Genomic DNA, 56,270 nt, shown 5'->3' with positions numbered 1-56,270 from the left:
GAGGGCCCGGGGACGTACGCGGTGGCCAGCCAGGGCCGGTCGGCCTCGATGTCGGAGCCCATGACGCGGGCGGTGCAGCCGCCCCTGATCCTGGACGCGGCGGCGATCTCGCGGGCGAAGCGGGTGCGGAACTCGACGTCCTCGGCGAGTTCCGCCCGGATCAGTTTGAGTGCGACCCGCTGCCCCCGGCGGTCGGAGCCGAGGTAGACCACGCCCATGCCGCCGGCCCCGAGCCGCCGGTGCAGCCGGTACGGCCCGACGATGCGGGGGTCCTCACGCCTCAGCCGCATCATCGTCATTCCCGTTTCCCCGTCAGACTGTCGGTGAGGCCCCGTCGAGTGGGGCGTCGTCAGTTGCTGTCCGGCACAGCTTACGGACTGCCCGCTGCGGTGTGCTGATACGCAACACCTGAAGCCACCGTCCGATTGTCGGATCTTGGACTGACAATCGGCGGGGCGGTGCCGAATCGTTTCTCGGGGTCCCCTCTCAGGGTTCCCCCGGGGGAGCCGCGGCGGACGTCTCCGCCTGCGGTAGTAGGCCTCAGGTCCGGTCGTCATCCTCCGGGAGGCCCGGAGAACAGTACGACGGCATGACGTCCGCCAACCCCTCCGCGCCATACCGTTGTTCTCAGCGGTGGACGGGGAGCTCGTCCCCCGAGGTAAGCCGTCCACCGCGTCCTCGTGCACCACCGTTCCGCCGTCCACCACCGGCCGAGCTCACGAATCAGGAGTCAGGGCATGGCAGCGCAGCACACGGGATCCACCTCCCGCCGCCGTCGGCCGGCCTTCACTCAGCCGCAGGCCGCGGAGCCCACCAGGCACCCGGCGGTGGCGGTGGCCATGGCACTGCCCTGTGCGGTGCTGCTGGCCGTCCTGTTCGGAGGCTGGGAGCAGATGGCGAACCAGGCGCAGGCGGTGGCCGAGTTGATCGGCCACTGACGCGCACCACAAGCTGGCACTGATCCCCTGGGGACGGGGAGCCGGTGCCGCCGGGGAGGCCGCCGCCGCGACAACTCGCGGACGGGCGAGTGCGGCGCGCAGAGCGCCCCGGCAGGCGGAGATGCCGCGTACGGACGTCGGTGAGGGCGACCGTACGCGGCTCTTCCCGTCGCGCAGACCGCAAGGCCTTCCGGCGCCGAACGCCGAAAACGGCCGGGCCGCGACTCGTTCGAGTCGCGGCCCGGCCGTCACTGTGCGCGATACTGGGATTGAACCAGTGACCCCTACCGTGTCAAGGTAGTGCTCTCCCGCTGAGCTAATCGCGCCTGGTAAGGCGTTTGTGCAGCAGGCCCCGAAGGGCCCGACGTGCGCGATACTGGGATTGAACCAGTGACCCCTACCGTGTCAAGGTAGTGCTCTCCCGCTGAGCTAATCGCGCTGGTGCGGTACTTCCGCAGCAGATCCCGGAGGATCCGACGTGCGCGATACTGGGATTGAACCAGTGACCCCCACCGTGTCAAGGTGGTGCTCTCCCGCTGAGCTAATCGCGCGGGGCTGATGCCTCGGTGGAACCGGGCGTGGTGCGCGATACTGGGATTGAACCAGTGACCCCTACCGTGTCAAGGTAGTGCTCTCCCGCTGAGCTAATCGCGCGGGGAGGACACCCGGCAAGCCGGGCGTTCCTCTTGGAGGTGGAGACGGGATTTGAACCCGTGTACACGGCTTTGCAGGCCGTTGCCTCGCCTCTCGGCCACTCCACCAGGCAACACTCGAAGGACGATCTTACACTGTCCTTCGTCGAGCGGACGACGAGATTCGAACTCGCGACCCTCACCTTGGCAAGGTGATGCTCTACCAACTGAGCCACGTCCGCCTGTCTCCCGGGGATCTTCACCGGTTTTCCCGGCTGCGCTCCCTGGCGACGTGTTGAACTCTAGCGGATTCCCGGGCCAGCTAAAAATCCGTTCCCGCAGCGTGCCCCCGGGGTCCCCGCCCGGCGCCCCCGGGCCGCCCCGGGGCCGACCGCCCCGGACGGACCCACCGCGGGCGACGGAACACCCTGAGTGACACCCGCAGGTCACCCGGCGTACGCCCGCGCGACGCCCGACTCTGCTCACGCCCCTCGACCTACACTTCAGGCACCGCAAGCTCGCAAAGCCCTGTGCAGGAGAACCGTGTCCGGCCACCCCGCCCCCCAGCAACCCCTCGCCCGCTTCGGCGGCCGCGTCGCCACCGGACTGCGCGACCTCACCTCGGACCCGGCCGCGCTGGACTCCACCGGCTGGTGGGCCGTGGCCCACGACTTCGAGGGCCGGCTCACCTGCGCCCGCTTCGACGACGTCCGCCCGGCCCCGGCCGTGCCCTCCGGCACCGGCTGGCTCGGCCCGGCCGCCGGCAGCTGGCGCAGCTCGCTCGACCGCGCCGCCTACACGGAGGGCGTCCGCCGGATCCGCGAGCACATCGCCGCCGGCGAGGTCTACCAGGCCAACCTCTGCCGGGTGCTCTCCGCTCCGCTGCCCGACCCGGACCGCTCCGACATCGACGCCCTCACCGGCCTGCTCGCCCACGGCAACCCGGCCCCCTACGCCGGAACGATCCGCCTGCCCGGTCACGGCGTGGAGATCGCCACCGCCTCGCCCGAGCTCTATCTGCGCCGCACCGGCCGCACCGTCGCCTCCGGCCCGATCAAGGGCACCGGCCGCACCGAGCACGACCTGCTCGACAAGGACCACGCCGAGAACGTGATGATCGTCGACCTGGTCCGCAACGACCTCGGCCGGGTCTGCGCCACCGGCAGCGTCACCGTGCCCGACCTGTGCGCGGTCGAGAAGCACCCCGGCCTGGTCCACCTGGTCTCCACCGTCGAGGGCACCCTGCGCGAGGACGCCGGCTGGCCCGCGCTGTTCTCCGCCACCTTCCCGCCCGGATCCGTCACCGGTGCCCCCAAGTCCAGCGCCCTGCGGATCATCGAGGCCCTGGAGACCGCGCCGCGCGGCCCCTACTGCGGCGCCGTCGGCTGGGTCGACGCCGACCGCGGCGAGGCCGAACTCGCCGTCGGCATCCGTACGTTCTGGATCGACCGGACCGATCCGGCGGCACCCGAACTGCGCTTCGGCACCGGCGCCGGCATCACCTGGGACTCCGACCCCGAACGGGAATGGGCGGAAACCGAACTCAAGGCGGCCCGCCTGGTCGCGATAGCGTCGGGTGCCGAGACGTACTCCGACACCGACTGAACCCGACACGGGCACGGACCGGCCGCCACCCGGACCCGGCCGGCCCGTGCCCGTCCCGCGAGGAGCCCCCCGCGATGCAGCACCCGACCACCAGCTGGGTCAACGGCACCCTCGTCGACTCCGCGGACCCGGCCCTGTCCGTCCTCGACCACGGACTCACCACCGGTGACGGCGTGTTCGAGACCATGAAGGCCGTCGACGGCCGGCCGTTCGCGATCACCCGCCACCTCGACCGGCTCACCCGCTCCGCCCGCGGCCTCGGACTGCCCGACCCCGACCACGACCTGGTCCGCAAGGCCTGCGCCGCCGTCCTCGCCGCCAACCCGATGCCCCTCGGCCGGCTCCGCCTCACCTACACCGGCGGCAGGGCGCCGCTCGGCTCCGAACGCGGCGACGGCGCCCCCACCCTGGTGGTCTCCCTCGGCACCGCCGCCCGCCGGCCCGACACCACCGCCGTCGCGGTCGTCCCCTGGCGCCGCAACGAGCACAGCGCCGTCGCCGGGCTCAAGACCACCTCCTACGCCGAGAACGTCGTCGCCCTCGCCGCCGCCCACCGCGTCGGCGCCTCCGAGGCGCTGCTCGCCAACACCGCCGGCCGGCTCTGCGAAGGCACCGGCTCCAACGTCTTCGTCGTGCTCGACGGCCGGCTGCTCACCCCGCCGCTCGCCTCCGGCTGCCTGGCCGGCATCACCCGGCAGCTCGTCGTCGACTGGTGCGGCGCCGAGGAGGCGGACCTGCCGCTGGACGCCCTCCAGGAGGCCGAGGAGGTCTTCCTCACCTCCTCCCTGCGTGACGTCCAGGCCGTCACCCGGGTCGACGACCGGGAGCTCCCCGGCCCCGGCCCGGTCACCCTCGGGGCCATGGCGGCCTTCGCCCGGCACAGCGGCGACGACCTCGACCCCTGACGGCCCGGACCGCGGGGATCCGCGCACGGAGGTACGGGCGCGCCCGGATCCGGCCGGGCACGCCCGAGCGGCCCCGCCCGGTAGAACAGCCGGACGGCGGGGAAGGGAGCGGGACATGACCATCACGCTGCGCCCCGAGAGCCAGGAGACCCCCACCGCCGCGGGCGGCCGGACCAGACGCTGGCAGATCTGCGTCAACGGCCGCCCGGTCGGCGGGCTGCGCACCACGGCCGTCCCCCGGGGCGGCCGACTCTGGGGCGAGATAGCCGAGTTGGAGGTGCGCAGCGGCCGGGGCCGGGGCCGGGGGACGATCGCCGCGCTGGCCGCCGAGGAGGTGCTGCGGGGCTGGGGCTGCGTCCGGGTGGACGCGGACATCCCGGAGACCGCGCGGATCGCCCGCTCGCTCGCGGTGACGCTCGGTTACACCGAGCGGATGCGCAACATGATCAAGCGGCTGGACGGGCCGCCCGCGCTGCCGACGGGTGTCGCCGCCCGCCCGATCGACGACGCCGCGTTCCCGGCCTGGCTGGCCGGGGCGAAGGCGGGCTACGTGCGTGATCTGCTGGCCTCCGGGCTGGGCGAGGAGCAGGCCCGCGCCAAGGCCGAGGCCGACCATCTGAAGCTGCTGCCGCAGGGGGCCGGCACGCCGGGGGTGGCGCTGCGCCGGCTGCACGGGGCGGGGGAGGAGCCGCTGGGCTCGCTCTGGCTGGCGCTGCGGGTCCGTGAGCTGCCGGACGGCGCGCCGCTCGGCTGGGTGATGGTGGTGGAGGTGGCGGACGCCCACCGGGGGTACGGGCACGGGCGGACGCTGATGCGGCTCGCGGAGCGGGAGTGCCTGGCGGCCGGGGTCCGCGACCTCGGGCTGAACGTCTTCAGCGGCAACGAGGTCGCGGTCCGGCTGTACGACTCGCTCGGCTACCGGGTCACCAACCGGGTCTACGGCAAGCAGCTGCTGTGAGCCGCCGGGCCGTCGGCGCGGGTCGGCCGCCCCGAAGCGGGCGGTGCGCGGGTCAGGAGGTGCGGGTCAGGCCTTGCGGGGGGCCGCGGCGGCGTCGACGGCGGCGACGAGGCGCTCCAGCAGGCCGTCCTGGCTCTGGCTGCCGTCGAACCGCTGCCCGGCGATCACATAGGTCGGCGTGCCCTTCACACCGATCGCCCGGCCCTCGGCCTGGTCGGCGTCGACGGTGAGCATGTGGCGGCCGTCCACCAGTGCGGTGTCCACCTCCTCGGGGTCGACCCCGACCTCGCGGGCGACCTCGAGCAGCACCTCGGTGCCGCGCGCGGAGAGGTCCTCGACCCGGGCGAGCAGGGCCTCGACGAAGGGCCAGCCCAGGCCCTGGGCGAACGCCTCCTCGGCGGCCTCGGCGGCGGCGTAGGCGTGCTTGTGCTTCTCCAGCGGGAAGTGCCGCAGCTCGATCGGCAGCGCGTCGCCGTAGCGGGCGCGCAGCTCGCGGACGTCGTCCAGGGCGGTGCGGCAGTCCGTGCACTGGAGTTCGCACCAGAACTCGAGACGGGGGAGGGAACCTTCGATCATGCCTCCAGTGTTCCACCTGTGGGGCCCGCGCCAGGACAGCCGGCGGCCGGGCCCGGCCAGACCGGGAGCGACGGGAGGTCCGACGGGATGACGACTCCGACCGACGGGGCGGCGGCGACGGCCGCGAAGGCCCCGACCAGCAGGACGGCCCCCGGTGCCGCGGGCCGGACCGGGCCCCGCGGCGCGGCGGCGACGGGCGAGCGGAGGCGGCCGTGCTGACGGCGGCGGTCAGTGTCGCGCTCACCGCGGCCGGGGTGGCCGTGGCGGGCCTGCGGGCCTACCGCCGGCGCTTCCTGTCCGCGACCCGCTGGTTCGCCGTCGCGCTGCTGCCGCTGGGCCTCTATCTGACCGGTCTGTTCCCGGTGGCGCGGACGATCGGCGACGAACTGGCCGACTGGGCGACCAAGCTCGTGTTCGATCCCCGGGTGTGGACCGGCATCGTGCTGCTGGGCGTCTCGGCCGGTCTGCTGGCCGCCACCCGCTGGGCGGGCCGTCGCGGGGCCGTGGCCGGGGGGAGCGAGTCGCGTCCGGCGGCCGCCGGACCCGCACCGGCCAGGCCTGCCGTGGCCCCCGCCGCCGGCACCCCGGCCGCCGGGCCGGCCCCGAAGCGTGCCGAGGAGGCCGCCCGGGCCGAGCAGGGCAGGGCCGGGAAGCCGGGCAAGCCCGGCAAGGCCGCCAAGGGCGACAGCGGACTGGACGAGTTCGCCGACATCGAGGAGATCCTGCGCCGGCGCGGCCTCTGAGCGCCCCGTGCCGCGCTGCCGCCGCCCGGGCCCCGGGCCCGCGGCCGCTCAGGCCGAGGGCACCGCTTCCGCCGAGCGCTGGCGGGCCCGGTAGGCGGCGACGTGCAGCCGGTTCCCGCAGGTCCGGCTGTCGCAGTAGCGGCGCGAGCGGTTGCGCGAGAGGTCCACGAAGACCCTCGCGCAGTCCGGCGCCTCGCAGCGGCGCAGCCGCTCGCGCTCGCCCGCGGTGAGGATGAAGGCCAGCGCCATGCCCAGCTCGGCGGCCAGGTGGTCACCGAGGGCGGCGTGCGGCGCGAAGTAGTGGATGTGCCACCCGTGGTGGTCGTGGTTGGTCAGCCGGGGTGTCGTCCCGGCGGCCGCGACCAGGGCGTTCACCTGCTCGGCGGCCTCTTCGGTGGACTCGGTGCCGAAGACCTCGCGCAGCCGGGAGCGCAGCTCGTGCACCTGGCGAAGGTCGTCCTCGGTGAGGGAGTCGATCTCGCTGATCTCCTGCCGGACCACGAAGGCGTCGAGCGCCGCGGTGTCGGGCAGCAGCTCGGTGCCGCACACCTCGGGTGCGGTGTTGAGCAGCTCGACGAGGATGCTCAGGGCGCACTCGGTGTCATGGGTGATCAGCACGTGGAGGCTCCTCGTGCGGAGGGGGCCGTGGGCACCCCGCGACTACGGGTCATTCCCAGACCTTACCGGGGCGGCGAGGGGTCCGGCGGTGGCTTGCTTCGAAGACGCGTACGGATTCCGTAGGTCTGTACGGAGTTTTCTCCGGTGGCCGGGGCGGGCGGTGCCCGCCGGGGCGGACTCCCGGGCAATCGGGTCCGCGGGCCGGGGCCCGGCTGTGGCTGCGGGCGCCGGCGCGGGCGGCGGAGGCGGCACGGGACGATCGGCGGCGGCACCGGCGGCCGGAGCGATGGGGGAGCGGCCGGGGAGCGCCGGGACCGGCCCGGGAGCGCCGGGCAAACGGTCGCGCCCGACAGCGAGGCCGGCCACCCGTGGGATGGCCGGCTCCGGTGCCGGGCGCGTGCGGTGCTGCGGGCCCACCCCGGTCGGGGCGAACCGTTTCGTCACCGGCCCCGAGACCGCGACGTGCGCGGCTGAGTCTGCTGCCGTGCCCCCGAGTAGGACGGCTGCGGTGACGGCAGGGGTGACGACCCCGCCGACAGCGGGGCGTGACCGCCTCCGGTCGGTCAGCTTTCGGCGAGGATGTGGGACAGCTCCCGGTCGAGGTCGAAGTGACGGTGTTCGGTGCCGGGTGGCACGGCGGCGTCCGTCCGCTTGAGGAAAGACTCAAGCGCCCGGGCCGGGGCTTCCAGCAGGGCTTCTCCTTCCGGAGAGCTCAGGGCGATGCAGACCACCCCTTGCCCGTGACTGCGCGACGGCCAGACCCTGACGTCGCCGGTACCGGTGGGTCGGTGCAGCCCCTCCGCAAGGAGATCTCGGGCGAACACCCACTCGACGGTCTCGTCGGCGCCGGTGTGGAACGTGGCGTGCACGGCATAGGGGTCGGCGGTGTCGTAGCGCAGGCCCGCGGGGACGGGCAGTGAGGACTCGCTGGACACGATGAGGCGCAGGTGCAGCTCGCAGCTGACCGTGGTGTTCATAAGCGCCATGGCCTTTCGCTCAGTGTGCGCTCGGGGAATCGCACGTCGGCGAACGGACCATCCCACCTCCAAGACCGATGTAAACCCCTCTGTCCCGATTCGGGCGCGAGTCGTACCCCTTACGGCGCATTGCGGAATCGCCACAGACCGGCCTCCACGCGATTACCGGAGCCCTTCTCGGTTAGTTTCCTGGCATGACTGTGCGAAGCGACAAGGCACGCGGTGACGCGGGCGGGAACACCGGAACGGGGGATGTGATCGTGCCGGACGACACGGGGGCGCCGACGGGGGCGGACGACAGGGGCGGGGGCTCCGGCGCGGAGGGGCCGGCGGAGGCGGCCGCGGACGGGGGCAGGCCGCTCGGCTCGCGGGCCCCGCACTTCATCCGCCGCTCCCGCCCGCTGCACCTGAGCTGGCAGGTCGCGGTCTTCCTGGTCGGCCTGGCGGTCGTGGTGCTGGGCGTGATCATGCTGCCGCTGCCCGGCCCGGGCTGGGTGGTGATCTTCCTGGGCATGGGCATCTGGGCGACCGAGTTCGTCTGGGCCCAGCTGGCCCTGCGCTGGACCCGCCGCAAGGTGGCCGAGGCGGCCCAGAAGGCCCTGGACCCGAAGGTCCGGCGGCGCAATCTGACGCTCACCGCGATCGGCGTGGCGGTCATCGCCGCGCTCGGCGGCTGGTACCTGTGGAAGTACGGGTTGGTCATGCCCTGGAAGATCCACGAGGACTGAGCCGTCCGCCCGCCCGCCGGGCGGGGCCGTCCGGGTGAGGGTGTCGCCGGGGGCGGTGGCCGGGCCGCCGGGGAGCGCGTTCGGACCACCCTCCGGGATGCGGTAATGTTTTCCCTGCACCCGGGCGATTAGCTCAGCGGGAGAGCACTTCGTTCACACCGAAGGGGTCACTGGTTCGATCCCAGTATCGCCCACCGGAATGCATTGTGATATGTGAGGCCCAGCCGATTATCGGCTGGGCCTCACATGTATTTCCCGCAATCCGGTGAACGGTGTCGGGGAATGTCCTGAGGCGCAGTCATCTTCCGCACCGCGCGGGAGTTCTGTGGGAGCGTCGGGCCGCACTCCCCGTACGAGTTGTACGGCACCCCCCGAATGGTGCTACAGTTCTTCTCGTTGCCCGGGCGATTAGCTCAGCGGGAGAGCACTTCGTTCACACCGAAGGGGTCACTGGTTCGATCCCAGTATCGCCCACCGGACAGCACGCAGGCCCCGACCGGATTCCGGTCGGGGCCTGCGGCGTTCGTGCGCGTCGGGTCGTGCCGGGCGGCCACCGGCACCGGGCACCGGGCGGACCCGCCGGACGCACCCTACGCGGCCACCTCGCACTCGTGCTCCGGCGACAGCCGCCGCCCGCAACCGCACCGGGCCGGGCGCATCGGCCAGGACAGGTCCACCCGCTCGTCCGCCCCCGACCGGTCGAACCAGGCCTGCAGTCCCCGGGCCTGCGCGGCGTGCCAGACCGCCTGCCGCAGGTGCAGCTCGCCCACCGTCAGCCCGCCCAGCGCCCCCGGGTACCGGGCGCCGACCGCCCGCACCAGCTCCAGCGCCGCCGTCGCGTCCGCGGCCGCCTCGTGCGCCCCGGTCAGCTCGACCCCGTAGTGCGCGCAGAGGTCCGTCAGCGTCCGCCGGCCCCGGCGGTAGCGGTCCACGTGCTTGTCCAGCACCCGCGGGTCCAGCACCAGCAGCGCCGCCGGACCGGTCGCCTCGGCCAGCGACGTCCCCCGGTGCCGGCGCAGCTCGCGGTCCAGCAGCGTCAGGTCGTACGGCGCGTTCATCACCACCACCGGCCGCCCGGCGCGGGCCTGTTCGGCCAGTGCGGCGGCCACCTCGGCCACCACCACCCCGGCCGGGCGCCCGAACGCCCGCACCCTGGCGTCGTCTATCCCGTGCACCGCGCGGGCCCCGTCGGGTATCGGCACGCCGGGATCGGCGAGCCAGGTGGTCGCCACCGGGGCCGCGCCCGGGGCGGGTTGGACGACCAGGGCGGCCGAGACGATGCGATCGGACTCGACGTCCACGCCGGTGGTCTCGGTGTCGAAGGAGGCGAGCGGGCCGGTGAACCAGTGCTGCTGCATGACTGCCCCTCGAAAACAGCGTGTTCCCGCCCCGTTGATACCCGCCCCTGACGCCTGCTCAACCGTTTGGCGGGACACCGGCCGGGCACCCTGCCCACGGGTGCCGCGTTCGAATCCGGACCGGCCCGGGGGGACGGGGGAGGGACGGACGGTCATGGCGCTGACGCAGCCGCAGCCCGAGGAGGCGGCGGCCGTCCTGCGGGGCGATCTGGCGGTGACGGCCTGCATGGAGACCCTGCAGGTCGGCTATCTGCACGCGGTCGTCGCCGCGGCCGGCTGCTCGCTCTCGCAGCCGTTCCCGGACAACGGCATCGACTGGCAGGTCAGCCACGGCTCGCGCAGCCACGAGGTCGACGACGAGGTCACCGTCAAGATCCAGCTGAAGGCCACCCAGCAGATCGCGCCCGATCCGCGCGGCGCCTTCTTCTCCTTCACCCTGGACAACGACCACCTGCGCAAGCTCGCCCGGCCCCGGGTCGCGGTGCCCCGGATCCTCGTCGTCATGCTGCTGCCCCGCCGGGTGGACCGCTGGCTCGCCGCCCGGCCCGACGCGCTGGAGCTGCGGCACTGCTGCTACTGGGTCAACCTGGCCGGCCACCCCGTCACCGGGCAGCGCCGCACCAACGTCCGCGTCCCCACCGCGAAGGTCTTCGACGACCGCGCCCTGTGCGACATCATGGCCAGGGTCGGAGCGGGCGGCAGCCCGTGACGGCCCGGCCCCCGGCCGGGAGGAGCCGCTCCATGACACTGCCCCACGGGCCGTTGCGCCCCGCGCCCGGCGAACCGCCGCAGACCGGGCCGCTGCCCGATCCGGCCGCCGTCGACCCCGCGGTGCTCGCCGTCCTGCTCGCCCGGCACGGCTGGGTCCGCCGCGGCGGACCCTCCGCCCGCTACGGGCGCTGGACACCCCCCGAGGGCACCGACCCCGGCGTCAGCCTGATCGTCCCGGCCGGCGACGGCTTCGACGACGCGGTCGAGCTGCTCACCGACGCCGTCACCGCGCTGTCCCGCTCCGCCAGTCCCTCCGCCCGGGCCATCCTGCTCGCCCTCGCCGTCCCCGGCGACGAACTGCACTGGCAGCGCGACCCGGCCGGCCCGCCCGGCGCCGCCACTCCCGGCACCGCACCCTGGGAGGAGACCGAACGGCTCCGGCGGGCCGCCCGCGCCATGCTCGCCGCCGGAGCCAAGGCCGGGCGCACCCGCGCCGCCTACTTCGGCGCCCGACTGGACAGCTGGGCCGGCGACTTCCTGGACCGGGTCCTGGTCGTCGCCGACGGCCCGGGGCTCACCGCCCACAGCCCGGCCCCCGAGGGCCGGGCGGCGATCACCACCCTGGTCCGCGCCCTGGAGGCGCTGCGCGACGCCGTCGACTACCGCCGGGTCAGCGGCGGCGCCGAGGCCTTCGAGAACGCCGTCCAGTCCGGGGTCAGCCGCGAGCTGGTCGACGCGGTCCAGGACCTCGTGCGCGGCGCGACCGCGAGCCGGTTCACCGTCGCCTGGTCGGCTGCCGCCGGCGCCCCGGGCGGGTTCGGCGACCGCCGGACGGTCGTCGAGTTCTCGCCCGGCGACCTGCCCGCCCTGGCCGAGGCCGCCGACCTGCTCGAACGCCTCGAACCCGCCGTCGCCGTCACCCTGGTCGGCCTCGTGGTCCGGCTCAAGCGGGCCGACCCGGCCGGGGCCGGCAGCGTCCGGCTGCGGGTGCTCGGCGGCGCCGAGGTCGACGAGGTCAAGGTCCGGCTGCCCGCCGCCGCCTACCGGCTCGCCGCCGAGGCCCATCTGGCCGGCACCCCGGTGCGGATCAGCGGCCGCCTGGAACGCCGCGGCGGCTTCCGCCGCCTCACCCGGCCCTCCGGCCCGGAGCCCTGCGGACTGGAGGACGCCGAACGCGACCGGCTGCTCAAGACCCTGGGGGAGGGGCGGGAGGCATAGGAGGGGTACGGAGGTGACGGTGGGGTCACCGCTCTCGGTACCATCGTGAGGCGCAGCGTTGTGCTGCGTCCTCTGAATCCAGCACGTCAGGAGAGACCGGTGACGGACGTCCGGGTAATCATCAACCGCGAACCCGATCGGGAAGAGCGCGTGGTGACCACGGGCACGACGGCCGCCGAGCTCTTCGCGGACGATCGCTCGATCATCGCCGCCAAGGTCGCCGGCCAGCTCAAGGACCTCGCCTACGCGGTCCAGGACGGCGACGAGGTCGAGCCGGTCGTGATCGGCAGCCCCGACGGCCTCGACATCCTGCGCCACTCCACCGCGCACGTGATGGCCCAGGCCGTGCAGCAGCTCTTCCCGGAGGCCAAGCTCGGCATCGGCCCGCCGGTCAAGGACGGCTTCTACTACGACTTCGACGTCGAGAAGCCGTTCCACCCCGATGACCTCAAGGCCATCGAGAAGCGGATGCAGGAGATCATCAAGCGCGGGCAGAAGTTCTCGCGCCGCGTCGTCACCGACGAGGCGGCTCGCGAGGAGCTGGCCGGCGAGCCGTACAAGCTGGAGCTGATCGGCCTCAAGGGCTCCGCTGCGACCGCCGGCGAGGGCGCCGACGTCGAGGTCGGCGCCGGCGAGCTCACCATCTACGACAACCTGGACGCCAAGAGCGGCGAGCTGTGCTGGGGCGACCTCTGCCGCGGCCCGCACCTGCCCAGCACCCGGATGATCCCGGCGTTCAAGATCATGCGCTCGGCCGCCGCCTACTGGCGCGGCAGCGAGAAGAACCCGATGCTGCAGAGGCTCTACGGGACCGCCTGGCCGAGCAAGGACGAGCTCAAGGCGCACCTGGAGTTCCTGGAGGAGGCCGCCAAGCGCGACCACCGCAAGCTCGGCAACGAGCTCGACCTCTTCTCCATCCCCGAGGAGATCGGCTCCGGCCTCGCCGTCTTCCACCCCAAGGGCGGCATCATCCGCCGCGCCATGGAGGACTACTCGCGCCGCCGGCACGAGGAGGAGGGCTACGAGTTCGTCTACACCCCGCACGCCACCAAGGGGAAGCTGTTCGAGAAGAGCGGCCACCTGGACTGGTACGCGGACGGTATGTACCCGCCCATGCAGCTCGACGAGGGCGTGGACTACTACCTCAAGCCGATGAACTGCCCGATGCACAACCTGATCTTCGACGCGCGCGGCCGTTCGTACCGTGAACTGCCGCTGCGCCTGTTCGAGTTCGGCACCGTGTACCGGTACGAGAAGTCCGGTGTGGTGCACGGCCTGACCCGCGCCCGCGGTTTCACCCAGGACGACGCGCACATCTACTGCACCCGCGAGCAGATGGCGGACGAGCTCGACTCGACCCTCACCTTCGTGCTCAACCTGCTGCGCGACTACGGTCTGACCGACTTCTACCTGGAGCTGTCCACCAAGGACCCGGAGAAGTTCGTCGGCAGCGACGACGCGTGGGAGGAGGCCACCGCCGTCCTGGCCGCGGTGGCCGAGAAGCAGGGTCTGCCGCTGGTGCCGGACCCGGGCGGCGCGGCCTTCTACGGTCCGAAGATCTCGGTGCAGGCGCGGGACGCCATCGGCCGGACCTGGCAGATGAGTACGATCCAGCTCGACTTCAACTTGCCGGTCCGTTTCGATCTCGAGTACACGGCGGCGGACGGCTCGCGTCAGCGGCCCGTCATGATCCACCGGGCGCTGTTCGGCTCGATCGAGCGCTTCTTCGCGGTGCTGCTGGAGCACTACGCCGGTGCCATGCCGCCGTGGCTGGCCCCGGTCACCGTGACCGGCATCCCGATCACCGACGAGCACGTGCCGTACCTGCTGGAGGTCGCGGCCGAGCTGAAGAAGCGCGGGATCCGGGTCGAGGTGGACACCTCGGACGACCGGATGCAGAAGAAGATCCGCAACGCCCAGCGCAGCAAGGTGCCGTTCATGCTGATCGCCGGCAACGACGACGTCGAGGCGGGCGCGGTCTCCTTCCGCTACCGCAACGGCGAGCAGAAGAACGGCGTCCCGCTGGCCGACGCGGTCGCCGAGATCGTGGACGCGGTGGAGCGCCGGATCCAGGTCTGACCCGATCGTGTGCGCGGGGCGGGCTCCTTCGGGAGTCCGCCCCGCGCGCTTCGCAAGCGGGGGCGGGCGAATATGCTGATCAGCATGACGACTGAGCCGGAACTGCAGCGGGGCGTCGGGGAGCCGGACGGCTTCCGCCGCCTGTGGACCCCCCATCGGATGGCCTACATCCAGGGCGAGAACAAGCCCACCGGCCCGGCTCCGGACGACGGCTGTCCGTTCTGCTCGATCCCGGCGCTCAGCGACGAGGACGGGCTGGTCGTCGCGCGCGGGAACGCGGTGTACGCGGTGCTCAACCTGTACCCGTACAACGGCGGGCACCTGATGGTGGTCCCGTACCGGCACGCGGCGGACTACACCGAGCTGGACGAGGCGGAGACGGCCGAGCTGGCGGTGTTCACCAAGAAGGCGATGACGGCGCTGCGGGCGGCCTCGGGCGCGCACGGCTTCAACATCGGGATGAACCAGGGTGCGGCGGCGGGCGCCGGTATCGCCGCGCACCTGCACCAGCACGTGGTGCCGCGCTGGGGCGGGGACACCAACTTCATGCCGGTGGTCGGTCACACCAAGGTGCTGCCGCAACTGCTGGCGGACACCCGGAAGATGCTGGCCGAGGCCTGGCCCCAGGACTGACGCGCACAGCGAGGAGGGCCCCCGTCGACCGTTCCGGGTCGGCGGGGGCCCTCCTCGTGCGGCGGGGCGGCGGCCCGGTCAGGCGTCGTAGCGGTCGACCTTGAACGGCCGGCTGCCCTGGGCCTCGGCCTTGAGACCGGCCGCGCGGCCCTTGAAGGCGCGTTCGGTGTCGAGGTCGTGCTCGGCGAGGAACTCCATCGTCGCGGTGTGGACGGCGCCGATCACCGGGTGCGAGACGTTGAGCGCGTTGTCGGCCATGGTGCGGGTGTCCCAGGGCTGGCCGGCCCAGATGTGCCGCAGGCCGAAGGGTTCGGGCAGGCCGAGGCCGCCGCCGAGCCAGGACAGCAGGCTCGGCATCCGGTAGAAGGGGGCGCGGACGGCCTGCCGGACGACCTCGTCGTTGTCGATCAGCGGGAGCTTGACCGTGCGCTCCTCCCAGAACCGCACGGTCTTGGCGACCGACTTCTCCTTGTCCTTGGGCTTGTCGAAGAAGTAGCCGTTGATCGGGCCGAGCGCGAAGGCCGCGACGGTGACGTTGAGGGTGTTGGCGAGCAGGGCGACGGTGACGGTGAAGGTCAGCACGAGCTTGCCGTCGTGGGTGATGAACTGGGTGGCGAGGTAGTGCCGGGGGCCGCCGCCGAACGTCTGCTTGTCGGCGATGGCCTGGACGGCGAAGTCGCGCATGTGGTCGCCGTCCATGTCGGCGCTGCCGGGGCGGCTGATCTCGTCGGCGTTCTCGCCGACCTCGAAGACCACCCACTGCTTGATCCGGACGTCGGGGATGCCGCTGTTGGCGACCTCGCTGATGCCGAGGGCCTTGAGGTGGCCGGAGATCTTGCGGACGAGGTCCCAGGGGTGGAACTGGCGGAAGTCGATCTGGCCCTCGGCGGGGCGCAGGGTGTCGATGAGCTTCCACTCGCCCCAGCGGCGGCCGGCGCCGAGGATGCCCTTGGGCCCGGCGTAGTGATGGACGTTGGTCTCCTGCTCGGACTCCAGCCGGCCGAGCTTGGCGCGCAGGTCGGCGGCCTTCTTGTCGAGGTCGTCGCGGGGGACGGCCATCGGGACGGTCGCGGCGACGGCGTTGCCCTCGACGAGTTGCAGCCAGCGCGCGCGCAGGTCGAGGGCGGTGCGCACGACGATGCGCTTGGCGAGGTACCAGCCGACGACCGGGGCCAGCATGACGATGCGCAGGTAGAGGCCGAGGATGCCGCCGGCCGGGGGCCTGATCGCGAGCAGGACGGCGACGGCGGCGGCGAGGAAGAGGACGACGCCCCCGTACACGCCGGCGTTCTTGGGGTTGTCGCGCTTGAGCCAGGCGCGGAGCTGGAAGGCGCCGAGCCAGATCAGGGTGCCGGGCAGGAAGAGCAGGCCGGTGACGACGGAGACGGTGGACAGCTGCCGGTCGCGGCCGCGGCGGATCTCCTCGGCGGCGAGGCAGTGCTCGACGACCTGGCGGGTGTCGACGCCGAAGGCGGGCACCAGGGGCTTGCGGTCGCCGCCGAGGGCACGGGAGATGAGCGCCTTGCTGAAGGCCTCGCCGAAGTTGGGCCTGAAGAGGGCGAAACGGCCCTTCTTGGCATTGGCCCCGTCGAGTTTCCCGGCGTCGCCGGTGAGTTCGGCGTCGCGGTACGCGGCCGAGGAGAGCGCCTGGGTGCCGGCGGTCTGCGGGCCGGCGTCGGTCCGGGGTATCTGCGCACCCGGGGTCATGTCGAGTGTGGTCACGGTGGCGTCCCCTCCTCCCCTTGTCCTGCGGCAGGGTACCGCGCCGGGGTACCGGCGCGCGGATGATCGTCTGAACTGGCGTCACGAACGGGCCACGCCGGGCCCGTGGGGCATGATGCCCACGTTTCGGCTGTTCGACGCGCCCCGGGACCCTCCGGCCGGGAGGGATGGGGCACGATGGGCGGCATGGAGAGCGATGCGCTGACGGATCCGGTTCTGGTCTTCGACGGGGACTGCGCGTTCTGCACGACGTGTGCGACCTGGGCGGAGCGTTTCCTCCGGCAGACCCTGGCGTCGGGCGGCTGGGAGGCGGTGCCGTTCCAGTTCGCGGACCTGGCGGGGCTGGACGCGTCGGCCGGGGGGCGCGGCGAGGTGTCGTGGGAGCGCGCGGAGCGCGAGGTGCTCTGGGTGACGCCGGCCGGACGGGTGTACGGCGGGGCGCAGGCGGTGGCGCGGCTGCTGATGCGTTCGGGCGGGGTGTGGGCGTACCTGGGCGGGGTGCTGGCGCTGGCGCCGGTGCGGCCGGTGGCGGGCCTGGTGTACCGCTGGGTGGCGCGTCACCGGCACCGGATGCCGGGCGGGACGGCGGCCTGCGCGCTGCCGCGGCGCTGACGGCCCGGCGCCTGAGGGGACCCGGCGGCAGGGGGCCGCCGGGGGTTCAGTCGTCCTGGTCGGTGAAGCGGGCGGCGAGGGCGGCGGGCATGGGTTCGTGGCGCAGGTGGGAGCGGCTGAACTCGGCGGTGCCGTGGGTGAGCGAGCGCAGGTCGACGGGGTAGCGGGCGAGTTCGAGTTCGGGGACCTCGGCGCGCAGCAGGGTGAGGCCGGGGCCGGCGGTCTCGGTGCCGAGGACGCGGCCGCGGCGGGCGGAGAGGTCGCCGAGGACGGCGCCGAGGTAGTCGTCGGGCAGCAGGACGCGGACGGCGGCGACGGGTTCGAGGAGCCGGATGACGGCGTGTTCGGCGGCGTCGCGCAGGGCGAGGGCGGCGGCGTTCTGGAAGGCGGAGTCGGAGGAGTCGACGGAGTGCGCCTTGCCGTCGGTGAGGGTGACCCGGACGTCGACGAGCGGGTGGCCGGTGGCGACGCCCTTGGCGAGCTGGGCGCGGACGCCCTTCTCGACGGAGGGGATGAAGTGCTTGGGGACGGCGCCGCCGACGACGTGTTCCTGGAACTCGAAGCCGGCGCCGGCGGGGAGGGGTTCGACCTCCAGCTCGCAGATGGCGTACTGGCCGTGGCCGCCGGACTGTTTGACGAGGCGTCCGTGGCCGGCCGCGGCGGTGCCGAAGGTCTCCCGCAGGGCGACCTTGTGGGCGACGGTGTCGACGTGCACGCCGTGGCGGTTGCGGAGGCGGTCGAGGAGGGTCTCGGCGTGGGCCTCGCCGGTGCACCAGAGGACGAGCTGGTGGGTGTCGGGGTTCTGTTCGAGGCGCAGGGCCGGGTCCTCGGCGGCGAGCCGGGCGAGGGCCTGGGAGAGCTTGTCGTCGTCGGCCTTGCTGTGGGCCTCGACGGCGATCGGCAGCAGCGGGTCGGGGAGCGGCCAGGTGTCGAGTTCGACCGGGTGGCCGGGTTCCTGGACGGTGTCGCCGGAGCGGGCGGTGCCGAGTTTGGCGACGCAGACGAGGTCGCCGGCGACGGCGTGCGGGACGGCCCGCTGGAGTTTGCCGAAGGGGCTGGTGAGGGCGGTGACGCGTTCCTCGCCGTCCTGGTCGGCGGGGTGGTGGGGGCCGGTGAGGCGGATGCGGGTGTCCGGGCGCAGGGTTCCGGCCCAGACGCGCAGCAGGCTGACGCGGCCGACGTAGGCGTCCCCGGTGACGCGGACGACCTGGGCGGCGAGGGGGGCGTCGGGGTCGCAGGCGGGGCCGGGGCGGGTGCGTTCGGTGGGGTCGGGGAAGGCGCTGGTGATGAGGTCGAGGAGTTCGGTGGCGCCGAGGCCGTGCTCGCTGGTGGGGACGGCGGGGTGGAGGGCGCAGCCGAGGACCTCGCGGCGCAGGCCCGCTTCGAGGGCGTCGGTGTCGAGGGGGTCGCCGGCCAGGTACTGCTCCATGAGGGTGTCGTCCTGGCCGGAGATGGCTTCGACGAGGCTCTCGCGGGCGGGCCCGGTGTCGGGGAGGGGGTCGGCGCTGCCGTAGGTGTGGCCGGTGAGGAGGTCGACGCTGCCGTCGGGGCGGCCGTCGTGGTGGACCGGGAGGAAGAGCGGCCGGAGGGTGTCGGGGCCCAGGCCGAAGGCGTCGTGGCACGCGGTGAGGATCTCGTCGAGGCTGCCGCGGGCGATGTCGAGTTTGGCGACGGCGATCGCGCGGGGGATGTTCTCGGCGGCGCACCGGCGCCACAGGGCGCGGGTGGGCGCGGTCACCGGGTCGGTGGCGGAGACCACGAAGACGGCGGCGTCGGCGGTGTGCAGGGCGGCGCTCAGGTCGGCGGCGAAGTCGGGGTGGCCGGGCGGGTCGATCAGGTTGATCTTGACGCCGCGCCATTCGAGCGGGAGCACGGAGAGCTGGACGGAGCGCTGCTGCTGGTGCTCGACGGGTTCGTGGTCGGAGACGGTGGTGCCGTCGGCGACCTTGCCGGCCCGGCCGAGGGCGCCGGCGGCGAGGGCCAGTGATTCGGCGAGGGTGGTCTTGCCGACGCCGGCGCAGCCGACGAGGGCGACGTTGCGCAGGTCGCGCGGGCCGGTGACGGCGGGGGCCTGGCCGGCCCGGGCGGTGCTGCGGTCGGGCATCGGGGTCTCCTCCCGTCGCGCCGGGGGCTGTCGGTGAAAGTCTAGGGTCGAAGGCGTCGGCGGGCGCGGTACGAAGGCGTCGGCGGGCGCGCGAGCGGTCGGTGGGCGGGGAGTGTCGGCGGGCGTGGCTACGATGGGTGCGCCGGGCGGGCTGATCCGTCGGGTCGTCTGCCGCATTCTCCGCCGCAGGCGGGTACCAGGCAGATCGGAGCGGTCGGGAAGGCCATGCTCAACAAATACGCGCGTGCCTTCTTCACACGTGTCCTGACCCCGTTCGCCGCGTTCCTGATCCGGTTGGGTGTGAGCCCGGACACCGTGACGCTGGTCGGTACGGCCGGTTCGGTGGCGGGCGCGCTGGTGTTCTTCCCGCGCGGGGAGTTCTTCTGGGGCACCATCACGATCACGCTGTTCATCTTCTCGGACCTGGTGGACGGGAACATGGCGCGGCAGCTGGGGCGGACGAGCAAGTGGGGGGCGTTCCTCGACTCGACGCTGGACCGGGTCGCGGACGCCGCGATCTTCGGCGGCCTGGCCATGTGGTACGCGGGCAAGGGCGACAACGACCTGCTGTGCGCGGTGGCGGTGTTCTGTCTGGCGAGCGGGCTGGTGGTGTCGTACACCAAGGCCCGGGCCGAGAGTCAGGGGCTGCCGTGCGACGTGTCGGGGCTGGTGGAGCGGGCCGAGCGGCTGGTGATCAGCCTGGTGGCGGCCGGTGTGGCGGGTCTGGCGACGTTCGGTGTGCCCTACGTCGAGTGGCTGCTGCCGGTGGCGCTGTGGCTGGTGGCGGCCGGCAGCCTGGTGACGGTGGTCCAGCGGATGGTGACGGTGCGCCGCGAGGCGTTCGAGGCGGACCGGGCGTCGGCCGGGAGCTGAAGGGGGCGGTGCCGCGATGAAGGAACGAGTGGTGGACCGGCTGGTGTACTCGGCGTACGCGGCGGGCTGGGCGGTGCTGAGGCATCTGCCCGAGCCGGCGGCGCGGGCGCTGTTCGACCGGCTGGCGGACTCGGCGTGGCGGCGGCGCGGCAAGCGGGTGCTGCAGCTGGAGGCGAACCTGCTGCGGGTGTGCCCGGACGCGGACGAGGCCCGGCTGCGGGAGCTGTCGCGGGCCGGGATGCGTTCGTACATGCGGTACTGGCAGGAGTCGTTCCGGCTGCCGGTCTGGGGTCGTGCGCGGGTGCTGCGGGACGTCCGGGTGGACGGTTTCGAGCAGCTGCGGGAGGCGCTGGAGTCGGGGCGGGGCGCGGTGATAGCGCTGCCGCACATGGGCAACTGGGACCTCGCGGGTGCCTGGGTGGCCTCGCTGGGGTATCCGTTCACGACGGTGGCGGAGCGGTTGAAGCCGGAGCGGCTGTTCGACCGGTTCGTGGCGTTCCGGGAGAGCCTGGGCATGGAGGTGCTCCCGCTGACCGGCGGCTCGGTGAACGTGGTGGGCACGCTGGCGCGCCGGCTGCGGGCGGGGAAGCTGGTCTGCCTGGTGGGGGACCGCGACCTCTCGGAGGCGGGTATCGGGGTGTCGTTCTTCGGTGAGGCGACGCGGATGCCGGCCGGTCCGGCGGCGCTGGCCCAGCGGACCGGGGCGGCGCTGATGCCGGTCTCGCTCTGGTACGAGGGCCGGATCCTGCGGGGCCGGATCCATCCGGAGGTGCCGGTGCCGGCGGAGGGCGACCGGGCGGAGAAGACCCGGGTGATGACGCAGGCGATGGCGGACGTCTGGGAGGACGCGATCCGGGAGCACCCGGAGGACTGGCACATGCTGCAGCGCTTCTGGCTGGCCGACCTCCCGGTCCGTGAGACGGTGGAGTCGGGGCCGGCCCGCCCGGCGGGCCCGGTGGCCGCCGACCCGGTGGCCGCACGCCCGGTCGTCGCGAACCCGGCGGCCGAGGCGGCCGAGGCACCGGGGGCGTCGGGGGCCTGAGGCCGGACCCGCCGTCCGCTCCGTACCCGCCGCCCGGACCGGCGGTGCCGCCCGCGCCGCACGTACCGCCCGCACCGCCCGTACCGTCCGCAGGACTTTCGAGGAGACCCGTGAAGATCGGCATCGTCTGCCCGTACGACTGGGACGTCCCCGGTGGCGTGCAGTTCCACATCCGGGACCTCGCCGAGCACCTGATCGGCCTGGGCCACGCGGTGTCGGTGCTGGCGCCGGCCGAGGACGACGAGGCGCTGCCGCCGTACGTGGTCTCGGCGGGGCGGGCGGTGGCGGTGCCGTACAACGGCTCGGTGGCGCGGCTGAGCTTCGGGATCCTGTCGGCGGCGAGGGTGCGGCGGTGGCTGCACGACGGCCGGTTCGACATCCTGCACGTGCACGAGCCGGCCTCGCCGAGCCTGTCGATGCTGGCGGCCTGGTCGGCCTCGGGGCCGATGGTGGGCACCTTCCACACCTCGAACCCGCGCTCGCGGGCGATGATCGCGGCCTCACCGATCCTCCAGCCGGGCCTGGAGAAGATGCGGGCCCGGATCGCGGTGAGCGAGTACGCGCGGCGCACCCTGGTGGAGCACCTGGGCGGGGACGCGGTGGTGATCCCGAACGGCGTGGACGTGGGCTTCTTCGCGGAGGCCGAGCCGGACGCGCGCTGGACCGGCGGGGCGGCGGCCGGCGGCCCGGGGACGATCGGCTTCATCGGGCGGATCAACGAGCCGCGCAAGGGGCTGCCGACGCTGCTGGCGGCGCTGCCGCGGATCCTGGCGGAGCGCCCCGGGGTGCGGCTGCTGGTCGCGGGCAAGGGCGACGAGGAGGAGGCGGTCGCCGGGCTGGCGCCGGAGGTCCGCGCCCAGGTGGAGTTCCTCGGCATGGTGAGCGACCGGGACAAGGCCCGGCTGCTGCGCAGCGTGGACCTGTACGTGGCGCCGAACACCGGCGGCGAGAGCTTCGGGATCATCCTGGTCGAGGCGATGTCGGCGGGAGCGCCGGTGCTGGCGAGCGATCTGGACGCGTTCAAGCAGGTGCTGGACGGCGGGGACGCGGGCGAGCTGTTCCCGGTGGAGGACGCGGACGCGCTGGCGCGGACGGCGCTGCGGCTGCTGGGGGACCCGGGGCGGCTGGAGGAACTGCGCAAGGCGGCGTCGCGGCACGTGCGGCGGTTCGACTGGTCGACCGTGGGTGCGGACATCCTGGCCGTCTACGAGACGGTGACGGCGGGTGCGGCGGCGGTGGTCGAGGAGGACGAGCGCAGCGGCCGGCGTGGCCGGTTCGGGCTGGCCCGGGACTGAGCCGGCGGCGGGGCGCGGATAGGGTCGGACGGTCGTCCCGCCGGACGTGCGGTGCGACGTCGGCGGTCCCGACGCCCGTCCCGACCCGCTGTCCCCTCCCGCTGTTCCGACCCCGTGCTTCCGGAGGCCCCGATGCCGCAGATCTCCGTCGACTACTCGCCGAGCCTGGCCGACTCCTTCGACCGCCGTGAGCTGGGGCTGGCGATCAACCGGCTCGCGGTGGACACCATCGGTGCCAAGCCCGAGGGCTGCAAGACGGTCTTCCGGCAGACCGACCCGGAGGTCGTGGTGGGCTTCGGCGAGCGGACCGAGGCGCAGGTGTTCGTGCAGTTCCAGATCTTCCCGGGGCGGACCCCGGAGGCGAAGGCGGCGCTCACCGACGCGGTGCTGGCGCTGCTGGCCGAGCGGGTGGAGCCGGTGCCGGGGGAGCGGCTGCAGCTCGCGGTGGACGTGCGCGACATCGACCGCGAGGCGTACCGGAACACGGTGGTCGAGGGGTGAACCGGAAGCACCCGGTAGCGTAGCGCCCCGTGACTACGTGGATCTGGGCCGGCGTGGCCGTGGTGCTGTTCGGGATGTACCTGAGTTGGACGGCCGGGAGGCTGGACCGGCTGCACGCCCGGATCGACGCCGCCCGGGCGGCGCTGGACGCGCAGTTGGTCCGCCGGGCGTCGGTGGCGATGGAGCTGGCGACGTCCTCGCTGCTGGACCCGGCGGCGTCGCTGCTGCTGCTGGACGCGGCGCACGCGGCCCGGCAGGCGGAGGACGAGCAGCGCGAGGTGGCCGAGAGCCAGCTGAGCCTGGCGCTGCGGGCGGTGTTCGCGGAGCCGGAGCAGGTGGCCGTGCTGGTGGCTGAGCCGGGCGGCGAGGAGGCGGTGCGGGACCTGACGGCGGCCGTGCGTCGGGTGCCGATGGCGCGGCGGTTCCACAACGACGCGGTGCGGGCGGCGCGGGCGGTGCGGGAGCACCGGCTGGTGCGGTACTTCCGGCTGGCGGGCCGGGCGCCGTTCCCGATGGCGTTCGAGATGGACGACGCGCCGCCGTCGGCGCTCACTCCGGAGGGTGCGCCGGCGTAGGGCGCGCCGGCGCGGGGCGCGCGGCGGGGACCGGGTGACGAGTGCGGCGGGACCGGTCGGGACAAGTCCGGCACGGCCGGGCGGAACGCGTCCCACCCGCTGCGGCGGGTGGGTCCGGATCCGGCCTGTTTGTCGTATCCCGTCACGCACGCTGGACTTGGTGGCGCATGGAGGGGCCGTTTCTTCCGCCTACCATAGGGCGATAGCACTGGTTCATCTTCGAGTGAGGTCTCACGTGTCCACCACCCCCACCACCGCAGACCAGCCGCAGATCGGTACCGCCCGGGTCAAGCGCGGCATGGCCGAGCAGCTCAAGGGCGGTGTGATCATGGACGTGGTCAACGCCGAGCAGGCGAAGATCGCCGAGGACGCCGGCGCTGTGGCCGTCATGGCCCTGGAGCGCGTGCCGGCCGACATCCGCAAGGACGGCGGCGTGGCCCGCATGTCGGACCCGAACATGATCGAGGAGATCATCGCCGCGGTCTCGATCCCGGTCATGGCGAAGTCCCGGATCGGCCACTTCGTCGAGGCCCAGGTCCTCCAGTCGCTGGGTGTCGACTACATCGACGAGTCCGAGGTGCTGACCCCGGCCGACGAGGTCAACCACTCCGACAAGTTCGCGTTCACCACGCCCTTCGTCTGCGGTGCCACCAACCTGGGCGAGGCGCTGCGCCGCATCGCCGAGGGTGCGGCCATGATCCGCTCGAAGGGCGAGGCCGGCACCGGCAACGTCGTCGAGGCGGTCCGCCACCTGCGCCAGATCAAGAACGAGATCGCCAAGCTGCGCGGCTTCGACAACAACGAGCTGTACGCCGCCGCCAAGGAGCTGCGCGCCCCGTACGAGCTCGTCAAGGAGGTCGCCGAGCTCGGCAAGCTGCCGGTCGTGCTGTTCTCCGCCGGTGGTGTGGCCACCCCGGCCGACGCCGCGCTGATGCGCCAGCTGGGTGCCGAGGGCGTCTTCGTCGGCTCCGGCATCTTCAAGTCGGGCGACCCCGCGAAGCGTGCCGCCGCGATCGTCAAGGCCACCACGTTCTTCGACGACCCGAAGATCATCGCCGACGCCTCCCGCAACCTGGGCGAGGCCATGGTCGGCATCAACTGCGACACCCTGCCGGAGACCGAGCGCTACGCCAACCGCGGCTGGTAATACGCCTCCCACGGCCCGCCGCGCGGTGTGATCATCGGCGCGGCGGGCCGCTGCGCGTCGTCCGTTCGAGAGTCAAGAGGTACGAGAAGTGTCCACTCCAGTCATCGGCGTCCTCGCCCTGCAGGGCGACGTCCGTGAGCACCTGATCGCGCTGGCCGAGGCCGACGCGCTGGCCCGTCCGGTGCGCCGGGTGGAGGAGCTGGCCGAGGTCGACGCGCTGGTGATCCCCGGCGGGGAGTCCACCACGATGTCCAAGCTGGCGCTGCTGTTCGGCGTGATGGGCCCGCTGCGCGAGCGGGTGGCGGCGGGGATGCCGGTCTACGGGACCTGCGCCGGAATGATCATGCTGGCCGACAAGATCCTGGACGGGCGCGAGGACCAGGAGACGGTGGGCGGCATCGACATGACCGTGCGCCGCAACGCCTTCGGCCGCCAGAACGAGTCCTTCGAGTCGGGTGTCGCCTTCACGGGTCTGGACGAGGCGCCCGTGCACGGGGTGTTCATCCGGGCCCCGTGGGTGGAGGCGGTCGGCGCGGGCGTGCGGGTGCTGGCCGAGCTGCCGGCCGCCGACGGCCCGGAGAGCCGGATCGTCGCGGTGCGCCAGGGCAACCTGCTGGCCACCTCGTTCCACCCCGAGCTCACCGGCGACCACCGGGTGCACGCGTACTTCGTGCGGATGGTCGAGGAGCACCTCGCCGCCGCGTGACGGTGCGCGAACGACCGTGTGCGGGTGAGGACCGACCGCACCGGTAAGATCTCATCTGTTCATTTCCCATTGGCGACGTAAAGGAGCTGGCGATGTCCGGCCACTCTAAGTGGGCTACCACCAAGCACAAGAAGGCCGTGATCGACGCCAAGCGCGGCAAGCTCTTCGCCAAGATGATCAAGAACATCGAGGTGGCGGCGCGCACCGGCGGTCCGGACCTGGGCGGCAACCCGACGCTGTACGACGCCGTGCAGAAGGCGAAGAAGGCGTCGGTCCCGATCGACAACATCAACCGCGCCGTCAAGCGCGGTGGTGGCCTGGAGGCCGGCGGGGCCGACTACCAGACGATCATGTACGAGGGCTACGGCCCGAACGGTGTCGCGGTGCTCATCGAGTGCCTCACCGACAACCGCAACCGCGCCGCCTCCGACGTGCGCGTGGCGATGACCCGCAACGGCGGCTCGATGGCCGACCCGGGCTCGGTCTCGTACCTGTTCAACCGCCGCGGTGTCGTGATCGTCCCGAAGGCGGACGGCGTGGACGAGGAGAAGCTCCTCGAGATCGTCCTCGACCACGGTGCCGAGGAGGTCAACGACCTCGGCGAGGCGTTCGAGATCGTCTCCGAGCCGGGCGACATGGTCCCCGTGCGCACCGCGCTGGTGGACGCCGGCGTCGACTACGACTCGGCCGACGCCAACTTCGTCCCGAGCATGCAGGTCGAGCTGGACGTCGACGGCGCCCGCAAGATCTTCAAGCTGATCGACGCTCTGGAGGACAGCGACGACGTGCAGAACGTCTTCGCCAACTTCGACATCAGCGACGAGGTCGGCGCGCAGCTCGACTCCGAGTGATCGTGCCCCCCTTCCGGCCCGGCGGTCCCCAGGACCGCCGGGCCGGTGTCGTCGGTGGCGCTGTCGGTGGTGGACGGTAGCCTTCGCAGGTCGGAGGACGTCATGACGGAGGGGGAGCCTTGGTCCGGGTGCTGGGGGTCGATCCGGGGCTGACCAGGTGCGGGATCGGCGTGGTCGAGGGAGCGCCGGGCCGGCCGCTGCGGATGGTCGGGGTCGGGGTGGTGCGCACCCCCGCCGAGGCGGAGATCGGGCCGCGGCTGCTGCTGGTCGAGCAGGGCATCGAGGCCTGGCTGGACGAGCACCGGCCCGAGCTGGTGGCCGTCGAGCGGGTCTTCGCCCAGCACAACGTCCGCACCGTGATGGGCACCGCGCAGGCCAGCGCGGTCGCCATGCTCTGCGCCACCCGGCGCGGCATACCGGTCACCCTGCACACCCCCAGCGAGGTCAAGGCCGCCGTCACCGGCTCCGGCCGGGCCGACAAGGCCCAGGTCACGGCGATGGTGCAGCGGCTGCTGCGGCTCGACGCGCCGCCGAAGCCGGCCGACGCCGCCGACGCACTGGCGCTGGCCATCTGCCACATCTGGCGCGGCGGCGCCACCAACCGCCTGGAGGCCGCGATCAAGGCGGCCGCCCGTACCACCTCCCCGCCCGGCCCGAGAGGAACCCCCCGATGATCGCCTTCGTGCAAGGACCAGTGGCGGCGATCTCCGCCGGCCTCGCGGTGGTGGAGGTCGGCGGCGTCGGCATGGCGGTGCAGTGCACGCCCGCCACCCTGGCCGGCCTGCGGCTGGGCGAGCCGGCCCGGCTGGCCACCTCGCTGGTGGTCAGGGAGGACTCGCTGACCCTGTTCGGCTTCGCCGACGACGACGAGCGCGCCGTCTTCGAGATCCTCCAGGCCGCGCCCGGCGTCGGCCCGAAGCTGGCGCAGGCCGTGCTCGGGGTGCACAGCCCGGACGCGCTGCGGGCCGCGGTGGCGAGCGGCGACGAGAAGGCGCTGGTGGCGGTGCCCGGCATCGGCAAGGCCAAGGCGGCCAAGCTGCTGCTGGAGTACAAGGACAAGCTGGGCGCGCCGCACGGCGCGGTCCCGGCGCAGAAGCCGGTCGCGACCGGTCCGGCGCCGTGGGGCGAGCAGCTGCACTCCGCGCTGGTCGGCCTCGGGTACGCGCCCCGGGAGGCGGACGAGGCGGTCGCCGCCGTCACCCCGGAGGCGGAGGCGCAGTCGACGCCGGACGTCGGAGCGCTGCTGCGGCTCGCGCTGCGCGGCCTCAACCGTTCGCGCTGAAGCCGACTTCCGGGCTGAGGCCGACTTTCGCGCCGAGGCCGACCGACGACCCGTCACTCCGCCGACACCATGTGGGAGCCCCCTCCGATGAGCCCGTACGACTCCGAGCCCGCCGACCGGCTGGTGACCGCCGCCGCCGACGGTGAGGACCAGGCCGTCGAGGCGGCGCTGCGCCCCAAGCTGCTGGACGAGTTCATCGGTCAGGAACGGGTGCGCGAGCAGCTGTCGCTGGTGCTCCAGGCCGCCCGCCGGCGCGGCTCCGCGCCGGACCACGTGCTGCTCAGCGGGCCGCCCGGGCTCGGCAAGACCACCCTGTCGATGATCATCGCGGCCGAGCTGGGCGCCCCGATCCGGATCACCTCCGGGCCGGCCATCCAGCACGCGGGGGACCTCGCGGCGATCCTCTCCTCGCTCGCCGAGGGGGAGGTGCTCTTCCTCGACGAGATCCACCGGATGTCCCGGCCCGCCGAGGAGATGCTCTACATGGCGATGGAGGACTTCCGGGTCGACGTGATTGTCGGCAAGGGGCCGGGGGCGACCGCCATCCCGCTGGAGCTGCCGCCGTTCACCCTGGTCGGCGCCACCACCCGGGCCGGGCTGCTGCCGCCGCCGCTGCGGGACCGGTTCGGCTTCACCGGTCACATGGAGTTCTACGCCCCGGCCGAGCTGCAGCGGGTGGTGCACCGCTCGGCCGCGCTGCTGGACGTGGAGATCGACCCGGCCGGTGCGGCCGAGATCGCCGGCCGCTCCCGGGGGACGCCGCGGATCGCCAACCGGCTGCTGCGCCGGGTCCGCGACTACGCGCAGGTGCGGCACGACGGCGTGGTGACCGCCGAGATCGCCGGCCGGGCGCTGGAGGTCTACGAGGTGGACGCCCGTGGTCTGGACCGCCTGGACCGCGCGGTGCTGGGCGCGCTGCTGCGGCTCTTCGGCGGCGGACCGGTCGGGCTGTCCACGCTGGCGGTCGCGGTCGGCGAGGAGGCCGAGACGGTCGAGGAGGTCGCCGAACCGTTCCTGGTCCGCGAGGGACTGCTGGCCCGCACCCCGCGCGGGCGGATCGCCACCGCCGCGGCCTGGCAGCACCTCGGCCTGGTCCCGCCGGACCGGCCGGGCCGCGGCGCGGTGCCCGCCCAGCCCGAACTCTTCGCCCCCGACGGGCCCCGGACCCCCGAGGACTGAGCGGGAGGCCGAACGGGTGAGGGCGGAGCGTATGCGGAGCGTGTGCGCCCGCGGTCGGGGTTGCGCGGGGATCCGGGGGAGAAGTCCCGGGAAACTGTGCAGGCGGAGGCTCGCCACTTTCGGCGGCAGGATGCGATGCTTGGCGTTGTCCGATCAGTTCGGGGTCGCCTAGACTCCGCCGGACCGCCCCTCTCGCCCGAGAGGACGACCAATACCACACAGGCCGCCGGCCGGCGGCCCGTAAAGGACCCTGGCTGCAGTGAACCTCATCATCCTTCTCCTCCCGATCCTCGCGATCGTGCTCATGTTCCGGTCGCAGAAGAAGCGCCAGTCGCAGATGCAGCAGATGCAGACGGCGCTGGAGCCCGGGGCGGGGGTCCGGACCATCGGCGGTCTGTACGCGAAGGTGAAGGCGGTCAACGAGGAGACCGTCGAGCTGGAGATCGCGCCGGGCGTGGTCAGCCACTTCACCAAGAGCGCCGTCGCGGCGGTCATGGACCCCGCGGACTACGACGCGATCATCAACGGCCGCCCCGCCGAGGACGAGCCGGTCGAGGCCGTGGACGCGGTGGACGCCGAGATCGAGCCGGCCGCCGCCGAGCCGCTGTCGTTCACCAAGGACGACGCCGCCAAGGGCGACGCGAAGGCCGAGGCCGAGGGCGGCGCTCCCGCGAGCAAGTAGTACGGCCGGGCAACCCGCCCGGTCGCGCGGCGTCACGCCGCGAGCCCACAGGACTCAGGGCCGCAGTTCCGCCACACCCCGTCCAGCCACGAGCCGGGCGGGGTCCGGTGGGGGGAAGTGGCATGGACAGGGAGAAACGAGCAAGGTGGCAACACCCAAGTCGCGCCCGCGCGACGGCTACCCAGGGCGGGCGCTGGCCCTCATCCTGGTCGTCACCGTCGGACTGGTCGCCCTCATGTTCGGGACGGGCAACACCAAGCCCCGCCTCGGGATCGACCTCGCCGGCGGCACCAGCATCACGCTGAGTGCGAAGTCGAGCGACCCCAAGGCGATCAACAAGTCCAACATGGACGTCGCCACCGGGATCATCGAGCAGCGGGTCAACGGGATGGGCGTCTCCGAGGCGGAGGTGCAGACCCAGGGTGACCGCAACATCATCGTGAACATCCCCAAGGGCGGGGACAAGCAGACCGCGGCCGACCAGGTCGGCACCACCGCGAAGCTGTTCTTCCGCCCGGTCCTCGCCCTCGCCCCGAGCGGCGTCCAGGCCCCGGCCCCGACCGCGACCCCGTCGGCGGGCGCGACCGGCACCCCGGCCGCCACCCCCGCCGCGACCGGGACCGGCACCGCCGCCCCGAGCGCCGCCGCCACCGCGGCCGGTACCGGCACGCCGAGCGCGAGCGCCACCAAGCAGGGCCGTCCGGCCGGCGAGGCCCTCGCGGCAGACAACACCCCGTCGCCGGTCGCCACCACCGGTGCCGCCGCCTCCGCCACCCCGAGCGCCGCCCCGGCCGCCGCGACCGGCACGCCGTCGGCCGCCGCCACGCCCCCGGCCAACCCGGACCTCTCCGCGGCGATGACCTCGGGCACCGTGCCGCCGGAGCTGGCCGCGCAGTTCGCCGCACTGGACTGCAGCAAGCCGGACCAGCGGAACAAGAACTACCAGGGCGCCGACGGCGCGCCGGCCGTCGCCTGCACGCAGAAGGACGAGCGGGGCCTGTTCTACAAGCTCGCGCTCGGCCCCGTCGCGGTCGAGGGCAAGAACGTCTCCAAGGCCCAGGCGACCATCGACACCCAGCAGGGCGGCGGCTGGCAGGTCCAGCTGCAGTTCGACGGCAAGGGCACCGACGCCTTCACCGCCGTCACCGGCCAGCTGGCCACCCAGCCGGACCCGACCAACCAGTTCGCCATCGTGCTGGACGGCCAGGTCGTCTCCCACCCGTACGTCCGCAGCGCCATCCCCGGCGGCTCGGCCGTGATCTCCGGCAGCTTCACCCAGGACGAGGCGCAGAGCCTCGCCAACGTGCTGAGCTTCGGCGCCCTGCCGCTGGAGTTCACCACCAGCGACGTCACCACCGTCTCCCCGCAGCTCGGCGGCGACCAGCTGAAGGCCGGCCTGATCGCCGGTCTGATCGGCATGATCCTGGTGGTCCTGTACTCGCTGGTCTACTACCGCGGCCTCGGCCTGGTCTCGATCGCCGGTCTGCTCGTCTCGGCGGCCCTGACCTACTCGATCATGAGCCTGCTCGGCGGCGGGATCGGCTTCGCGCTGAACCTGCCCGCGGTCTGCGGCGCCATCGTCGCGATCGGTATCACCGCGGACTCCTTCATCGTGTACTTCGAGCGCATCCGCGACGAGGTCCGCGAGGGCGCGCTGCTGCGCCCGGCCGTCCAGCGGGCCTGGCCGCGCGCCCGGCGCACCATCCTGGTCTCGGACTTCGTCTCCTTCCTCTGTGCCGCCGTGCTCTACGTGGTCTCGGTCGGCAAGGTGCAGGGCTTCGCGTTCACGCTGGGCCTGACCACGGCGCTCGACGTCGTGGTGATCTTCCTCTTCACCAAGCCGCTGATCACGCTGCTGGCCCGCCGGAAGTTCTTCTCCGACGGCCACCCGTGGTCCGGCCTGGACCCGAAGCGGCTGGGCGCCCGTCCGCCGCTGCGCAGCACCCGTCGTCGCAACCCTTCGTCCTCCGCCGCCGTGAAGGGGGCCTGACACCGTGTCGCGCTTCTCCAATCTGGGCCACAAGCTCTACCAGGGCGAGGTCAGCTTCGACTTCGTCGGCCGCCGCAAGCTCTGGTACAGCATCTCCGGTGTGATCGTGCTGGTCGCCGCGATCGGCCTGGCGATGGGCCTGCACCTGGGCATCGAGTTCAAGGGCGGTTCGGTCTACACCGTGACCAAGCCCGGGCTCACGGTGTCGCAGGCCCAGGACGCCGTGGACAAGATCGTGTCCTCGCACCCGCTGGTGCAGTCGACCGACAACGGCAAGATCCGGATCCAGGTCTCGTCGGAGGACAAGACCACCTCCTCGGAGTTCACCGGCAAGCTCTCCAAGGCCATCGACGTACCGGTCGAGGAGATCGGCGCCCAGGTGATCGGCCCCAGCTGGGGCGAGCAGATCTCCAACAAGGCGATCACCGGCCTCGTGATCTTCATGATCCTGGTGACGATCTACCTGGCGATCGCCTTCGAGTGGCGGATGGCGGTGGCCGCCCTGGTCGCCCTCATCCACGACCTCCTGATCACCATCGGCGTCTACGCCCTGGTCGGCTTCGAGGTCACCCCGGGCACCGTGATCGGCTTCCTGACCATCCTCGGCTACTCGCTCTACGACACGGTCGTCGTCTTCGACACCGTGAAGGAGAACGCCAAGGACCTCACGAAGCAGAACAAGCTCACCTACAGCGAGGCGGCCAACGCGGGCCTCAACCAGACCCTGGTCCGCTCGCTCAACACCACGGTGGTCGCCCTGCTCCCGGTGGCGGCGCTGCTGTTCATCGGTGGCGGTCTGCTCGGGGCCGGCACCCTGAACGACATCTCGCTGGCCCTGTTCATCGGTCTCGCCGCCGGTGCCTACTCCTCCATCTGCGTCGCCACCCCGCTGCTCGCGCAGCTCAAGGAGGAGCAGCCGGAGATGAAGGCCCTCGCCAAGCGGGTCGCCCAGCGCCGGGCGGCCGAGGCCAAGGCCGCCGCGGCGGCGGAGGCCGGCGACGGCGAGGAGATCGCGGACGAGGACCTGCCGGCGGGTATGGTCGGTCAGCGCGGCCGGGCGGCCGGCACCACGCGTGCCAAGGGCCGTCCGTCCACCAAGCGCTGATCCCCGCCGACCGTAAGGACCCTTCGTGACCACCGCCGACACCGCCCTTTCCGCGCTGCTCACCAGCCGGATCCGGGACGTCCCCGACTACCCGAAGCCGGGCGTGCTGTTCAAGGACATCGCGCCGCTGCTCGCCGACGCCGAGGCCTTCGCGGCGCTCACCCGGGCGCTGGCGGACCGGGCGCGGGAGCTCGGGGCGACCAAGGTGGTCGGCCTGGAGGCCCGTGGGTTCGTGCTGGCGGCCCCGGCGGCCTTCGCCGCCGGGCTCGGCTTCGTGCCGATCCGCAAGCAGGGCAAGCTGCCCGGCGAGGTGTTCCGGCGCTCCTACGAGCTGGAGTACGGCTCGGCGACGCTGGAGGTGCAGTGCGACGCCTTCAAGCCCGGTGAGCGGGTGCTGGTGGTGGACGACGTGCTGGCCACCGGCGGGACGATCGGCGCCTCGCTGGACCTGGTCCGGGAGGCCGGGGCCGAGCTGGCCGGCGTCGTGGTGCTGATGGAGCTGGGCTTCCTCGGCGGGCGCGAGCGGCTCGCCCCGCACCTGGGCGGCGCTCCGCTGGAGACGCTGGTCATGGTCTGACGCCGGCGACGGTCTGAGGACGCACGACCCGGACGGGCGGCGGTCGGAATCATCCGGCCGCCGCCCGTCCCCGTGTCCGGCGTGTGTCCGGTCCGTGTGCGGGGCCCGGCCGACCGAACGGCCCGGCGCCGGGCTCGGTACCATGAAGGTTCATCCCCTCCCGGTTGTGCGAGGCGCGGTCCGAGTGCCGCACGGCGCCCGCGGGGGGCCGGCCGAGCGCCCCGAGGAGTGTCCTTGCCCGACGAGGTTGTGCCCAAGGCCGCTGCGGCCGCCCCCGAGAACCGGCCCACGCCCTCGGGGGCCACCCCGGCACGCCCGGCGCCGACCCCGTCCCGCCCGCCCGCGCCGGGCGGCGGCCGGGCCTCCACCACCGGTGGCATGCGCGCCCGCCTCGCCCGCCTCGGCGGCCAGCGTTCCAGCGTCCTCAACCCGGTGCTGGAGCCGCTGTTCCGCTCCATCCGGGCCAACGACCCCAAGGCCGATCCGGCGCTGCTGCGGGACATCGAGAAGGCGTACGCGGTCGCCGAGAAGTGGCACCGCGGGCAGAAGCGCAAGAGCGGCGACCCCTACATCACCCACCCGTTGGCGGTCGCCACCATCCTGGCCGAGCTGGGCATGGACGCCCCGACCCTGATGGCCGGGCTGCTGCACGACACCGTCGAGGACACCGACTACGGCCTGGAGACCCTGCGCAAGGACTTCGGCGACTCGGTGGCCCTGCTGGTCGACGGCGTCACCAAGCTGGACCGGGTCAAGTTCGGCGAGGCCGCGCAGGCCGAGACGGTCCGCAAGATGGTCGTCGCGATGGCCAAGGACCCGCGGGTCCTGGTGATCAAGCTGGCCGACCGGCTGCACAACATGCGCACCATGCGTTACCTCAAGCGGGAGAAGCAGGAGAAGAAGGCCCGCGAGACGCTGGAGATCTACGCCCCGCTGGCGCACCGGCTGGGCATGAACACCATCAAGTGGGAGCTGGAGGACCTCGCCTTCGCGATCCTCTACCCCAAGATGTACGACGAGATCGTCCGGCTGGTCGCCGAGCGCGCGCCCAAGCGGGACGAGTACCTGGCGACCGTCATCGACCAGGTCCAGGGCGACCTGCGCGGCGCCCGGATCACCGCCTCCGTCACCGGCCGGCCGAAGCACTACTACTCGGTCTACCAGAAGATGATCGTCCGGGGCCGGGACTTCGCCGAGATCTACGACCTGGTGGGCATCCGGGTCCTGGTCGACACCGTCCGCGACTGCTACGCGGCGCTGGGCACCATCCACGCGCGGTGGAACCCGGTGCCGGGGCGGTTCAAGGACTACATCGCGATGCCCAAGTTCAACATGTACCAGTCGCTGCACACCACGGTGATCGGTCCCGGGGGCAAGCCGGTCGAGCTGCAGATCCGCACCTTCGACATGCACCGCCGGGCCGAGTACGGCATCGCCGCGCACTGGAAGTACAAGCAGCGGGCGGTGGCCGGCGCCTCCAAGGTGCGCACCGACACCCCGACCCAGACCCGCAAGGACGACAAGGCCGGCGCCGTCAACGAGATGGCCTGGCTGCGGCAGCTGCTGGACTGGCAGAAGGAGACCGCCGACCCGGGCGAGTTCCTCGAGTCGCTCCGCTTCGACCTGGCCAGCAACGAGGTCTTCGTCTTCACGCCCAAGGGCGACGTGATAGCGCTCCCGGCCGGCGCCACCCCGGTGGACTTCGCGTTCGCGGTGCACACCGAGGTGGGCTACCGCACCATAGGGGCCCGGGTGAACGGGCGGCTGGTGCCGCTGGAGTCGACCCTGGAGAACGGCGACACCGTCGAGGTGTTCACCTCCAAGGCGGAGAACGCCGGACCGTCCCGGGACTGGCTGGGCTTCGTCAAGTCGCCGCGGGCCCGCAACAAGATCCGGGCCTGGTTCTCCAAGGAGCGCCGCGAGGAGGCGATCGAGCAGGGCAAGGAGGCGATCGTCCGGGCGATGCGCAAGCAGGGCCTGCCGATCCAGCGGATCCTCACCGGGGACTCGCTGGTCACCCTGGCCCACGAGATGCGCTACCCCGACATCTCCTCGCTGTACGCGGCGATCGGCGAGGGCCATGTCGCGGCGCAGAACATCGTCCAGAAGCTGGTGCAGGCGCTGGGCGGCGAGGAGGGCGCCACCGAGGACCTCGCCGAGACGGCCACGCCGACGCACGACAACCGGCGCGCGGTGCGCCGCCGGGCCAAGGGCGACCCCGGTGTGATCGTCAAGGGCGTCGAGGACGTCTGGGTGAAGCTGTCGCGCTGCTGCACCCCGGTCCCGGGCGACGGCATCGTGGGCTTCATCACCCGCGGCAACGGCGTCTCGGTGCACCGCGCCGACTGCGTCAACGTCGAGGCGCTCAGCCAGCAGCCCGAGCGGATGATCGACGTCGAGTGGGCGGCCACCCAGTCCTCGGTGTTCCTGGTGGCGATCCAGGTCGAGGCGCTGGACCGCTCCCGGCTGCTCTCGGACGTCACCCGGGTGCTGTCGGACCAGCACGTCAACATCCTGTCGGCGGCGGTGCAGACCTCCCGCGACCGGGTGGCGATGAGCCGGTTCACCTTCGAGATGGGCGACCCCAAGCACCTCGGCCACGTCCTCAAGGCGGTCCGCGGCGTCGAGGGCGTCTACGACGTCTACCGCGTCACCTCGGCCCGCAAGTAGCAGGCGGCGCTACGGGTGGGGCCCATCCTCCGGGGGCTGGGCCCCACCCGTTCAATGAGCAAGAACCGCTTGTGCCCGTTGGGACTGGGCTTCCCACTGGATCTGACCATCATCCAGTGCCCGCTGGTTGCTTCGTATGAGTTCGCCCTGGTAAGCCGCAGTAACGAGTGTGACTGTCTCCAGGTATTGCGTCTGTCGCTTGCACCGGATGTCGGTGACGGCCGCCGTCACCTCCTCGGGCGACGGCGGCGGCAGCGCTGCGCCTGAAGGCAGGGGAAGACCTTTGCCCAACAGGGACTTGTCATGTGCAGGCTCAAGAGGGTTGTTGTAGGCGAGTCCCGATGCCTTCATGCAGGAGCTCCACCGAGCGGTGGCCTCCTTCACTCGTTGGTCCTGCCTGGCCTCCTCCTGGGAGCGCCCTCGGAGCCGCTGAACGAATAGATAGGCTTCTCTGGGGCGAGTCTCGTCGAGCTTTTCCCTGGCCTCGCCGATGCATCCTGATTTTCCTCGTACGCGATCCTCGAAATATTCTGCAGCGACCTCGGGGGAAATATTCGGCGAAGATCCTTGTGCTGGATTTTCCTGCTCTACGGAGCTCGGCGGTTGGCGGTACCCATAGATTCGGGCGATATCGAAACTGATGACGCCGTAGAGGGTCGTGGCGGGTGGCGACGCGAAGTCCGTTCGATTGCGGAGGACGTCGGGGAGTTCCAGGCCCTTGGCTCGCAGGCACTGGTCGGCTAGGACGGATCGCGCGCGTGCGGTGAGCCGCTGCGCCTCCCAGGCATCGTACTGGTCCAATGGGAGTTCCACGGATCCGTCGGGTCGGATGACGGCGCCGCCGGCGTTGAAACTGAACGGCTGATCCAAGTCCCGGGCCGGCGCGGACAGGAGTGGTGGGGTGACCGGCGTCTCGGCATGCTCGGCACCAGTGCTCGCCTTCCCGCTGTCGGTCGATCCGCACCCGGCGACGAGCAAGGCACCCACTGCGGCAATGATGCCGAACCCCTGTTTGAACGAGCGCATTTGTCCCTCGATCGCGTGTGGGAAGTGCAGATGCTGGCGGGCGACTCGGTCGTTCCGAATCGCCCGCCACAGGTGCTACTCCCAGCGCTGGTTCAGATCGGAGTCCCCGAAGTCGCCGAGGGTGTACACCTGGCCGTACTCATTGGAGTCCAGGATGCGGCCGGTCATCCGGTTCTGCAGCTTCCATCCGGTCGGCGTGCTGATCTCGTACCAACGCTGGTACCAGTTCGAAGCGTTCGCGGAGGCGTCTCCGTCGCACGGCTCGGTGTAGACCAGGTCGTTGTAGTTGGTGAGGCAGGTCCGGATGGCGCCTCGCTCTACATAGCTGCCGTCGTTCGTCTGCTCGTCGTACCAGCGGGAAAGGATCCCGTTTCCGCTGTCCGTCCACACCTGCTGGGTGTTGCGGCCCCACTCGAGGTAAAGCTTGGTCCGCTTGTTCTTCCAAGTGACCGAACCGTTCTGACTTTCGCTCGCAGAGGAGACGCCACTGCTCGTTGCGAAGAGTGTTGCGGAGATTGCGGTAACTACCAGGGCTTTTGCTGTGCGATTGCGAGCCATAATTCTCCCTCTCTAGAGTTTCACTAGTGGGGCGGCCGCCGCCTGGTCCGCGGTGGCAGTTGATTTCTATCACAACAGTTCGTGCGGGCGCTACCGACTTTTGTTTTTCGAAAAATAGGCGACATTTCGCCCGATGTCCGACTGGATTGATACTTTTTGGAGTTTGAATTGAACATATGCGTCGGGAGTGAAGGGAGTGAAAACTGATTGCTGTCCTTCGGCTTGAACTTGTGATCGCGCGAAAAAACGGCATGGCCGAATGGCCATGCCGTTTTTCTGTGGAGCCTGGTGGATCAGCCGCTGAACTCCTCCTGGCTGCGGTGGGCCTGCTGCAGCAGCTCCTCGACGCCGGCCAGCTCGGACTCCAGCTTCGCCGTCCGGGAGGCGTTGCCGGCCGCGCGGGCCTTGTCGAGGTCGGCGCGCAGCTTGTCGGCCTTGGCCTGGAACAGGCCGACCATGCCGGCCGCGCGGGCCTTGGCCTCCGGGTTGGAGCGCTTCCACTCGCTGTCCTCGGCCTCGCGGATCGCCCGCTCGACCGTGTTCAGCCGGCCGTCCAGCTTCGGGCGGACGTCCCGCGGCACGTGGCCGATGGCCTCCCAGCGCTCGTTGATCTCGCGCAGCGCCGCCTTGGCGGCCTTGAGATCGGTGATCGGCAGGATGGTCTCGGCCTCGGCCGCCAGCGCCTCCTTGAGCTTCTGGTTGGCCACCTGCTCGGCGTCACGCTCGCTGAAGACCGCGGAACGCGCCTGGAAGAAGACGTCCTGGGCGCCGCGGAACCGCGCCCACAGCTCGTCCTCGATGTCGCGCTGGGCGCGCCCGGCGGCCTTCCAGCGCGCCATCAGGTCGCGGTAGGCGGCCGCGGTGTCGCCCCAGTCGGTGGACGAGGAGAGCGCCTCGGCCTCGCCGACCAGCTGCTCCTTGGTGAGCCGGGCCTGCTCGCGCTCGGCGTCCAGCGACGCGAAGTGCGACTTGCGGTGCTTGGAGAAGACCGAGCGGGCGTGCGAGAAGCGGTGCCACAGCTCGTCGTCGCTCTTGCGGTCCAGCCGGGGCAGGGCCTTCCAGGTGTCCACCAGGGCGCGCAGCCGGTCGCCGGCCTCCCGCCACTGGGTGGACTCGGCGAGCTGCTCGGCCTCGGCGACCAGCGCCTCCTTGGCGGTGCGGGTCTCGTCCTGGGCCTTGGCGCGGGCGGCCTTGCGCTCCTCGCGGCGGCTGTCGATCTCGCCGGTCAGCGTGTCCAGGCGCTTGGCCAGCGCGGCCAGGTCGCCCACCGCGTGCGCCTCGGTGACCTGCTCGCGCAGGTGCTCCAGCGCGGCCTGGGCGTCCTTGGCGGCCAGGTCGGTGGTGCGCACCCGCTTCTCCAGCAGGCCGATCTCCACCTCGATGCCCTGGTACTTGCGCTCGAAGTAGGCGAGCGCCTCCTCGGGCGAGCCGGCCTGCCAGGAGCCGACGACGCGTTCGCCGTCCGCGGTCCTGACGTAGACCGTGCCCTGCTCGTCGACACGGCCCCACGGGTCGCTGCTCATAGCGCGTCCTCCACATGACGTCGCGCCCACCGCCGGGGCGGCAGGCGTCCGTCGTCCACAGTTGATGTGCGGCGGACCGATGAGTCCGCCGTCCCCGTCCGCCGTGTCCTGCTTGCCGAGGGTGACGGCCGGCGGGTCTGGGCACCCTATACAACGCCAACATAGGCGACCAGGCCCGGTGCTGTCCGCATCCGGGCCGGGCGATTTCGGGGCCGGGACCGCCCGGCGGGCCGCGGGGGCGCCGCCGGGCCGGTCCCGGGGCGGATCAACCCTTGGCGGCGGTCACCGAGTTGAGGGTGACGTCGGCCATCGGGTGGCCGTCCGTGCCGCCCTCCAGGGTGCCCGCGGCGGCGATCTTCTGGAGCACGTCCAGACCGCCGGTGATCTTGCCGAAGGGGGTGTAGTTCGGCGGCAGCTGGGTGTCCTTGTAGACCAGGAAGAACTGGCTGCCGTTGGTGCCGGGGCCGGAGTTGGCCATCGCCACGGTGCCGGCCGGGTAGGTCGCGCCGGTGAGGTTCTCGTCGGCGAACTTGTAGCCCGGGCCGCCGGTGCCGCCGGGGGCGGTCGCGCTGGCGGTCGGGTCGCCGCACTGCAGCACGAAGATGCCGTCGGTGGTGAGGCGGTGGCACTTGGTGTGGTCGAAGTACTGCTCGCCGGCGAGGAAGGCGAAGGAGTTGACCGTGTGCGGGGCCTTGGCGGCGTCCAGCGCCAGCGTCACCTTGCCGCAGTTGCTGTCCAGCGTCGCGGTGTAGGTGGCCTTGGCGTCCACGGTCATGGCCGGCTCGGCCTGCCACTGCTTGCCGTTCGGGCTGCCCGGGGCGGCCTCGACGCAGCCGTCGACGGCCTTGCGGGTCGGGACCGAGGGCTCGGTCGGGGTGGGCGCGGCCTGGGCGGCGGGGTCGCTCTTCTTCTTGTCGTCCGAGTCGAAGGCGCCGGTCGCGAACAGGGTGCCGCCGCCGGCCAGCACGACCACCGCCAACGCCGCGCCGAGCACGCTGTTGCGGCGCTTGCGCGCGGCCGCCGCGGCGGCCCGGCGCTCCGCCTGGCGTTCGTACTTGTCCCGGGCGAGCTGCCGCCGCCGCTGTTCGCTGCTGACCACCGGCTCTGTCTCCTACGGATGTGCTGGTCGCTGATGTGTGGGCGTCGTGTGTGCGATGCCGATGCGGATCATCGCACCCATCGGCGGCCAAGTGTAGGGACCGCGACCGTAAGAACGGGGTGAACCTGTCAGGTCGAAGTGAACCTGTCACCCGGATCTGGTTCGCAACCGGACCCGGACCGCCGGTAGGCTGCCCCTGCAATCACAGCTTGTAGCAGCAGCCGAAGCCACCGCGGCGGCCGAAGCCCCAGAGCCCGAGACCGACACCGAAGGACGAGCGTGTTCATCGCCGGATTCCCCGCTGGAGCCTGGGGCACCAACTGCTACCTGGTCGCGCCGGGACCGGGCGAGGAGTGCGTCATCGTCGATCCCGGCCACCAGGCCGCCGCCGGTGTCGAGGAACTCGTCCGCGAGCACCGGCTGAAGCCGGTCGCGGTGCTGCTCACCCACGGCCACATCGACCACGTCGCCTCCGTGGTCCCGGTCTGCGGCGCCAAGGGCGTCCCGGCCTGGATCCATCCCGAGGACCGCTACATGATGAGCGACCCCGAGCGGGCGCTCGGCCGCTCCCTGGGCACCCAGCTGATGGGCGAGCTCACCGTCGGCGAGCCGGACGACGTCCGCGAGCTGACCGACGGCAGCGTGCTGGAGCTCGCGGGCCTCTCGCTCACCGTCGACCACGCCCCCGGCCATACCGGGGGGTCGGTGACGTTCCGGACGCCCGGCGCCGAGGACCTTCCCCCGGTGCTCTTCTCGGGCGACCTGCTCTTCGCCGGCTCCATAGGGCGGACGGACCTCCCGGGCGGGGACAGCGAGGCGATCATGCGCTCGCTGGCCCGGGTGTGCCTGCCCCTCGACGACGCCACCGTGGTCCTCTCCGGCCACGGCGGACAGACCACCATCGGCCGCGAGCGCGCCACCAACCCCTACCTCCGGCAGGCAGCGGGGGCGGACGGCGCCCCGGCTTTCCCGCGACGAGGAATGTGACGGAAGAGAAGTTGAGCACCTTCACCGCCCCCAAGGGCACCTACGACCTGCTGCCGCCCAGCTCCGCGACCTTCCTGGCGATCCGCGAGGCCATCGCCGCCCCCGCCCGCCGGGCCGGCTACGGGTACATCGAGACCCCGGTCTTCGAGGACGTCAAGCTGTTCTCCCGCGGTGTCGGCGAGTCCACCGACATCGTCTCCAAGGAGATGTACACCCTCACCACCAAGGGCGGCGACGAGCTCGCGCTGCGCCCCGAGGGCACCGCCTCGGTGCTGCGCGCCGCGCTCCAGGCCAACCTGCACAAGCAGGGCAACCTGCCGGTCAAGCTCTGGTACTCCGGCTCGTACTACCGCTACGAGCGCGCCCAGAAGGGCCGCTACCGCCAGTTCTCGCAGGTCGGCGCCGAGGCGATCGGCGCGGAGGACCCGGCGCTGGACGCCGAGCTGATCGTCCTCGCCGACGACGCCTTCCGCGCGCTCGGCCTGAGCGACTACTCGCTGCTGCTCAACAGCCTCGGCGACAAGCAGTGCCGCCCGGTCTACCGCGCCGCCCTGATCGAGTTCCTGGCCGGGCTGGACCTCGACGAGGACACCCGCCGCCGCGCGGAGATCAACCCGCTGCGCGTGCTCGACGACAAGCGCGAGTCCGTGCAGGCCCAGCTCGTCGGCGCCCCGATGCTGCGCGACTACCTCTGCGAGGACTGCAAGGCCTACGACGAGAAGGTCCGCGAGCTGCTCACCGCCAACGGCGTGGCCTTCGTCGACGACCCCAAGCTGGTCCGCGGGCTGGACTACTACACCCGCACCACCTTCGAGTTCGTGCACAACGGCCTCGGCGCCCAGTCCGCCATCGGCGGCGGCGGCCGCTACGACGGCCTGTCCGAGATGATCGGCGGCCCCGCGCTGCCCTCGGTCGGCTGGGCGCTCGGCGTGGACCGCACCTTCCTGGCCCTGGAGGCCGAGGGCGTCGCCCTCGACCTGCCGGCCGCCACCTCCGTCTACGCCGTCGCGCTCGGCGAGGAGGCCAAGAACGTCCTGTTCGCCAAGGTGGTCGAGCTGCGCCGGGCCGGCGTCGCCACCGACCTCGCCTTCGGCGTCAAGAGCATCAAGAACGCCATGAAGTCCGCCGACCGATCCGGCGCCCGCTTCGCCCTCGTCGCCGGCGACCGGGACCTCGCCGAGGGGGTCGTCCAGCTCAAGGACCTCACCACCGGCGAGCAGAACCCGGTCGCCCTCGACGCACTCGTCACCACCCTGAAGGAGAAGCAGCTGTGATCCGCACGCACGACGCGGGCACGCTCCGCCCGGAGCACGCAGGCACCACCGTCACCCTGGCCGGCTGGGTCGCCCGCCGCCGCGACCACGGCGGCGTCGCCTTCATCGACCTGCGCGACGCCTCCGGCACCGTGCAGATCGTGGTCCGCGACCTCGACTCGGTGCACGGCCTGCGCGCCGAGTACTGCGTCAAGGTGGTCGGCGATGTCCGGGTCCGCCCCGAGGGCAACGAGAACCCCGACATCCCGACCGGCGCCGTCGAGGTCGTGGTCAGCGGGATCGAGGTCCTCTCCGAGGCCGCGCCGCTGCCGTTCCCGGTCGCCGAGTACGAGCCCGGCACGGTCAACGAGGAGGTCCGCCTCCGCTACCGCTACCTCGACCTGCGCCGCGAGGGCCCGGCCAAGGGCCTGCGCCTGCGCTCCAAGGTCAACAACATCATCCGCCGGGTGATGGAGGACAACGACTACCTCGACATCGAGACGCCGTACCTCACCCGCTCCACCCCCGAGGGCGCCCGCGACTTCCTGGTCCCGGTCCGCCTCCAGCCCGGTCACTGGTACGCCCTGCCGCAGTCGCCCCAGCTGTTCAAGCAGCTGCTGATGGTGGCCGGCATGGAGCGCTACTACCAGATCGCCCGCTGCTTCCGCGACGAGGACTTCCGCGCCGACCGCCAGCCGGAGTTCACCCAGCTCGACATCGAGGCCTCCTTCGTCGACCAGGAGGACATCCTGGCCCTCGGCGAGAAGATCATCGGCTCGATCTGGCGCGAGGTCCACGGCTACGAGGTCCCGAACCCGCTGCCGCGGATGACCTACGCCGACGCCATGGGCCGCTACGGCTCGGACAAGCCGGACGTCCGCTTCGGCCAGGAACTCACCGACCTCACCGAGTACTTCCGCGGCACCGAGTTCCGGGTCTTCCAGGCCCCGTACGTCGGCGCCGTGGTCATGCCCGGCGGTGCCTCGCAGCCGCGCAAGCAGCTCGACGCCTGGCAGGACTGGGCCAAGGCGCGCGGCGCCAAGGGCCTCGCCTACGTGCTCATCGACGCCGAGACCGGCGAGCTGCGCGGCCCGGTCGCCAAGAACCTCTCCGAGGAGCACCTGGCCGGCCTCGCCGCCGCCGCCGGTGCCAAGAACGGCGACGCGGTCTTCTTCGCGGCCGGCAAGGAGCGCCCCTCGCAGGAGCTGCTCGGCGCCGCCCGACTGGAGATCGGCCGCCGCTGCGAGCTCATCGACGAGTCCCAGTGGGCCTTCCTCTGGGTCGTCGACTTCCCGATGTTCGAGCCGATCGAGGACGACAAGGGCGCCTTCCAGGGCTGGCACGCGGTGCACCACCCCTTCACCGCCCCCACCGCCGAGTCGCTGGCGACCTTCGACACCGACCCGGGCAGCGCCCTGTCCAACGCCTACGACCTCGTGCTCAACGGCTCGGAGCTGGGCGGCGGTTCGATCCGTATTCACCAGCGGGACGTGCAGAAGCGGGCGTTCGACGCGATCGGGCTCTCCGAGGAGGAGGCCGCCTCGCAGTTCGGCTTCCTGCTGGACGCCTTCAACTACGGCCCGCCGCCGCACGGTGGCGTCGCCTTCGGCCTCGACCGGATCGTCACCCTGCTCGGCGGGTACGACACCATCCGTGACGTCATCGCCTTCCCGAAGACGTCCACCGGTGGCGACCCGCTGACCGGTGCCCCCACCCCGATCACCCCGGCGCAGCGCCGCGAGGCCGGCGTGGACGCCCAGCCGAAGGTCCGCGAGGACGCCAAGTCCGAGGCGCAGCCGAAGGCCTGACAGTACGTCGGCCGGAGTCGGCTAACCTTTCACGGCCCCGGACAGCAACCGTGCTGTCCGGGGCCGGTCCACAACGGCGTGCGACAGAGAGAGGGATCCCCTGTGAAGGTCAGTACCAGAATCGAGTGTCCCGAGGACGCTCCGGCCACCAGACGAGTCCACATGGCGGCCTTCCCCGGCCCCGACGAGGCCGACCTGGTCGACGCGCTGCGCCGCGACCGGGCCTGGCTGCCGGAGCTGTCGGTGGTCGCCGTCGACGACACCGGGCTGGTCGTCGGCCACGCGCTGCTCTCCCGGCTGCGGGTCGGCGAGGGCAGCGGGCTGGCGCTCGCGCCGGTCGCCGTCGCGCCCGAGTGGCAGCGCAAGGGCGTCGGCGAGCTGGTGGTCCGGGCCGCGCTGGCGGCCGCCGAGGAGGCCGGCGAGAAGCTCGTCGTCGTGCTCGGCGACCCGGACTACTACGGCCGTTTCGGCTTCATCCCGGCCCAGCGGCACGAAGTGAGCGGCCCGTTCGAGGTGCCCGAGGGGTACTTCCAGACGCTCGCCCTGCCCGGGTACGACGGCTCCCCGAGGGGCCTGTGCCGTTACCCGGAGCCCTTCGAGGCCGTCTAGGGCGTTCCGGGGCCCTCCGGGGCGCCCCGGGGCGCGTCCCGAGCCCCTCGCTCGTCGATCCGGTTCCCGAGACCCACCGTGGCCCGGCAGCTGCGCACGAACGCGGCCATGGCAGGTGTCGGCGTCCGGTCCTTGGGCCAGTACAGCCCGACCTGGCACGGGCTCAACCCCCGCACCGGCCGGTACGCGACATCCTCGCGCGGTGCCAGCCGGCTCATGGTCTCCGGGGCGAAGCCGACGCCCTGGCCGCACACCACCGCGGCCAGCCACTCGTCGGTGTTGTGCGCCACCGCGCCGATCCGCACCGGTCGCCCGCCCCGCTCCCGGACCGCCAGCCAGTAGTCCCGCCAGTGCCCGGACTCGTGCGGGATCGCCACGAAGGGCTCGTCGAGCAGCTCCTCGAAGTCGATCACCGCACGGCCGGCCAGCCGGTGTCCGGCCGGCAGCGCCGCGCAGCGCGGCTCCTCGCCCAGCACGGCCACGCCGTAGCGCCGGGCCAGTGAGGGCGGCGCGTGCCAGAGGGTGAGGTCGATCTCGCCGGTGGCCAGCCCGGAGGTCGGGTCGAACCAGTTGTTCTGCCTCAGCTCCACCTGCCAGCCCGGCATCCGGCGGGCGAAGTCCGCGACCGTGCGCCGGGTCATCAGGTTGATGATGCCGCCCTCGAAGCCCACCCGGAGCGTCGAGCCGTGCTCGGCCGCGGCCGCCCGGGTGGCGCGCAGCGCCTCCTCCCAGCCGGCCATCAGCGCGTCGGTGTGCGCGGCCAGCGCCAGACCGGCCCGGGTCGGGGTCATACCGTGCCGCGAGCGTTCGAACAGCTCGACCCCGAGCAGGGTCTCCAGCTGCCGGATCCGCTTGGTCAGCGCCGGCTGGGAGACCAGCAGCCGGGCCGCCGCCGCGGTCAGCTGCCCCTCCTCGCAGACCGCGGCGAAGCCGCGCAGCAGACGGGTGTCGACATCCATGCCCCTAGGTTATGGAACCGGAAATTGGACCCGTTCGGCAGGTCTGGGTCATCGTGGGTCGTTCGGTCCTCGGGCCGGTCGACGGGGGAGCCCGGCAGCGACGGTTCAGGGGGCCGCCGGTGCCGGGCCGGAACACTCCCGGGGTGCCGCCGCGGCCCGGCCGGGACCTGCGGGAACCGGCCCCAGGACGTACGGTGAGGGATCATCAGCACCCCGCCGAACGGAGGCGCCCAGGTGGCAGCCAAGGCCGAGCGCGAGCAGAGCGGCCCCGGGAGGGGCGGCGCCGCCCAGGACGGGCCGGCCGCTCCGGACCGGCCGGAGGGTCCGGTCGGGCGGCTGGCGAGGAAGCCGTACGAGCGCGAACTGCTCCGGCTCCAGCACGAGCTGGTGAAGCTCCAGGAATGGGTGCGTGCCGAGGGCGCCCGGCTGGTGGTGGTGTTCGAGGGGCGCGACGCGGCCGGCAAGGGCGGCGCGATCAAGCGGGTGACGGAGTATCTGAACCCGCGGATCGCCAGGGTCGCCGCACTGCCCGCGCCGACCGAGCGCCAGCGCACCCAGTGGTACTTCCAGCGCTATGTCGAGCACCTGCCGGCCGCCGGGGAGATCGTGCTGTTCGACCGCAGCTGGTACAACCGCGCCGGGGTCGAGCGGGTGATGGGCTTCTGCGGCGAGGAGGAGTACTGGCAGTTCCTGCACCAGGCCCCGATCTTCGAGCGGATGCTCGCCGAGTCCGGCCTGCTGCTGCGCAAGTACTGGTTCTCGGTCAGCGACACCGAGCAGGAGCGGCGCTTCCGGGACCGGCTGGCGGACCCGATGAAGCGCTGGAAGCTCTCGCCGATGGACGTCGAGTCGATCACCCGCTGGGAGGACTACTCGCGGGCCAAGGACGAGATGTTCCTGCACACCGACACCCCGGAGTCGCCCTGGCACGTGGTGGAGAGCGACGACAAGCGGCGGGCCCGGATCAACATGATCGCCCACCTGCTCTCCACCGTCCCGTACCGCGAGGTGGGCCCGCGGCCGATCGAGCTGCCGGAGCGCCCGGCCTCGCAGGGTTACCGGCGGCCGCCGCGGGACCTCCAGAAGTACGTGCCGGACCACGCGGCCCGGCTCGACGGGTAGCGCCCTCCGGCAGCCGTGGCCGGGGCGGGCTGTCGGAGGCCTCGCATAGGCTTCCGGTGTGGACGAACCGGACCTCTTCACCGCCGCCGCCGAGGAACGCCAGGCCAAGGAGCCCGGCCGGGCCCCGCTCGCCGTGCGGATGCGCCCGCGCACCGTCGACGAGGTGGCCGGGCAGCGGAAACTGCTCAAGGACGGCTCCCCGCTGCGCCGGCTGGTGTCGGGGTCGCGCGGCCCGGCGGCGACCAGTTCGGTGATCCTCTGGGGCCCGCCCGGCACCGGGAAGACCACGCTCGCGCACGTCATCAGCCAGGCCGTCGAGGGCCGCTTCGTCGAGCTGTCCGCGATCACTGCCGGGGTCAAGGAGGTCCGCGCGGTCATCGACGGCGCCCGGCGCGCGGTCGGCATGACCGGCCGGGAGACGGTGCTCTTCCTCGACGAGATCCACCGCTTCTCCAAGGCCCAGCAGGACTCCCTGCTCCCGGCGGTGGAGAACCGCTGGGTGACCCTGATCGCCGCGACCACGGAGAACCCGTACTTCTCGGTGATCTCCCCGCTGCTCTCCCGCTCGCTGCTGCTCACCCTGGAGTCGCTGACCGACGACGACGTCCGGGCGCTGCTGCGCCGCGCGGTCGTGGACGAGCGCGGTCTGGGCGGCGCGGTGGAGCTGGCCGCGGAGGCCGAGGACCACCTGGTCCGGCTGGCCGGCGGCGACGCCCGCAAGGCGCTCACCACGCTGGAGGCGGCGGCCGGGGCGGCGCTGGAGCAGGGGGAGGCGGAGATCACCCTGGCCAGCACCGAGACCGCCGTCAACCAGGCCGCCGTCCGCTACGACCGGGACGGAGACCAGCACTACGACGTGGCCAGCGCGCTGATCAAGTCGATCCGCGGCAGTGACGTCGACGCCACGCTGCACTACCTGGCCCGGATGATCGAGGCGGGGGAGGACCCTCGCTTCATCGCCCGCCGGCTGATGATCTCGGCGAGCGAGGACATCGGCCTGGCCGATCCCACGGCGCTGCCGACGGCGGTGGCGGCGGCCCAGGCGGTGGCGCTGATCGGCTTCCCGGAGGCGCGGATCATCCTCTCCCAGGCGGCCATCGCGCTCGCCCTGGCGCCCAAGTCCAACGCCGCCTACCTGGCGATCGACGCGGCGCTCGCGGACGTCCGGCAGGGCCTCGCCGGGCCGGTGCCGCCGCATCTGCGGGACGCGCACTACGGGGGCGCGGGCAAGCTGGGGCACGGCAAGGGCTACCAGTACCCGCACGACCTGCCGGAGGGCATCGCGAGCCAGCAGTACGCGCCGGACGCGGTGCACGGGCGGGCGTACTACCGGCCGACCCGGCGCGGCGGGGAGGCGCGGTACGCGGACGTCGTGGAGTGGACCAGGGGGCGGCTGCGGGGCGAGCCGGCCGGTCCGGCCAAGGGGGAAGCGAAGCCGGGCCCGGGGGCGGGCCCGAAGCCCGGGGCGAAGGCGGAGCCCAGGTCGGTCCCGAAGTCCGGGGCGAGGACGGACCCGAAGCCGGACCCGAAGCCGGAGCCGGGCCCGCAGTCCGGGCCGGAGCACGGGCCGGAGCACGGGCCGGAGGCGGCCGCGGAGGGGGAGCGGGAGGCCGGGTGAGGGCGCCGGTGATCTGCCGGTATACTCGGCCGGAGTGCCATGTCCCGGGACGGCGGTGGGGGAGACCCGACCGACCGGCCGCACCAGCGGGGCAGTGGCCGTAGACCCCCTCCGGGGGGTCCGCACCAGGAGCGTCGCGCACCGTCCAGGTGTCGCGGACGACCGGCTTCCGGTCCGCCCGTGTGACCAGCACACTCGTGCCCGGCTCCGGAGAGCGGCTGATCGCACCGCCCAGCGCGGTGGGGTTTTCTCCGGGCCGCGACATGCGACCTCCGTCAACACCTGGTGAAGCCGTATTCGTCAGTAAGGAAGGTTTGGTTCATGGCGAACCAGAAGCGTCCCAAGGTCAAGATCGCGCGTGCGCTCGGCGTGCCGCTGACCCCGAAGTCCGTCAAGTACTTCGAGGCCCGCCCGTACCCGCCCGGCCAGCACGGCCGTGGTCGCAAGCAGAACTCGGACTACAAGGTCCGTCTGGTCGAGAAGCAGCGTCTGCGCGCTCAGTACGACCTGAGCGAGAAGCAGATGGCCCGTGCGTTCGACCGCGCGAAGAAGGCCGAGGGCAAGACCGGTGAGGCGCTCGTCGCCGAGCTGGAGACCCGCCTCGACTCGCTGGTGCTGCGTTCGGGCATCGCCCGCACCATCTACCAGGCCCGTCAGATGGTCGTCCACGGCCACGTCGAGGTCAACGGCGGCAAGGTCAACAAGCCGTCGTTCCAGATGAAGCCGGGCTTCGTGGTGACCATCCGCGAGCGCAGCAAGGAGAAGGTCCCGTTCCAGGTCGCCCGTGAGGGTGGCAACGCGGGCGAGGGCCAGACCCCGAAGTACCTCGAGGTCAACCTGAAGGCCCTGGCCTTCCGCCTGGACCGCGCGCCGCAGCGCAAGGAGGTCCCGGTGATCTGCGACGAGCAGCTCGTCGTCGAGTACTACTCGCGCTGACCCGCGAGCGGTATCACCTGCGGTACCCAGCGAGCCCCCGTCGCCCTTGTGGCGGCGGGGGCTCGCCCCTGTGCGGGGCCTGTCCGGGGGAGGGTGTCAGACCTGCTCGCCGGTCATCGCGGCGACCAGCCGCAGGTGCGGCCGGGCCTCGTCGTGGCGGCCCTGGCGCTCCAGGGTGCGGCCCAGCATCAGCCGGGCGTAGTCCTCGGCCGGGTCGGCGTCCAGCACCAGGCGCAGCTCCGCCTCGGCCCGGCGGAGCTGGGCGGAGTGGAAGTAGCTGCGGGCCAGCAGCAGCCGGACCGACAGGTTGGCCGGCTCCTCGGCGAGCACCCCCTCCAGCATCCGGGCGGCGTCGGTGTACGCCTTGGAGTCGAAGTAGAAGTTCGCCATGCGGTAGTCGTCGGCGAGGTTGGTGGCCACGGGGGTGCTCCTTCCGTACGGGCCGGTCGGTCTGCCCCCTCCAGCAAAGGACAAGTTTCAACTATTCCCGGGCCGCCCGGGGGCTGCCGCGGCCCTCAGCGGCCCACCGGGGAGGGCAGCGGGGCCGGCGGCGGCAGCGGCCCCGGTCCCGGCCGCGCCCCCGGGTCCTCCGGGTGCTCGCCGCCGCCCAGCGCGCGGTGCACGGCGGCGTCCAGGTCGAGCCGGGTGCCGGTGGCGAAGAAGTCGGCGTACTCCTGCTCGGTCAGCCCGGCGACGGCGCGCTCCTCGCAGGCCCGGTGCGGGCCGTTGAAGGTGCGCGAGCCGAAGAACGGCTTGCCGACCGCCTGCCAGATCCGGTGCGCCGCGCCCTGCAGCACCCGGGCCTCGCGCAGGTCCCCCGGCTCGCCCGGGCCGGCCGGCTCGGTCTCCAGCAGCGCCAGCAGGTCGATCGCCAGCACGATGCCCAGCAGATCGTTGAAGAGGTGGTTCAGCCGGACGCTCTCCCGGGCCAGCGACCGGGCCGGGCGGACCTCGCCGTTAAGCCAGTGCGAGTACGCGAACGCGTACAGCCCGTACGCGTACGCCCACTGCTCGCCGTGCTCCTCGCACAGTTCGCGGACCTGGCCGAGCCACAGCTCGCCGCTGTCCTGGTCGCCCTGGAACAGGTAGGCGATGCCCAGCTCGAACATCGCCATCAGGACGTTGCTGTTGAGCTCGCCGATGGTGCGGTAGTGCCAGAGCGCCTCCTCGAACAGCTCCGCCGCCCGGGCCGGCTCGTCGCCGATCAGCGCCGCGCAGCCCTGCCGGTGCACCGCGTAGGCGAGCGCGCGGTCGTCGCCGGTGGCCAGCGCCTGGCGGCGGCACTCCTCCAGCGCGGGCCGGGCGGAGACCAGGTCGCCCTGGAGGGTGGCCATGTAGCCGGTCACCCAGAGCGCCTTGGCCCGGGCCTCGGTGGGTTCGGGAGCGAGGGCGAGCGCCCGGTCGAGCCAGTGCCGGCCCTCGCCGAGGTGGCCGCAGCCCACCCAGTAGAACCACAGCGTGCCGGCCATCAGCAGGGCGATCTGCTCCTCGCCCGGCTCGGCCAGGCAGAACTCCAGGGCGGCCCGCAGATTGGTGTGCGCCAGCTCGGTCCGCTCGGCGGTCTCCGCCTGCCGGGGACCGAACCACTCGACCTCGCCCCAGGTGGCCACGCCCAGGTACCAGTCCCGGTGCCGGCACAGCAGCCGGGGCTCCTCGCCGGCCGCGCGCAGCCAGCGCAGTCCGTACTCGCGGAGGGTGTCCAGCAGCCGGAACCGGACGCCGAACGGGCTGTCCTCGCGCAGGACCACGGACTTGGCGACCAGCTCGGTGAGCAGGTCCAGCAGCTCGTCCGGGTCGACGCCCTCGCCGGCGCACACGTACTCGGCCGCGTCCAGGTCGAAGCCGCCCGCGAAGACCGACAGGCGCGCCCAGAGTAAACGTTCCTGCTCCGTGCAGAGCTCGTGACTCCAGCCGATCGTGGTGCGCAGCGTCCGGTGGCGCGGCAGGGCGGCCGGATCACCGCCGGTCAGCAGCCGGAACCGGTCGTCCAGCCGCGCGCCGATCTGCTCCACCGACAGCGCCCGCAGCCGCCCCGCGGCCAGCTCGACCGCCAGCGGGATGCCGTCCAGCCGCCGGCACAGCTGGGCGATCGCCTCCGCGTTCTCGGCGGTGACCGCGAACGACGGCAGCACCGCCCGGGCCCGGTCCGCGAACAGCAGCGCCGCGTCCGGCAGCGCCCCCGGGGCGACCGCGCCGGCGGTGCCGACCGGCAGCGGGGCCAGGTTCAGCAGGTGCTCCCCGGCCGTCCGCAGCGCCATCCGGCTGGTCGCCAGCACCCGCAGCCCCGGCAGCGCCCGCAGCAGCGCCACGGCCAGCTCGGCGCAGGCCGGCACCAGGTGCTCGCAGCCGTCCAGCACCAGCAGCAGCCTGCGCCCGGCGAGCCGCTCGGTCAGCACCTCCATCGGGGCCCGCGCCGTTCCGTCGGTCAGCCGCAGCGCCTCCAGGACGGCGTGCCCGAGCAACCGGCCGTTCTGCACCGGTGCCGCCTCGACCAGCCAGGTGCCGTCCGGGAACGCCCCGGCCGCCCGCGCGGCGGCCCGCAGCGCCAGCCGGGTCTTGCCGACCCCGCCCGGGCCGGTGACCGTCACCAGCCGCCGTTCGGCCAGCAGCAGGGCCAGCTCGGTCAGCTCGTTCCGCCGGCCGACGAAGCTGGTGACCTCCGCCGGGAGCCGCCCCGGCACCGGCCGGTCCGGACGTGGTGTGGAATCCCGATCCAAGCCCTGCTCCCCGTTTCGAGGCCCGGGCCAGGTCGGCCCGGGCGTCCGGCTCGGCCGCGCGGGTGGCGACCTGCCTGGCAGAACGAGGTGACCGGCGGGTAGGTTACGCGCGCGGATCGCACACCCGGTCGGTTCGCCGCGCGCCCCGCGGCGGAAACCCGGTCCGGAAACCCGGTGCGGTCGCGATAGGGTTCCCCTTGGGAAACAGCGAGGCGAGGGAGCGCGCAAAGGTGTCCGTGGGAGAGCTGGCCGGTCTGCTCGTCGCCGTGTTCTGGGCTGTCCTGGTCACCCTGCTCGCCGTCGTGCTGGTCCGGCTCTCGCGGGTCCTCAAGGAGGCCACCGTCCTCGTCTCCGCCGTCACCGAGCAGGCCGTGCCGCTGCTGACCGAAGCCGGTGCCGCGGTGCGCAGCGCCAACGAGCAGCTGGAGCGGGTGGACGAGATCACCGCCAACGTGCAGGACGCGGCGGCCAACGCCAACGCGCTCTCCTCCACCGTCGCGGCGACCCTCGGCGGTCCGCTGGTCAAGGTCGCGGCGTTCAGCTACGGCGTGCGCAAGGCCGTCGCCAAGCAGCAGGGCACCGCGACGCTGCCCACCCAGCCGTCCGAGCGCGAGGAACTGGCCCGGCTGGTCCGGGCCGAGGTCCGCGCCGCGACCGCGCCGAGGACCGGACTGCTGTCCCGGGTCCGGCGCGCGGTGAGGGGCTGACGGCATGGTGCGACGCGTCTTCTGGATGGCGGTCGGCGCCGGTGCCACCGTCTGGGCCATGAACAAGGCCAACGAGGCCGTGCACCGGCTCACCCCGGACAGCCTGTCCGGCACCGCCGCGCGCGGTGCGCTGCACCTGGGCGACCTGGCCAAGCAGTTCGCCCAGGACGTCCGGACCGGTATGACCGAGCGCGAGGAGCAGTTGCGCGAGGACCTCGGCCTGGACGGCACCGCCGTCGTCGAGCCGCGCCGCCGCAGTGGGGTGCTCCGCGGCGAGCCCCAGTACCGAGCTATCTCGGCGGCGCCCGGTAGCCCGGCCGCCGCCCTGCCTCCGCCCAGCCGTGCCCGCGCCTCGTCCGACGGCGCCGGCACCACCCCCCAAGCCATCGAGAGAACGCCCCGGCGCGCGATTCCGCCGCGGGGCGGTACGAACCGGAAGGACCACTAATGGAGTCGGCAGAGATCCGCCGCCGCTGGCTGCGCTTCTTCGAGGAGCGCGGCCACACCGTCGTTCCGTCGGCGTCCCTGGTCGCCGACGACCCCACCCTGCTGCTGGTCAACGCCGGCATGGTGCCGTTCAAGCCGTACTTCCTGGGCGAGGTCAAGCCGCAGTTCTCGCGCGCCACCAGCGTCCAGAAGTGTGTGCGCACCCTGGACATCGAGGAGGTCGGGAAGACCACCCGGCACGGCTCCTTCTTCCAGATGTGCGGCAACTTCTCCTTCGGCGACTACTTCAAGGAAGGAGCCATCAAGTTCGCCTGGGAGCTGCTCACCACTCCCGTCGCGGACGGTGGCTACGGCCTGGAGAAGGAGAAGCTCTGGATCACCGTCTACAAGGACGACGACGAGGCCGAGCAGATCTGGCGTGACGTCATCGGCGTCCCGTCGGAGCGGATCCAGCGCCTGGGCATGAAGGACAACTTCTGGTCGATGGGCGTCCCCGGCCCGTGCGGCCCGTGCTCGGAGATCAACTACGACCGCGGCCCCGCCTACGGCGAGGAGGGCGGCCCGGCCGTCAACGGCGAGCGCTACCTGGAGATCTGGAACCTGGTCTTCATGCAGTACGAGCGCGGCCACGGCGACGGCAAGGACGGCTTCGAGATCCTCGGCGACCTGCCGAGCAAGAACATCGACACCGGCCTCGGCCTGGAGCGTCTGGCCGCCATCCTGCAGGGCGTCGACAACCTCTTCGAGATCGACACCAGCCGGATGATCCTGGACCGGGCCGCCGAGCTGACCGGCCACACCTACGGCGCGGACCACAGGTCGGACGTCTCGCTGCGCGTGGTCACCGACCACATCCGCACCGCGCTGATGCTGATCGGCGACGGCGTCACCCCCGGCAACGAGGGCCGCGGCTACGTGCTGCGCCGCATCCTGCGCCGCGCCATCCGCAACATGCGCCTGCTGGGCGCCACCGGCGTGGTCGCCAAGGACCTCACCGATGTCGCGATCCAGGCGATGGCCCCGCAGTACCCGGAGCTGGAGACCGACCGCAAGCGCATCGAGACGGTCGTCGTCGGCGAGGAGGCGGCCTTCCTGCAGACCCTGAAGGCCGGCACCAGCCTGCTCGACGCCGCGGTCACCGAGACCAAGCAGTCCGGCGGCGCGGTGCTCTCCGGCGACCAGGCGTTCAAGCTGCACGACACCTACGGCTTCCCGATCGACCTGACCCTGGAGATGGCCGAGGAGCAGGGCCTCCAGGTCGACGAGGCCGGCTTCCGCCGCCTCATGCAGGAGCAGCGGGACCGCGCCAAGGCGGACGCCAAGGCCAAGAAGATGGGCCACGCCGACGTCGCCGCGTACCGCGAGGTCGCCGACAAGTCCGGCGCCAGCGTCTTCACCGGCTACACCCTCACCGAGGGCGAGGCCACCGTGGTCGGCCTGCTGGTGGACGGCGTCCCGGCGCCGGCCGCCTCCGAGGGCGACGAGGTCGAGCTCATCCTCGACCGCACCCCGTTCTACGCCGAGGGCGGCGGCCAGCTCGCCGACCACGGCCGGATCCGGCTGGACTCCGGCGCGGTCGTGGAGATCCGCGACGTGCAGCAGCCGGTGCCGGGCGTGGTCGTGCACTCCGGCGGTGTGCTGTTCGGCGAGGTCGTGCTCGGCGCCTCGGCCTACGCCACCATCGACGTGGACCGCCGCCGGGCGATCGCCCGGGCCCACTCGGCCACCCACCTGACCCACCAGGCGCTGCGCGACGCGCTCGGCCCGACGGCCGCCCAGGCCGGTTCGGAGAACGCCCCGGGCCGCTTCCGCTTCGACTTCGGCTCGCCCGCCGCCGTGCCCGGCAGCGTGCTGACCGACGTCGAGCAGAAGATCAACGACGTGCTGACCCGCGAGCTGGAGGTCACCGCCGAGGTCATGACGATGGACCAGGCCCGCAAGGCCGGCGCCATCGCGATGTTCGGCGAGAAGTACGGCGACGAGGTCCGGGTCGTCACCATCGGCGACTTCTCCAAGGAGCTGTGCGGCGGCACCCACGTCGGCAACACCGCCCAGCTGGGTCTGGTGAAGCTGCTCGGCGAGTCCTCGATCGGCTCCGGGGTGCGCCGGGTGGAGGCGCTGGTCGGCGCCGACGCCTACCGCTTCCTGGCCCGTGAGCACACCGTGGTCGCCCAGCTGACCGAGCTGGTCAAGGGCCGCCCGGAGGAGCTGCCGGAGAAGATCTCCGGCATGCTCGCCAAGCTCAAGGACGCCGAGAAGGAGATCGAGCGCTTCCGCGCCGAGAAGGTGCTCGCGGCCGCCGCGGGTCTCGCCGACTCGGCCGAGGACGTGCACGGCATCGCCGTGGTGGCCGCCCGGGTCGCCGACGGCACCGGCGCGGACGAGCTGCGCAAGCTGGTCCTGGACGTGCGCGGCCGCCTCGGTTCGCGCCCGGCCGTGGTCGCCGCCTTCACCGTGGCGAACGACCGCCCGCTGACCGTGATCGCCACCAACGAGGACGCCCGCGGCCGCGGCATCAAGGCCGGCGAGCTGGTCCGCACCGCGGCCAAGACCCTCGGCGGCGGCGGTGGCGGCAAGGACGACGTCGCCCAGGGCGGCGGCACCGACGCGACCGCGATCGACAAGGCCGTCGCCGCCGTGCGCGGTCTGGTCGCGGAGCGCGCCTCCTGATGGGGTCCGCGTTCTGATGGAGACCGAGCAGATCGAGGAGAAGCCCTTCCGGCGCGGGCGGCGGATCGCCGTCGACGTCGGGGACGCCCGGATCGGGGTCGCGTCCTGCGACCCCGACGGGGTGCTCGCCACCCCGGTGGAGACCGTCCCCGCCGGAGTGAAGTCGCAGGCCAGGATCGCCGCGATCGTCGAGGAGTACGGCGCGATCGAGGTGGTCGTCGGTCTGCCGCGCTCGCTCAGCGGCAAGGAGGGCCCGGCGGCGGAGAAGGTCCGCGGCTACGCGGTCCGGTTGGCCGGCCGGCTCTGGCCGGTCCCGGTCCGGCTGGTCGACGAGCGGATGTCGACCGTGACCGCGACCCACGGGCTGCGCGCCTCGGGGGTCAAGGCCAAGAAGGGCCGCTCGGTGGTCGACCAGGCCGCCGCGGTGGTGATCCTGCAGACCGCCCTTGAGTCCGAACGGGTGAGCGGACGCCCGCCCGGTGAGAGCGTCGAGGCGGCGGGCTGACCGGCCTGCTCTAACGTCCCGGTGAGGGGTCCGGGGGGGCGCGGCCCCACCGGCCCCGAGGGCCATGCCGGCGGGGCCCCCGCCGGGCGGGCCCCCCGGGGGGGGGGGCCGGACCGAAGGGGACCACACACCCC

52 protein-coding genes and 8 tRNA genes (1 of these 60 cut by a window edge) are annotated in these 56,270 nt (G+C 72.6%); 40 read left to right on the top strand and 20 right to left on the bottom strand.

Features of this window, described 5'->3' with window-relative positions; genetic code table 11:
- On the bottom strand, positions 1-299 hold the 5' portion of the coding sequence (locus ACIPYS_RS15990) for a serine/threonine-protein kinase (RefSeq protein ID WP_400746597.1). The gene continues 1,846 nt to the left of window position 1, outside the view; 299 of the gene's 2,145 nt are visible here — the first part of the coding sequence; it begins with the start codon at positions 297-299; the stop codon falls past the left edge of the window.
- A gap of 438 nt (positions 300-737) precedes the next feature.
- Here ACIPYS_RS15990 and ACIPYS_RS15985 point away from each other — a divergent pair, with 438 nt between their 5' ends.
- On the top strand, positions 738-938 hold the full coding sequence (locus ACIPYS_RS15985; protein WP_093862809.1) for a hypothetical protein: 201 nt from the start codon (positions 738-740) through the stop codon (positions 936-938).
- A 254-nt stretch (positions 939-1,192) separates the two neighbouring features.
- Here the strand turns inward: ACIPYS_RS15985 and ACIPYS_RS15980 are convergent.
- From ACIPYS_RS15980 to ACIPYS_RS15955, 6 genes are all read right to left on the bottom strand, one after another.
- Positions 1,193-1,264, bottom strand: a tRNA-Val gene (locus ACIPYS_RS15980).
- Positions 1,265-1,305: 41 nt separating this feature from the next.
- Positions 1,306-1,377 (bottom strand) — tRNA-Val (locus tag ACIPYS_RS15975).
- A 40-nt stretch (positions 1,378-1,417) separates the two neighbouring features.
- Positions 1,418-1,489, bottom strand: a tRNA-Val gene (locus ACIPYS_RS15970).
- A gap of 28 nt (positions 1,490-1,517) precedes the next feature.
- Positions 1,518-1,592 (bottom strand) — tRNA-Val (locus ACIPYS_RS15965).
- A 33-nt stretch (positions 1,593-1,625) separates the two neighbouring features.
- A tRNA-Cys gene (locus ACIPYS_RS15960) sits at positions 1,626-1,699 on the bottom strand.
- A 40-nt stretch (positions 1,700-1,739) separates the two neighbouring features.
- Positions 1,740-1,812: transfer RNA gene (locus tag ACIPYS_RS15955), tRNA-Gly, on the bottom strand.
- Positions 1,813-2,113: 301 nt separating this feature from the next.
- On the opposite strand from ACIPYS_RS15955, the gene ACIPYS_RS15950 reads away from it, so the two are divergent.
- The 3 genes from ACIPYS_RS15950 (at position 2,114) to ACIPYS_RS15940 (ending at position 5,038) form a co-directional block, all read left to right on the top strand.
- Positions 2,114-3,175, top strand: coding sequence for a chorismate-binding protein (locus ACIPYS_RS15950; protein WP_400746594.1), 1,062 nt, complete (start codon positions 2,114-2,116; stop codon positions 3,173-3,175).
- A gap of 74 nt (positions 3,176-3,249) precedes the next feature.
- On the top strand, positions 3,250-4,080 hold the full coding sequence (locus tag ACIPYS_RS15945) for an aminotransferase class IV (RefSeq protein ID WP_093862811.1): 831 nt from the start codon (positions 3,250-3,252) through the stop codon (positions 4,078-4,080).
- A gap of 115 nt (positions 4,081-4,195) precedes the next feature.
- Positions 4,196-5,038: a GNAT family N-acetyltransferase gene (locus tag ACIPYS_RS15940; protein ID WP_400746590.1), complete on the top strand. Its 843-nt coding sequence runs from the start codon at positions 4,196-4,198 to the stop codon at positions 5,036-5,038.
- 66 nt (positions 5,039-5,104) lie between these two features.
- Here the strand turns inward: ACIPYS_RS15940 and ACIPYS_RS15935 are convergent, their stop codons facing one another.
- Entirely contained in the window at positions 5,105-5,614 is a 510-nt protein-coding gene (locus tag ACIPYS_RS15935; RefSeq protein ID WP_400746587.1) for a DsbA family protein, read from the bottom strand.
- 212 nt (positions 5,615-5,826) lie between these two features.
- Here ACIPYS_RS15935 and ACIPYS_RS15930 point away from each other — a divergent pair, with 212 nt between their 5' ends.
- Positions 5,827-6,357 carry a hypothetical protein gene (locus ACIPYS_RS15930; RefSeq protein WP_400746584.1) on the top strand — a complete coding sequence of 177 codons (531 nt, stop codon included), beginning with the start codon at positions 5,827-5,829 and terminating at the stop codon, positions 6,355-6,357.
- A 48-nt stretch (positions 6,358-6,405) separates the two neighbouring features.
- Here ACIPYS_RS15930 and ACIPYS_RS15925 read toward each other — a convergent pair whose 3' ends face one another.
- Entirely contained in the window at positions 6,406-6,975 is a 570-nt protein-coding gene (locus tag ACIPYS_RS15925) for a CGNR zinc finger domain-containing protein (protein WP_093862815.1), read from the bottom strand.
- A 563-nt stretch (positions 6,976-7,538) separates the two neighbouring features.
- On the bottom strand, positions 7,539-7,952 hold the full coding sequence (locus tag ACIPYS_RS15920; RefSeq protein WP_030056266.1) for an SsgA family sporulation/cell division regulator: 414 nt from the start codon (positions 7,950-7,952) through the stop codon (positions 7,539-7,541).
- Positions 7,953-8,146: 194 nt separating this feature from the next.
- Between ACIPYS_RS15920 and ACIPYS_RS15915 the strand changes: the two genes are divergently transcribed.
- From ACIPYS_RS15915 to ACIPYS_RS15905, 3 genes are all read left to right on the top strand, one after another.
- Complete coding sequence (locus ACIPYS_RS15915; RefSeq protein WP_093862816.1) at positions 8,147-8,680, top strand: TIGR02611 family protein; 534 nt, start codon at positions 8,147-8,149, stop codon at positions 8,678-8,680.
- 122 nt (positions 8,681-8,802) lie between these two features.
- Positions 8,803-8,874: transfer RNA gene (locus ACIPYS_RS15910), tRNA-Val, on the top strand.
- Positions 8,875-9,082: 208 nt separating this feature from the next.
- A tRNA-Val gene (locus ACIPYS_RS15905) sits at positions 9,083-9,154 on the top strand.
- A gap of 116 nt (positions 9,155-9,270) precedes the next feature.
- Here ACIPYS_RS15905 and ACIPYS_RS15900 read toward each other — a convergent pair.
- The gene (locus tag ACIPYS_RS15900; protein ID WP_093862817.1) at positions 9,271-10,038 is read right to left on the bottom strand and encodes an exonuclease domain-containing protein; all 768 of its coding nucleotides are present in this window, start codon (positions 10,036-10,038) and stop codon (positions 9,271-9,273) included.
- A 154-nt stretch (positions 10,039-10,192) separates the two neighbouring features.
- Here ACIPYS_RS15900 and ACIPYS_RS15895 point away from each other — a divergent pair, with 154 nt between their 5' ends.
- The 4 genes from ACIPYS_RS15895 (at position 10,193) to ACIPYS_RS15880 (ending at position 14,679) form a co-directional block, all read left to right on the top strand.
- Entirely contained in the window at positions 10,193-10,747 is a 555-nt protein-coding gene (locus ACIPYS_RS15895; RefSeq protein ID WP_053646753.1) for a DUF4365 domain-containing protein, read from the top strand.
- A 32-nt stretch (positions 10,748-10,779) separates the two neighbouring features.
- Entirely contained in the window at positions 10,780-11,967 is a 1,188-nt protein-coding gene (locus ACIPYS_RS15890; RefSeq protein ID WP_400746579.1) for a hypothetical protein, read from the top strand.
- 99 nt (positions 11,968-12,066) lie between these two features.
- Positions 12,067-14,046 carry a threonine--tRNA ligase gene (gene thrS / locus ACIPYS_RS15885; RefSeq protein ID WP_093862818.1) on the top strand — a complete coding sequence of 660 codons (1,980 nt, stop codon included), beginning with the start codon at positions 12,067-12,069 and terminating at the stop codon, positions 14,044-14,046.
- A gap of 72 nt (positions 14,047-14,118) precedes the next feature.
- On the top strand, positions 14,119-14,679 hold the full coding sequence (locus ACIPYS_RS15880) for an HIT domain-containing protein (protein WP_093862819.1): 561 nt from the start codon (positions 14,119-14,121) through the stop codon (positions 14,677-14,679).
- A gap of 78 nt (positions 14,680-14,757) precedes the next feature.
- Here ACIPYS_RS15880 and ACIPYS_RS15875 read toward each other — a convergent pair whose 3' ends face one another.
- Complete coding sequence (locus ACIPYS_RS15875) at positions 14,758-16,401, bottom strand: hypothetical protein (RefSeq protein WP_093862820.1); 1,644 nt, start codon at positions 16,399-16,401, stop codon at positions 14,758-14,760.
- Positions 16,402-16,587: 186 nt separating this feature from the next.
- Between ACIPYS_RS15875 and ACIPYS_RS15870 the strand changes: the two genes are divergently transcribed.
- Complete coding sequence (locus tag ACIPYS_RS15870) at positions 16,588-17,013, top strand: thiol-disulfide oxidoreductase DCC family protein (RefSeq protein ID WP_093865242.1); 426 nt, start codon at positions 16,588-16,590, stop codon at positions 17,011-17,013.
- Positions 17,014-17,059: 46 nt separating this feature from the next.
- Here ACIPYS_RS15870 and ACIPYS_RS15865 read toward each other — a convergent pair whose 3' ends face one another.
- The gene (locus tag ACIPYS_RS15865) at positions 17,060-19,117 is read right to left on the bottom strand and encodes an elongation factor G-like protein EF-G2 (RefSeq protein ID WP_093862821.1); all 2,058 of its coding nucleotides are present in this window, start codon (positions 19,115-19,117) and stop codon (positions 17,060-17,062) included.
- Between the two features lie 225 nt (positions 19,118-19,342).
- Here ACIPYS_RS15865 and pgsA point away from each other — a divergent pair, with 225 nt between their 5' ends.
- The 16 genes from pgsA (at position 19,343) to ACIPYS_RS15785 (ending at position 35,592) form a co-directional block, all read left to right on the top strand.
- Positions 19,343-19,990: a phosphatidylinositol phosphate synthase gene (gene pgsA, locus ACIPYS_RS15860; RefSeq protein WP_030396022.1), complete on the top strand. Its 648-nt coding sequence runs from the start codon at positions 19,343-19,345 to the stop codon at positions 19,988-19,990.
- A 16-nt stretch (positions 19,991-20,006) separates the two neighbouring features.
- Positions 20,007-21,032 (top strand): phosphatidylinositol mannoside acyltransferase, encoded by a 1,026-nt coding sequence (locus ACIPYS_RS15855; protein ID WP_093862822.1) that lies wholly within the window; start codon positions 20,007-20,009, stop codon positions 21,030-21,032.
- Positions 21,033-21,142: 110 nt separating this feature from the next.
- Positions 21,143-22,327 (top strand): glycosyltransferase family 4 protein, encoded by a 1,185-nt coding sequence (locus ACIPYS_RS15850; protein WP_093862823.1) that lies wholly within the window; start codon positions 21,143-21,145, stop codon positions 22,325-22,327.
- A 132-nt stretch (positions 22,328-22,459) separates the two neighbouring features.
- Positions 22,460-22,828 (top strand): 5-carboxymethyl-2-hydroxymuconate Delta-isomerase, encoded by a 369-nt coding sequence (locus tag ACIPYS_RS15845; RefSeq protein WP_400746571.1) that lies wholly within the window; start codon positions 22,460-22,462, stop codon positions 22,826-22,828.
- A 74-nt stretch (positions 22,829-22,902) separates the two neighbouring features.
- The gene (locus ACIPYS_RS15840; protein ID WP_045938307.1) at positions 22,903-23,403 is read left to right on the top strand and encodes a hypothetical protein; all 501 of its coding nucleotides are present in this window, start codon (positions 22,903-22,905) and stop codon (positions 23,401-23,403) included.
- A gap of 235 nt (positions 23,404-23,638) precedes the next feature.
- A complete protein-coding gene (pdxS, locus tag ACIPYS_RS15835; protein ID WP_030300161.1) occupies positions 23,639-24,550 on the top strand; it encodes a pyridoxal 5'-phosphate synthase lyase subunit PdxS in 912 nt (303 codons plus the stop codon).
- Between the two features lie 88 nt (positions 24,551-24,638).
- On the top strand, positions 24,639-25,256 hold the full coding sequence (gene pdxT, locus ACIPYS_RS15830; RefSeq protein WP_093862825.1) for a pyridoxal 5'-phosphate synthase glutaminase subunit PdxT: 618 nt from the start codon (positions 24,639-24,641) through the stop codon (positions 25,254-25,256).
- A 92-nt stretch (positions 25,257-25,348) separates the two neighbouring features.
- Positions 25,349-26,107 carry a YebC/PmpR family DNA-binding transcriptional regulator gene (locus ACIPYS_RS15825; RefSeq protein ID WP_093862826.1) on the top strand — a complete coding sequence of 253 codons (759 nt, stop codon included), beginning with the start codon at positions 25,349-25,351 and terminating at the stop codon, positions 26,105-26,107.
- A gap of 119 nt (positions 26,108-26,226) precedes the next feature.
- A complete protein-coding gene (ruvC, locus tag ACIPYS_RS15820; protein WP_093862827.1) occupies positions 26,227-26,781 on the top strand; it encodes a crossover junction endodeoxyribonuclease RuvC in 555 nt (184 codons plus the stop codon).
- Entirely contained in the window at positions 26,778-27,389 is a 612-nt protein-coding gene (ruvA, locus tag ACIPYS_RS15815; RefSeq protein ID WP_093862828.1) for a Holliday junction branch migration protein RuvA, read from the top strand. The genes ruvC and ruvA overlap by 4 nt, the downstream gene beginning before the upstream one ends.
- Before the next feature lie 87 nt (positions 27,390-27,476).
- Entirely contained in the window at positions 27,477-28,568 is a 1,092-nt protein-coding gene (ruvB, locus tag ACIPYS_RS15810; protein WP_093862829.1) for a Holliday junction branch migration DNA helicase RuvB, read from the top strand.
- Positions 28,569-28,827: 259 nt separating this feature from the next.
- Positions 28,828-29,250: a preprotein translocase subunit YajC gene (gene yajC / locus ACIPYS_RS15805; RefSeq protein WP_093862830.1), complete on the top strand. Its 423-nt coding sequence runs from the start codon at positions 28,828-28,830 to the stop codon at positions 29,248-29,250.
- A gap of 145 nt (positions 29,251-29,395) precedes the next feature.
- On the top strand, positions 29,396-31,240 hold the full coding sequence (gene secD, locus ACIPYS_RS15800; RefSeq protein WP_400746564.1) for a preprotein translocase subunit SecD: 1,845 nt from the start codon (positions 29,396-29,398) through the stop codon (positions 31,238-31,240).
- 4 nt (positions 31,241-31,244) lie between these two features.
- A complete protein-coding gene (gene secF / locus ACIPYS_RS15795) occupies positions 31,245-32,345 on the top strand; it encodes a protein translocase subunit SecF (protein ID WP_093862831.1) in 1,101 nt (366 codons plus the stop codon).
- A gap of 25 nt (positions 32,346-32,370) precedes the next feature.
- The gene (locus tag ACIPYS_RS15790) at positions 32,371-32,922 is read left to right on the top strand and encodes an adenine phosphoribosyltransferase (protein WP_400746561.1); all 552 of its coding nucleotides are present in this window, start codon (positions 32,371-32,373) and stop codon (positions 32,920-32,922) included.
- A gap of 228 nt (positions 32,923-33,150) precedes the next feature.
- The gene (locus ACIPYS_RS15785) at positions 33,151-35,592 is read left to right on the top strand and encodes a bifunctional (p)ppGpp synthetase/guanosine-3',5'-bis(diphosphate) 3'-pyrophosphohydrolase (RefSeq protein ID WP_173862169.1); all 2,442 of its coding nucleotides are present in this window, start codon (positions 33,151-33,153) and stop codon (positions 35,590-35,592) included.
- A gap of 51 nt (positions 35,593-35,643) precedes the next feature.
- Here ACIPYS_RS15785 and ACIPYS_RS15780 read toward each other — a convergent pair whose 3' ends face one another.
- From ACIPYS_RS15780 to ACIPYS_RS15765, 4 genes are all read right to left on the bottom strand, one after another.
- A complete protein-coding gene (locus ACIPYS_RS15780) occupies positions 35,644-36,618 on the bottom strand; it encodes a hypothetical protein (protein ID WP_400746560.1) in 975 nt (324 codons plus the stop codon).
- 75 nt (positions 36,619-36,693) lie between these two features.
- Positions 36,694-37,008, bottom strand: a complete 315-nt coding sequence (locus tag ACIPYS_RS15775; RefSeq protein ID WP_400746558.1) for a hypothetical protein — start codon at positions 37,006-37,008, stop codon at positions 36,694-36,696.
- Between the two features lie 461 nt (positions 37,009-37,469).
- Positions 37,470-38,699 carry a DUF349 domain-containing protein gene (locus ACIPYS_RS15770; protein ID WP_093862834.1) on the bottom strand — a complete coding sequence of 410 codons (1,230 nt, stop codon included), beginning with the start codon at positions 38,697-38,699 and terminating at the stop codon, positions 37,470-37,472.
- Between the two features lie 265 nt (positions 38,700-38,964).
- Complete coding sequence (locus ACIPYS_RS15765; protein ID WP_093862835.1) at positions 38,965-39,798, bottom strand: peptidylprolyl isomerase; 834 nt, start codon at positions 39,796-39,798, stop codon at positions 38,965-38,967.
- A 279-nt stretch (positions 39,799-40,077) separates the two neighbouring features.
- Here ACIPYS_RS15765 and ACIPYS_RS15760 point away from each other — a divergent pair, with 279 nt between their 5' ends.
- The 4 genes from ACIPYS_RS15760 (at position 40,078) to ACIPYS_RS15745 (ending at position 44,455) form a co-directional block, all read left to right on the top strand.
- Positions 40,078-40,785, top strand: a complete 708-nt coding sequence (locus tag ACIPYS_RS15760) for an MBL fold metallo-hydrolase (RefSeq protein ID WP_093862836.1) — start codon at positions 40,078-40,080, stop codon at positions 40,783-40,785.
- Positions 40,786-40,796: 11 nt separating this feature from the next.
- Entirely contained in the window at positions 40,797-42,059 is a 1,263-nt protein-coding gene (gene hisS, locus ACIPYS_RS15755; RefSeq protein WP_400746555.1) for a histidine--tRNA ligase, read from the top strand.
- Positions 42,056-43,846 (top strand): aspartate--tRNA ligase, encoded by a 1,791-nt coding sequence (aspS, locus tag ACIPYS_RS15750; protein WP_093862838.1) that lies wholly within the window; start codon positions 42,056-42,058, stop codon positions 43,844-43,846. The genes hisS and aspS overlap by 4 nt, the downstream gene beginning before the upstream one ends.
- 78 nt (positions 43,847-43,924) lie before the next feature.
- Positions 43,925-44,455: a GNAT family N-acetyltransferase gene (locus ACIPYS_RS15745; RefSeq protein WP_400746552.1), complete on the top strand. Its 531-nt coding sequence runs from the start codon at positions 43,925-43,927 to the stop codon at positions 44,453-44,455.
- Here the strand turns inward: ACIPYS_RS15745 and ACIPYS_RS15740 are convergent.
- Entirely contained in the window at positions 44,452-45,414 is a 963-nt protein-coding gene (locus tag ACIPYS_RS15740; RefSeq protein ID WP_093862840.1) for a LysR family transcriptional regulator, read from the bottom strand. The two genes, ACIPYS_RS15745 and ACIPYS_RS15740, sit on opposite strands and share 4 nt — an antisense overlap.
- 336 nt (positions 45,415-45,750) lie before the next feature.
- Between ACIPYS_RS15740 and ppk2 the strand changes: the two genes are divergently transcribed.
- The 3 genes from ppk2 to rpsD all read left to right on the top strand — a co-directional run bounded on the left by ppk2 (position 45,751) and on the right by rpsD (position 49,090).
- The gene (gene ppk2, locus ACIPYS_RS15735; protein WP_093865245.1) at positions 45,751-46,536 is read left to right on the top strand and encodes a polyphosphate kinase 2; all 786 of its coding nucleotides are present in this window, start codon (positions 45,751-45,753) and stop codon (positions 46,534-46,536) included.
- Positions 46,537-46,594: 58 nt separating this feature from the next.
- The gene (locus ACIPYS_RS15730; RefSeq protein WP_400746550.1) at positions 46,595-48,154 is read left to right on the top strand and encodes a replication-associated recombination protein A; all 1,560 of its coding nucleotides are present in this window, start codon (positions 46,595-46,597) and stop codon (positions 48,152-48,154) included.
- A gap of 321 nt (positions 48,155-48,475) precedes the next feature.
- A complete protein-coding gene (gene rpsD / locus ACIPYS_RS15725; RefSeq protein WP_030396046.1) occupies positions 48,476-49,090 on the top strand; it encodes a 30S ribosomal protein S4 in 615 nt (204 codons plus the stop codon).
- 96 nt (positions 49,091-49,186) lie between these two features.
- On the opposite strand, the gene ACIPYS_RS15720 is transcribed toward rpsD, so the two are convergent.
- Entirely contained in the window at positions 49,187-49,480 is a 294-nt protein-coding gene (locus tag ACIPYS_RS15720) for a tetratricopeptide repeat protein (protein WP_093865246.1), read from the bottom strand.
- Between the two features lie 125 nt (positions 49,481-49,605).
- Positions 49,606-51,807: an ATP-binding protein gene (locus tag ACIPYS_RS15715; RefSeq protein ID WP_400746547.1), complete on the bottom strand. Its 2,202-nt coding sequence runs from the start codon at positions 51,805-51,807 to the stop codon at positions 49,606-49,608.
- 230 nt (positions 51,808-52,037) lie between these two features.
- On the opposite strand from ACIPYS_RS15715, the gene ACIPYS_RS15710 reads away from it, so the two are divergent.
- Genes ACIPYS_RS15710 through ruvX form a run of 4 tightly spaced genes read left to right on the top strand, consistent with a single transcriptional unit; the run spans position 52,038 to position 56,136 of the window.
- Positions 52,038-52,514 (top strand): DUF948 domain-containing protein, encoded by a 477-nt coding sequence (locus ACIPYS_RS15710; protein ID WP_093862842.1) that lies wholly within the window; start codon positions 52,038-52,040, stop codon positions 52,512-52,514.
- Between the two features lie 4 nt (positions 52,515-52,518).
- The gene (locus tag ACIPYS_RS15705; RefSeq protein WP_197698634.1) at positions 52,519-52,962 is read left to right on the top strand and encodes a DUF6167 family protein; all 444 of its coding nucleotides are present in this window, start codon (positions 52,519-52,521) and stop codon (positions 52,960-52,962) included.
- A complete protein-coding gene (alaS, locus tag ACIPYS_RS15700; protein ID WP_093862843.1) occupies positions 52,962-55,631 on the top strand; it encodes an alanine--tRNA ligase in 2,670 nt (889 codons plus the stop codon). The genes ACIPYS_RS15705 and alaS overlap by 1 nt, the downstream gene beginning before the upstream one ends.
- Before the next feature lie 16 nt (positions 55,632-55,647).
- Positions 55,648-56,136 carry a Holliday junction resolvase RuvX gene (gene ruvX, locus ACIPYS_RS15695; protein WP_093862844.1) on the top strand — a complete coding sequence of 163 codons (489 nt, stop codon included), beginning with the start codon at positions 55,648-55,650 and terminating at the stop codon, positions 56,134-56,136.
- Positions 56,137-56,270: the final 134 nt, after the last annotated feature.

The sequence above is a fragment of the Kitasatospora sp. NPDC089913 genome (genome assembly GCF_044748625.1).
Classification (GTDB): domain Bacteria; phylum Actinomycetota; class Actinomycetes; order Streptomycetales; family Streptomycetaceae; genus Kitasatospora.
Note: the sequence above shows the minus strand (reverse complement) of the source record. Positions and strands in the feature narration are given on the sequence as shown.

Bases quoted from the DNA above. Each gene is read 5' to 3' on its own strand.
- ACIPYS_RS15985 (WP_093862809.1), top strand. From the start codon at position 738: ATGGCAGCGCAGCACACGGGATCCACCTCCCGCCGCCGTCGGCCGGCC.
- ACIPYS_RS15945 (WP_093862811.1), top strand. From the start codon at position 3,250: ATGCAGCACCCGACCACCAGCTGGGTCAACGGCACCCTCGTCGACTCC.
- ACIPYS_RS15940 (WP_400746590.1), top strand. From the start codon at position 4,196: ATGACCATCACGCTGCGCCCCGAGAGCCAGGAGACCCCCACCGCCGCG.
- ACIPYS_RS15935 (WP_400746587.1), bottom strand. From the start codon at position 5,614: ATGATCGAAGGTTCCCTCCCCCGTCTCGAGTTCTGGTGCGAACTCCAG.
- ACIPYS_RS15920 (WP_030056266.1), bottom strand. From the start codon at position 7,952: ATGAACACCACGGTCAGCTGCGAGCTGCACCTGCGCCTCATCGTGTCC.
- ACIPYS_RS15915 (WP_093862816.1), top strand. From the start codon at position 8,147: ATGACTGTGCGAAGCGACAAGGCACGCGGTGACGCGGGCGGGAACACC.
- ACIPYS_RS15900 (WP_093862817.1), bottom strand. From the start codon at position 10,038: ATGCAGCAGCACTGGTTCACCGGCCCGCTCGCCTCCTTCGACACCGAG.
- ACIPYS_RS15895 (WP_053646753.1), top strand. From the start codon at position 10,193: ATGGCGCTGACGCAGCCGCAGCCCGAGGAGGCGGCGGCCGTCCTGCGG.
- ACIPYS_RS15890 (WP_400746579.1), top strand. From the start codon at position 10,780: ATGACACTGCCCCACGGGCCGTTGCGCCCCGCGCCCGGCGAACCGCCG.
- ACIPYS_RS15880 (WP_093862819.1), top strand. From the start codon at position 14,119: ATGCTGATCAGCATGACGACTGAGCCGGAACTGCAGCGGGGCGTCGGG.
- ACIPYS_RS15870 (WP_093865242.1), top strand. From the start codon at position 16,588: ATGGAGAGCGATGCGCTGACGGATCCGGTTCTGGTCTTCGACGGGGAC.
- ACIPYS_RS15865 (WP_093862821.1), bottom strand. From the start codon at position 19,117: ATGCCCGACCGCAGCACCGCCCGGGCCGGCCAGGCCCCCGCCGTCACC.
- pgsA (WP_030396022.1), top strand. From the start codon at position 19,343: ATGCTCAACAAATACGCGCGTGCCTTCTTCACACGTGTCCTGACCCCG.
- ACIPYS_RS15855 (WP_093862822.1), top strand. From the start codon at position 20,007: ATGAAGGAACGAGTGGTGGACCGGCTGGTGTACTCGGCGTACGCGGCG.
- ACIPYS_RS15845 (WP_400746571.1), top strand. From the start codon at position 22,460: ATGCCGCAGATCTCCGTCGACTACTCGCCGAGCCTGGCCGACTCCTTC.
- ACIPYS_RS15840 (WP_045938307.1), top strand. From the start codon at position 22,903: ATGTACCTGAGTTGGACGGCCGGGAGGCTGGACCGGCTGCACGCCCGG.
- ACIPYS_RS15825 (WP_093862826.1), top strand. From the start codon at position 25,349: ATGTCCGGCCACTCTAAGTGGGCTACCACCAAGCACAAGAAGGCCGTG.
- ruvA (WP_093862828.1), top strand. From the start codon at position 26,778: ATGATCGCCTTCGTGCAAGGACCAGTGGCGGCGATCTCCGCCGGCCTC.
- ruvB (WP_093862829.1), top strand. From the start codon at position 27,477: ATGAGCCCGTACGACTCCGAGCCCGCCGACCGGCTGGTGACCGCCGCC.
- ACIPYS_RS15780 (WP_400746560.1), bottom strand. From the start codon at position 36,618: ATGCGCTCGTTCAAACAGGGGTTCGGCATCATTGCCGCAGTGGGTGCC.
- ACIPYS_RS15770 (WP_093862834.1), bottom strand. From the start codon at position 38,699: ATGAGCAGCGACCCGTGGGGCCGTGTCGACGAGCAGGGCACGGTCTAC.
- ACIPYS_RS15740 (WP_093862840.1), bottom strand. From the start codon at position 45,414: ATGGATGTCGACACCCGTCTGCTGCGCGGCTTCGCCGCGGTCTGCGAG.
- rpsD (WP_030396046.1), top strand. From the start codon at position 48,476: ATGGCGAACCAGAAGCGTCCCAAGGTCAAGATCGCGCGTGCGCTCGGC.
- ACIPYS_RS15720 (WP_093865246.1), bottom strand. From the start codon at position 49,480: ATGGCGAACTTCTACTTCGACTCCAAGGCGTACACCGACGCCGCCCGG.
- ACIPYS_RS15705 (WP_197698634.1), top strand. From the start codon at position 52,519: ATGGTGCGACGCGTCTTCTGGATGGCGGTCGGCGCCGGTGCCACCGTC.
- alaS (WP_093862843.1), top strand. From the start codon at position 52,962: ATGGAGTCGGCAGAGATCCGCCGCCGCTGGCTGCGCTTCTTCGAGGAG.
- ruvX (WP_093862844.1), top strand. From the start codon at position 55,648: ATGGAGACCGAGCAGATCGAGGAGAAGCCCTTCCGGCGCGGGCGGCGG.